The sequence below is a fragment of the Chrysosporum bergii ANA360D genome, assembly GCF_029891735.1.
Classification (GTDB): Bacteria; Cyanobacteriota; Cyanobacteriia; order Cyanobacteriales; family Nostocaceae; genus Umezakia; species Umezakia bergii.
The window spans coordinates 1-57,671 of the sequence record NZ_JANQDH010000034.1; the positions used below are offsets into that span (position 1 = coordinate 1).

General features: G+C 40.1%; 40 protein-coding genes (1 of these 40 running past the window's edge). 17 read left to right on the plus strand and 23 right to left on the minus strand.

Translation table 11 applies throughout. The features are described 5' to 3' along the window. Positions 1-511 precede the first annotated feature (511 nt). The 7 genes from NWP17_RS05105 to NWP17_RS05135 form a co-directional block, all read right to left on the minus strand. On the minus strand, positions 512-1,768 hold the full coding sequence (locus NWP17_RS05105; RefSeq protein WP_280653834.1) for a glycosyltransferase: 1,257 nt from the start codon (positions 1,766-1,768) through the stop codon (positions 512-514). A gap of 37 nt (positions 1,769-1,805) precedes the next feature. Continuing rightward, positions 1,806-3,077: a glycosyltransferase family 2 protein gene (locus NWP17_RS05110; RefSeq protein ID WP_280653835.1), complete on the minus strand. Its 1,272-nt coding sequence runs from the start codon at positions 3,075-3,077 to the stop codon at positions 1,806-1,808. Between the two features lie 65 nt (positions 3,078-3,142). Beyond that, positions 3,143-3,616: a DUF2141 domain-containing protein gene (locus NWP17_RS05115; protein WP_280653836.1), complete on the minus strand. Its 474-nt coding sequence runs from the start codon at positions 3,614-3,616 to the stop codon at positions 3,143-3,145. A gap of 16 nt (positions 3,617-3,632) precedes the next feature. After that, positions 3,633-4,610 (minus strand): glycosyltransferase family 2 protein, encoded by a 978-nt coding sequence (locus NWP17_RS05120; RefSeq protein ID WP_280653837.1) that lies wholly within the window; start codon positions 4,608-4,610, stop codon positions 3,633-3,635. Between the two features lie 21 nt (positions 4,611-4,631). Beyond that, complete coding sequence (locus tag NWP17_RS05125; RefSeq protein ID WP_280653838.1) at positions 4,632-5,621, minus strand: NAD-dependent epimerase/dehydratase family protein; 990 nt, start codon at positions 5,619-5,621, stop codon at positions 4,632-4,634. A 68-nt stretch (positions 5,622-5,689) separates the two neighbouring features. Next, positions 5,690-6,868 (minus strand): ABC transporter permease DevC, encoded by a 1,179-nt coding sequence (devC, locus tag NWP17_RS05130; RefSeq protein WP_280653839.1) that lies wholly within the window; start codon positions 6,866-6,868, stop codon positions 5,690-5,692. Positions 6,869-6,902: 34 nt separating this feature from the next. Then, positions 6,903-8,108 carry an ABC exporter membrane fusion protein gene (locus NWP17_RS05135; RefSeq protein WP_280653840.1) on the minus strand — a complete coding sequence of 402 codons (1,206 nt, stop codon included), beginning with the start codon at positions 8,106-8,108 and terminating at the stop codon, positions 6,903-6,905. A gap of 1,112 nt (positions 8,109-9,220) precedes the next feature. On the opposite strand from NWP17_RS05135, the gene NWP17_RS05140 reads away from it, so the two are divergent. From NWP17_RS05140 to NWP17_RS05155, 5 genes are all read left to right on the plus strand, one after another. Beyond that, entirely contained in the window at positions 9,221-13,297 is a 4,077-nt protein-coding gene (locus NWP17_RS05140; protein WP_425332645.1) for a beta-ketoacyl synthase N-terminal-like domain-containing protein, read from the plus strand. A gap of 242 nt (positions 13,298-13,539) precedes the next feature. After that, on the plus strand, positions 13,540-14,022 hold the full coding sequence (locus NWP17_RS17580) for a hypothetical protein (RefSeq protein ID WP_425332646.1): 483 nt from the start codon (positions 13,540-13,542) through the stop codon (positions 14,020-14,022). 325 nt (positions 14,023-14,347) lie between these two features. Beyond that, complete coding sequence (locus NWP17_RS05145; protein WP_425332648.1) at positions 14,348-16,060, plus strand: SDR family NAD(P)-dependent oxidoreductase; 1,713 nt, start codon at positions 14,348-14,350, stop codon at positions 16,058-16,060. Positions 16,061-16,221: 161 nt separating this feature from the next. Further along, positions 16,222-21,702 (plus strand): PfaD family polyunsaturated fatty acid/polyketide biosynthesis protein, encoded by a 5,481-nt coding sequence (locus NWP17_RS05150; protein WP_280653842.1) that lies wholly within the window; start codon positions 16,222-16,224, stop codon positions 21,700-21,702. 46 nt (positions 21,703-21,748) lie between these two features. Beyond that, positions 21,749-23,194 (plus strand): thioester reductase domain-containing protein, encoded by a 1,446-nt coding sequence (locus NWP17_RS05155; RefSeq protein ID WP_280653843.1) that lies wholly within the window; start codon positions 21,749-21,751, stop codon positions 23,192-23,194. On the opposite strand, the gene NWP17_RS05160 is transcribed toward NWP17_RS05155, so the two are convergent. The 9 genes from NWP17_RS05160 to NWP17_RS05200 form a co-directional block, all read right to left on the minus strand. After that, positions 23,191-23,400: a hypothetical protein gene (locus NWP17_RS05160; protein WP_280653844.1), complete on the minus strand. Its 210-nt coding sequence runs from the start codon at positions 23,398-23,400 to the stop codon at positions 23,191-23,193. The two genes, NWP17_RS05155 and NWP17_RS05160, sit on opposite strands and share 4 nt — an antisense overlap. A 14-nt stretch (positions 23,401-23,414) precedes the next feature. Next, positions 23,415-24,827 carry a ferredoxin:protochlorophyllide reductase (ATP-dependent) subunit N gene (locus tag NWP17_RS05165; protein WP_280653845.1) on the minus strand — a complete coding sequence of 471 codons (1,413 nt, stop codon included), beginning with the start codon at positions 24,825-24,827 and terminating at the stop codon, positions 23,415-23,417. Between the two features lie 127 nt (positions 24,828-24,954). Then, positions 24,955-25,674 (minus strand): DUF5331 domain-containing protein, encoded by a 720-nt coding sequence (locus NWP17_RS05170; protein ID WP_280653846.1) that lies wholly within the window; start codon positions 25,672-25,674, stop codon positions 24,955-24,957. Positions 25,675-25,703: 29 nt separating this feature from the next. Beyond that, positions 25,704-26,570, minus strand: coding sequence for a ferredoxin:protochlorophyllide reductase (ATP-dependent) iron-sulfur ATP-binding protein (gene bchL / locus NWP17_RS05175; RefSeq protein ID WP_280653847.1), 867 nt, complete (start codon positions 26,568-26,570; stop codon positions 25,704-25,706). Between the two features lie 452 nt (positions 26,571-27,022). Then, complete coding sequence (locus NWP17_RS05180) at positions 27,023-27,274, minus strand: TIGR02450 family Trp-rich protein (RefSeq protein WP_280653848.1); 252 nt, start codon at positions 27,272-27,274, stop codon at positions 27,023-27,025. Between the two features lie 207 nt (positions 27,275-27,481). Then, complete coding sequence (gene ndhO / locus NWP17_RS05185) at positions 27,482-27,697, minus strand: NAD(P)H-quinone oxidoreductase subunit O (RefSeq protein ID WP_280653849.1); 216 nt, start codon at positions 27,695-27,697, stop codon at positions 27,482-27,484. Between the two features lie 107 nt (positions 27,698-27,804). Next, a complete protein-coding gene (locus NWP17_RS05190; protein WP_280653850.1) occupies positions 27,805-28,647 on the minus strand; it encodes a DNA-formamidopyrimidine glycosylase in 843 nt (280 codons plus the stop codon). 91 nt (positions 28,648-28,738) lie between these two features. Next, complete coding sequence (locus NWP17_RS05195; protein WP_280653851.1) at positions 28,739-28,957, minus strand: photosystem I reaction center subunit IV; 219 nt, start codon at positions 28,955-28,957, stop codon at positions 28,739-28,741. Positions 28,958-29,149: 192 nt separating this feature from the next. Next, on the minus strand, positions 29,150-29,734 hold the full coding sequence (locus NWP17_RS05200) for a PAP/fibrillin family protein (RefSeq protein ID WP_280653852.1): 585 nt from the start codon (positions 29,732-29,734) through the stop codon (positions 29,150-29,152). A 169-nt stretch (positions 29,735-29,903) separates the two neighbouring features. Here NWP17_RS05200 and NWP17_RS05205 point away from each other — a divergent pair, with 169 nt between their 5' ends. Continuing rightward, positions 29,904-30,143, plus strand: a complete 240-nt coding sequence (locus NWP17_RS05205) for a DUF3134 domain-containing protein (RefSeq protein ID WP_280653853.1) — start codon at positions 29,904-29,906, stop codon at positions 30,141-30,143. 174 nt (positions 30,144-30,317) lie between these two features. Next, complete coding sequence (gene mraY / locus NWP17_RS05210) at positions 30,318-31,421, plus strand: phospho-N-acetylmuramoyl-pentapeptide-transferase (RefSeq protein ID WP_280653854.1); 1,104 nt, start codon at positions 30,318-30,320, stop codon at positions 31,419-31,421. A gap of 168 nt (positions 31,422-31,589) precedes the next feature. Here mraY and psb28 read toward each other — a convergent pair whose 3' ends face one another. Next, positions 31,590-31,928, minus strand: coding sequence for a photosystem II reaction center protein Psb28 (psb28, locus tag NWP17_RS05215; RefSeq protein ID WP_280653855.1), 339 nt, complete (start codon positions 31,926-31,928; stop codon positions 31,590-31,592). A gap of 264 nt (positions 31,929-32,192) precedes the next feature. Here psb28 and NWP17_RS05220 point away from each other — a divergent pair, with 264 nt between their 5' ends. Both NWP17_RS05220 and NWP17_RS05225 read left to right on the plus strand, forming a co-directional pair. Then, the gene (locus NWP17_RS05220; RefSeq protein WP_280653856.1) at positions 32,193-35,438 is read left to right on the plus strand and encodes a methyltransferase domain-containing protein; all 3,246 of its coding nucleotides are present in this window, start codon (positions 32,193-32,195) and stop codon (positions 35,436-35,438) included. A 73-nt stretch (positions 35,439-35,511) separates the two neighbouring features. Continuing rightward, the gene (locus NWP17_RS05225) at positions 35,512-38,451 is read left to right on the plus strand and encodes an O-linked N-acetylglucosamine transferase family protein (protein WP_280653857.1); all 2,940 of its coding nucleotides are present in this window, start codon (positions 35,512-35,514) and stop codon (positions 38,449-38,451) included. A gap of 54 nt (positions 38,452-38,505) precedes the next feature. Here NWP17_RS05225 and NWP17_RS05230 read toward each other — a convergent pair whose 3' ends face one another. The 3 genes from NWP17_RS05230 to NWP17_RS05240 form a co-directional block, all read right to left on the minus strand. Then, positions 38,506-40,698: an O-linked N-acetylglucosamine transferase, SPINDLY family protein gene (locus NWP17_RS05230; RefSeq protein WP_280653858.1), complete on the minus strand. Its 2,193-nt coding sequence runs from the start codon at positions 40,696-40,698 to the stop codon at positions 38,506-38,508. Between the two features lie 138 nt (positions 40,699-40,836). Then, positions 40,837-41,370, minus strand: coding sequence for a type IV pilin-like G/H family protein (locus NWP17_RS05235; protein ID WP_280653859.1), 534 nt, complete (start codon positions 41,368-41,370; stop codon positions 40,837-40,839). A gap of 107 nt (positions 41,371-41,477) precedes the next feature. Next, positions 41,478-42,809: a class I SAM-dependent methyltransferase gene (locus tag NWP17_RS05240; RefSeq protein ID WP_280653860.1), complete on the minus strand. Its 1,332-nt coding sequence runs from the start codon at positions 42,807-42,809 to the stop codon at positions 41,478-41,480. Between the two features lie 217 nt (positions 42,810-43,026). Between NWP17_RS05240 and trxB the strand changes: the two genes are divergently transcribed. Continuing rightward, positions 43,027-44,397: a thioredoxin-disulfide reductase gene (gene trxB, locus NWP17_RS05245; protein ID WP_280653861.1), complete on the plus strand. Its 1,371-nt coding sequence runs from the start codon at positions 43,027-43,029 to the stop codon at positions 44,395-44,397. 202 nt (positions 44,398-44,599) lie between these two features. On the opposite strand, the gene polA is transcribed toward trxB, so the two are convergent. Next, a complete protein-coding gene (gene polA / locus NWP17_RS05250; protein WP_280653862.1) occupies positions 44,600-47,527 on the minus strand; it encodes a DNA polymerase I in 2,928 nt (975 codons plus the stop codon). Between the two features lie 412 nt (positions 47,528-47,939). Between polA and NWP17_RS05255 the strand changes: the two genes are divergently transcribed. Together NWP17_RS05255 and NWP17_RS05260 are read left to right on the plus strand one after the other, a co-directional pair. Next, a complete protein-coding gene (locus tag NWP17_RS05255; RefSeq protein ID WP_280653863.1) occupies positions 47,940-48,671 on the plus strand; it encodes a choice-of-anchor E domain-containing protein in 732 nt (243 codons plus the stop codon). Positions 48,672-48,941: 270 nt separating this feature from the next. After that, entirely contained in the window at positions 48,942-49,769 is an 828-nt protein-coding gene (locus NWP17_RS05260; RefSeq protein ID WP_425332647.1) for a Cof-type HAD-IIB family hydrolase, read from the plus strand. Between the two features lie 146 nt (positions 49,770-49,915). Here the strand turns inward: NWP17_RS05260 and NWP17_RS05265 are convergent, their stop codons facing one another. Then, positions 49,916-50,752, minus strand: coding sequence for a DALR anticodon-binding domain-containing protein (locus NWP17_RS05265; RefSeq protein WP_280653865.1), 837 nt, complete (start codon positions 50,750-50,752; stop codon positions 49,916-49,918). A gap of 346 nt (positions 50,753-51,098) precedes the next feature. Here NWP17_RS05265 and NWP17_RS05270 point away from each other — a divergent pair, with 346 nt between their 5' ends. After that, positions 51,099-51,818 (plus strand): Crp/Fnr family transcriptional regulator, encoded by a 720-nt coding sequence (locus NWP17_RS05270; protein WP_280653866.1) that lies wholly within the window; start codon positions 51,099-51,101, stop codon positions 51,816-51,818. A 249-nt stretch (positions 51,819-52,067) separates the two neighbouring features. On the opposite strand, the gene NWP17_RS05275 is transcribed toward NWP17_RS05270, so the two are convergent. Then, on the minus strand, positions 52,068-53,081 hold the full coding sequence (locus NWP17_RS05275) for a LysR family transcriptional regulator (RefSeq protein WP_280653867.1): 1,014 nt from the start codon (positions 53,079-53,081) through the stop codon (positions 52,068-52,070). A 136-nt stretch (positions 53,082-53,217) separates the two neighbouring features. On the opposite strand from NWP17_RS05275, the gene NWP17_RS05280 reads away from it, so the two are divergent. From NWP17_RS05280 to NWP17_RS05295, 4 genes are all read left to right on the plus strand, one after another. Next, a complete protein-coding gene (locus NWP17_RS05280; RefSeq protein ID WP_280653871.1) occupies positions 53,218-53,931 on the plus strand; it encodes an NnrU family protein in 714 nt (237 codons plus the stop codon). Positions 53,932-54,264: 333 nt separating this feature from the next. Next, entirely contained in the window at positions 54,265-54,666 is a 402-nt protein-coding gene (locus tag NWP17_RS05285; RefSeq protein WP_280653872.1) for a thioredoxin family protein, read from the plus strand. Between the two features lie 128 nt (positions 54,667-54,794). After that, complete coding sequence (locus tag NWP17_RS05290) at positions 54,795-56,846, plus strand: NAD(P)H-quinone oxidoreductase subunit 5 (protein ID WP_280653868.1); 2,052 nt, start codon at positions 54,795-54,797, stop codon at positions 56,844-56,846. Positions 56,847-57,047: 201 nt separating this feature from the next. Then, a protein-coding gene (locus tag NWP17_RS05295) for a hypothetical protein (RefSeq protein ID WP_280653869.1) crosses the window boundary here: on the plus strand, positions 57,048-57,671 show its 5' portion. 3 nt of this gene lie beyond the right edge of the window; the window shows 624 of its 627 coding nt (coding positions 1-624); its start codon is at positions 57,048-57,050; the stop codon falls past the right edge of the window.

Sequence of the window (57,671 nt, forward strand, 5' to 3'; positions counted from 1 at the left end):
GACTAATATTTTCTAAATGCTCTGCCAAGTTAGTAATAGTATAGTTGATTTGGCTACTTAGCAAATATTGGCAATAATCTAATTTCGTAAATTTCATATTAAATCAGAATTGATAATTCATGGTATTGATTATTTTACCATATCAGGAATCATCGGATTTTTATTATTTATGGTCTTGGCGATTAAAAATATATTTTAATAATTGCAAAATTGGCTTTTTACTGGAGTTTAGTCTCGGTGCGACGCCTCCGCCGCACCGAGACTGATTGTGCCAGTTATGTTATTTATTATAGTACAATAATACTATATTCTAGCGATCGCCTGTGCCAGTTGCGTAAGTCCTGATAAAATCAAAAGTGTTGTATCCTGCAACAAGAGTTTACCATTATTGCAGCGCCAATTAGTAAAAATAGTAAAAAATATATTTCCCCGGCTAAATATTCACCAGAATCATTATAAACATATGTAGTGCGGGCATCTTGCCCGCTACAGTTATATAAACTAATACCTTCTAAATACGTAAGCCCTCACCAGCTTGAACTAATTGATAAAGCTTCGCCTCAAACTTTTCTGTACAAGCTGACCAGTCATATTTGAGGATAGAAGGACGGGCTTGTTTAGCCATGGCAGTTTTTAAAGAAAAATTTGCTAAAATAGCTACAACTTTTTCCGCAAAATCCCTTGGGTTATTGGGTTCAGCCAAAAAGCCATTGTAACCAGGAAAAACCTGCTCAGAAGTTGAGGGCGCAACCACAGCCACTACGGGAGTACCGGAAGCCAGAGCTTCGTTATTGGTAGTGCAGAAATTTTCTGTCACAGAAGGGTTAACAAATACATCCGCACGAGCAAACCAACCCAACAGTTCTTCACCGTGAGACTCTCCCCAGATGGTAATACCAGATGGAAACTTTTGCGATCGCCGACGCAATTCTTCATCTAATGGTCCACTACCAACAATAACTAAATGGACATCAGGAATTTCCGCAGCAATAAACGGAAACATATCTATTAATTGAGTGACATTTTTTTCTGCTGTAATGCGTCCTACAAATAAAATAGTTGGTCGATGATCATCAGGAATAGGGTTATAAATAATATTTTGGGGATGAAATTTATGACAATCAATTCCCTGATAAGGTAAGTATTCCCCCCGTTGACAATTCAACTTTTGATATTTTAACAGTTGTTCTCGAGAAGGAAATAAATTAACATCGTAACTTTGAGTAAAGCGCCCAACCAAAAAAGGAATAATAGGACGCATTAAATTAAATACCCAATTTCCTAAATAGTATTGGATATAAGCCACTATATCAGTGTGAAAAACCGAAACAATAGGCGTGCTTGTTTTTTTAGCATAATCAACACCAACAGAGCGTCCATAACCTTGCAAAAACATAGAATAAAAACCGCGCATTTGCGGCGCTTCTTCCACCACCACAATATCAGGGCAGAATTTTTCTAAAAGTTTAGTATCACTCCAATAACGATAGTGTAATGGTTGGGGTAAAGACTTATAAAAAATCAGTGGCTGAGTAGGGAAAGCATAGGCAGAAAAGTTAGGAAAACCTTGTAACTCTTCTAACCCTTGCATAGGACGTTTACTAACATTTTGAGCATATTTATTATTAATTCCAGGGTGGACAAGAAAGACATAATGCCCTTGTTCTAGCAACCAACGCACCCGTTGATGTACCGCCACTGAAACACCAGTTAAAAAAGGGGCATATAATCCGGTAAATAGAGCAATGCGAAGAGGTTGTTTGTTCATCACTTTAGTAAATAGATGTATTTTATTTCAACTAAGCTCAAAGAGAAATTTTGCTATCAATAGGTTGATCCAAAAAATCATAAGGGTGGTATTCCACTAAGCGGACATTCCCAGGACTTTGCACACGATAAACAATACCCCGCCATCGCACAGTGGAACTCCAAAGAGAAGAGAAAAAAGCTAAACCATATATCCACTGAGTTAAGGGAATAGCAATGAAAATTTTACTAATAATCTTCAGCGATAACTTAGTAATTGGTTGACCTTGAGAGCGAATTGTGGGACTGATACCTAACTCTAAGATCAGGGTTATTAAAAGTAAACCCACAGTATAAATACTATAGGTAGCTAACAAAACAGTTGCTAAATCCCATCGTGTATCCAACAAGGACAACAGTAATAAAACTATTGCCAGAAAAGGAAACAAAATACTAGAGATCACATCACCAACTATAGCCCACCATTGAGGATGGTAAAACCGAGAATACAAAAACAAGCGCTGGAGAGATTCTATTAAAGCAAATAAATCGCACTCTTCCCGATTCAACATGATTAATGACGGTACAAATTTAACCCGCAGCTTATGTTTTTTAAGGATTTTGTGCATGATAAAATCCTCCCCTAAAGCCTGTCCCCACTGAGTTAATAACTCTGTGTGGTGCAGTACCTCTGTTTTCATAGCCAAACTCCCACCCCAAGGAACTTGGAAAAGATACATTTGCACCACAGTAGATATATTACCTATATACCGCACCAAAGAACCCCAATATTTATCACTGGGTACATACCAACGGTTACCACTGGTCACCCCCACTTGGGGGTTAGCCAAAGGAATAATTAATTCTCTTAGCCAATTGTTATGAACAATTGTATCGCTATCCACTAAAGCGATAGCTTGGTAAGAATCATCCAACTCAGAAACAGCCTGTAACAGACAACTGCATTTAAGACTACAGTTGTGTCGTATATTTCTGAGAAAGCTGAGTTGGACATGGTGGGCATTTTGTGCTTTAATGATGTCGGTGACGATTTGCCAAGCAGGGTCTTGTTGACTATCAACAATTACTTTTAAATCGTACTGTGGATAATTTTGACTTAATAACCCCTCTATGCAATTGGGCAAATAAGGATCAGCACCTCGTAGACAAAGAATTACTGCGGTTTTAGGTAACTGGTCATCCTTCAATAATTCTTCCGTGGGACTGAACTCCCCACCACGAACACATAACAGAAAAACCAGGGTTAAACACATCTGAATACTCAGCCAACCCAGCAAAGACTGAGTTATAAATATCGTCAACTCTTGCATATATAGTCTCCGGGAAAATTCATTTTCCGGTGTCTTATGTCATAGCTATTGGCGACGACCTGCTTTTATGAATCAAGGGAGTATTTCATCAAAATATTAATTGTGGTATTTTGATGAGACAGTAACAAAAAACTAGCATCATAAAACTTTGGCGCACCAGTCACCATGGAAACAGTAGGATTTTTGGAAATACCAAAACCTTCCTTGGGTATACCGAGAAAATCTGTATTTAACCTGCGATCGCCATTTTGGTCGTCTATTATGGCCACTGCATAATTTCCCGGTAGTAAACCAGAAAAAGTATGAGTTAAACTACCACCTTTAGCCTTAACACAAGCACTTGTAGTCACATCCTTAGTATTCATGGGAAATCCCTGAGAGCGAGAGTAAACCCCCATACAGATCATCCCCTTTTGGTTACTGATACCATTAACCACAACTGTTAGTGTAGCAGTAGACTTGGCGTTAACCGCCCTCCCAAAACTAAGAGCCAATAAACTAGTTAGCAGTAAGCAACTAAAACGATTGATTGATAACATGATTTGAGTTGATGAGTTAGGGTTTATTTCTAGAAATGTAGGTATTTTGCCAACCTTCCCAGATAGTTTGAGCAGCTTTGAGTATATCTTGAAGCAATAAATACTCTGTCCCGCGCAAACGCAGATAAATACTGACATGACAACGCAAACGCTGATACAAACTCAGTTTAAACAGCCATATAGAAACCATATATTCCCAAAGTATTCTCCAATGGGGAAATAATAGTTTGCCTTTATTAGCAGAATCAAACCAAACTGTATAAGCATAAAAATCAGGTAAAATGTTAGAAGTGTCTGCCTGTGGGTTCTTAGCCAATAAGTGATAGTTGGGAAAAAACATACTCATAGACTGTTGGCTATGGCTTCTAGCAAAAAATAGATATTCGGGAATTTCATAAAACTCACCGAGTAAACCAACTCGCAACAATAAAATTCCGTCCGCAGTACCATAACTACCCATAGGTGGTACTTTTCTTAGCACATCTGCACGCATCACCCCATACATTTGATAGCAGAGATGCTTACTCAGCAACTCGTAAAAACGCTCATAAGGTTGCGGTGCATCAGTGTTAAGCTTAATATTGTAGTTGTGCAAAAAATCGCCATTTTCATCAATCAAATATACATGAGAATGACATAATACCACTGTGGGATTATTATCCAGCACTGCCACACATTTACTCAAAAAATCTGGGGCGTGTAAATCATCATAAGCCGCCCATTTAAAGTACTGGCCTACAGACAATTTAAAAACACTATGGAAATTACGAGAACACCCGATATTAGAATGATTGCGGTGGTAACGAATTCGTTTATCCATAGCTGCATAACCCCGACAAATTTCCTCAGTCTGATCTGTTGAAGCGTTATCTGAGATAATTAACTCAAAGTCCGTAAAAGTTTGAGCTAATAGTGAATCCAGAGCCGCTTTGATAAATCTTTCGCCATTGTATACAGGCAAACCAATACTTAACTTAGGCAGATTATGGCTCATATAAACCTACAAACCTAGATTTCAAATATCATTTTTTTCCAGCCATTCTTGTGTTAATCGTAAACCATGTTCTAAATCAACCTTGGGTTGATAATCTAATAAACTCAGTGCTTTAGCAATGGAATAAGCATGAGGACGACTCATAAAGTCCACAGACTCTGGGAGGATATCAGATTTTTTACGAAAAAGTTTTTGTCCTTGGGCTCGCAGCTTGAGAAATAACTTCATTTCATCCTTCGGTAAAGACATAGGCGCAGCCAAACCCGCCATGGCTGCTAACTGGGTAAAATATTCCTTCCAAGAAGTTTTTTCACCATCAGTAATATTAAATATTTCGCCAAATCTTTGCTTCTCCATAGCCAAAAACACAGCATCAATCAAATTATCTACATATACATGGTTCATCACCCCTTGACCATCATTAGCATAAGCAAATAATTTTTGGCGCATCATGGTGATTGGGCGCACCACCCAGGGAATACTTCCCGGTCCGTAAATATCCCCTGCACGAATAATAATTACACCAAAATCTGGGGGTGAATTTAGGGGTAAAAGTTCCCTTTCCGCCTCTATTTTACTTTGACAATAGGGATTATTTTCACCGGAGAGAGTCCCAGATTCTGCAATACCATTAACATAATTAAAGCCGTATACCATGACACTGGAAAGATGGACAAAAGTTTTTACACCAGCATCTTTAGCAGCCTTAGCCATGTTAACAGCACCGCCAACATTAACTGCGCGAAACTCCTTAATTGCGCCGGCTTCTTCAGCAATTTGGGCTGTATGTAACACCATATCCACACCCTGACAAGCTTTTTGAGCAATGCCAGCATCAGTAATGCTACCATTAATAATCTCAATACCCAAATTTGGCGCTGCTTTATTCACATCATTGGAATTTCCTAGCCCCCTAACCTTCATTCCCTGGGCTAGAGCTAATTCTGCGCCACGCCAACCGATAAATTCATCAATACCAGTGATTAAGATAGTCTTATTTTGCAAGTTCATAGAAATATGGGTGATGAGTATGGACAGTTGATATACAGCGTTTGGGATACTATAGCTACTGTATTGACTTAGAAAATATCCGCCGGGTCTGCGGAACGCAATTTATTAATAGCTAGCGCCCCAGAAGTTACACACATCAAAACTGCTGAAACTAAAACAATGAGCGCATTATTAGTAGTCATCATGATTGGTAAATTAGTTGACTGCATGGCAAAACTATATAAGCCAATAGAAAAGATAAATCCTGGAACATAACCCAATAAAGCCAGAATTAATGCTTGTTGAAAAACAACATTTAATAGATATCCATTAGCATATCCAATGGCTTTTAAAGTTGCGTAAGCAATCAATTGGTTAGCAATATTACTGTAAAGAATTTGATAAACAATCACCACACCAACCACAGAAGCCATAGTCAGCATCAGCTTAAGTATAAACCCGATGGGTGTTCTCATTGACCAATATCGCTTCTCAAAATCAATAAACCCCTGACGAGTAAAAATCTGGACATCATTCGGTAAACTTGCTGTTAATTGCTGCAAAACTTTCTTTGAGTTGGCTTCAGCAGTTAGAGTAATAGTACCCACATCAATCATATCTGCTGGACGAGTATTAGGATTGATTCTGAGAAAAATTGAATCACTGACGATTAAATTACCATCTACACCAAAAGAAGGACCCAAGCTAAATAGTCCACCCACCCTCACTCTATAACCAATGGGAGCATCGAAAGGGAATATTTCAATTGTCTGTTGAGTATTTCCAGCATCAAAATTACTAGCAATAGGTCCAAACTCCGGGCGAGAATTTCGGTCAAACAGAACAATATCAGGGATTTTCAACTTATCCAAATTGTCCCCAACTCCGGGTATACTAACTACAGACTTTCCCGGGTCAAAACCAATGACATAGATAGAATATTTTTCTCCGGTCTCAGGATTTTTCAACTTAGCAAACTGCAAGTATATGGGACTAACTGACTTTACACCATCAAAAGCTAAGGTTTGGTATAAACGACTGCGGGAAAAACTTTGAGTTGCAGTTAAAGATTTATATTGGGAACTCACTAAAAATAAATCACCCTGGAGATTTTGATGCAGTGCAGTAGCGCTAGAATAAAGAGCATCTTGAAAGCCAAGCTGGATAAATGTCAGCAGCACAATAAAAGCAATTCCCGCCACAGCCACCAAAAACCTCACTTTTTGCTGGGCTAACTGTAGCCACGCTAAAGGAATTTTTAATTTCATGGTTTAATACCATTTTATGTAGTATGCAAAAACATTAAATTTGAATAGCCACATCTACTTGTAAGTTAGTTAAACGGGCTACTTTGTGACTATCGGCGGGGTCATCAATGCTAATTCTTACCTCAACTATTCTCCGGTCTGTATCTGCTGTGGGATTAAGACTAAATATGCTTTGTCTGTCAACTCGCCAACCAATTTCACCAACAGTTCCTTTAATTTTTCCAGCAAAAGCATTACTAGTAATAGTGGCTTTTTGACCTACTTTTACTTTTTGAATGTCCGTTTGATAAACTTCAGCAACTACATACATTTGAGAGATTTTACCAATCTCAGCAAATCCATTGCTGTTAATTACTTCTCCGGTTTTAGCGTGAATTTTTAAAATTTGACCATCTATAGGAGATTTGAGATAAGTTAATTCTTGATCTGCTTGTGCTTGTTTAATAGCAGTTAAAGCACTCCTAACCTCAGCTTGTGCTAATACCACATCAACACTACGTACCTCACTAATACTATTCAGTTTGGCTTTAGCTTCTTGTAGTTGGTCTTGGAGTGTATTCTGGGTTCTGTTGAGACCAGCCTTAGCTTCTTGGAATTGCTGTTGTACAGTCTTGAGTTGTAAAGCTTTACCATCAGCCACAGAAGCAGAAACAGCACCTTGTTTGTATAACTGCTGATATCTATTGTTTTCAGTTTGGGCGTTATTTAGTTCTGCTTGGATACGGTTGATAGTAGCTTTTTGTCCTATGACTTCCCCTTTTAATTCTGACTCTAAACGAGCGATCGCTGCTTTTTGAGCAACAATATCTCCCCGTTTAGCCCCAGACTTAACTTGTGCTAGTTTAGCTTGGGCTACTTGCAGTTTATCTAAAGCTTGTTGCAGAGCAGCTGTAGAGCGATGATAATTTTCCAAATATGCTAATATCTGTCCATCTGTAACTTCTTCTCCTTCCTTAACTAAAGTTCTTTCCACCCGCACACCATTAACGGAATTGGGCGCAGACAAATTAGTTACTTCGCCTTCCGGTTGCAAACGTCCCAAGGCTGTCACCGTAAGTTTTACCGGGGCTGTACTGGCGGGTAAATTCTTAGGAGAGCTTGTTGCTTTCTCCTTAAATAAATGTGGTGAAAAGCTATAAATAGCCGCCAATGCGCCAACTAAAGTAATAGAAGCCGCTAAAACTATCCGCCACCGACCCAGGGGCGGTGTAAGTAACAGGCGTTTTTTGTTTGCTGCCATATTTTTATTCCAATTGTACTATACCAGGAGAAAGCCTTAATAACCATTCCCATCAACCCTTTACCTTCACTCTTGTTGACAGGTCTAATTAGTTTCTGTATAAATCGTTGTAAGCCTGTACATCCGCACTAAATTACTAGATTGCAATGCAAATTTAATGCTGGCGTTACTTCAAATCTTTCTTACTTTTATCCTACTTTGACTACTAATCAAGTATTGTAAAATACAATATAGCTGGTCACAAAAGCTAAATCTTTAAATGTACAATAAAACTTGATTAAGCCTGCCATAAGTATTGCAAAAAATCTGGCTCTTGTCAATAAACTTATGTTGATTATGCACTATTCTCTCAACATAGGTTTCTGTAGTTAATTTTATTTTTTTATTGATTATGATGTTATGCTGAAAAATCCCTAAGATAATTTTGTCATTGCCATTTGTGTTGATTTGATGCTTTATTCCTTCCAGCCACATACTTACTGATATATAAATCCAGGCTTTTACAGCCACCCAGCGCCATAGCTAGCCATTGATTTAGTTGTTAACTATACTCACCAGTATTTACCTCTGCCCAATTGTCACCGACAACAAGAAAGTTTTTTTATAAAAATCCCTTAAACCAATGATTTAGTTTCTGTGAACCATGCTATTATTTTTATTAATTAAAACCTTTGAAGACGGCTAAGTAATTCATTCATTTTAATGAACCAAACCAAACCGCATGAACATCACCTCATCAAGGCGTGATTTGTGCTTGATAAAACTCCATCAATCCGCCATCAAGAGTAATATTTTTTTATGTAACCAACTTGTCAAACTTTCCCCAGCCAAATTGTTTAAAATGAATTATTGTAGAAGCTGAAACTAGCCATGGCATGGCTACAATTAGGCTACATACTCACACTAGGCTGAGAAAAAAAAGATTTCAGCACTTACAAACTTGGCACATAACTAAAGTGGGTCAGACCGCATCAATACCGCCAACATAATCATACTTGGCATCTAACCCATGGTAAAATCACTCATTCTTGCTGTCATCCTTGCGTAATCAAAACAGTAAGTATCCTCTTGTGTTGCCTCAACAATTAGTACCTAAGAACAGTATACCCCCTATGCCTGCTGATGCAATAGATACGGCTTTGTCAGAGTTAGAGAGCCTAATCAACAGTGTAGAGAAAACTTTGATTAGGTCAATAGAACAAAAAAAATCACACCAGGAAAAACCAATGTCAATGAACCAAATTAATAAAAAGTTACAACAAAATCCCATCGCCATTGTCGGTATGGCTTCCCTCGTACCCCAAGCCAAAAACCTACAAGAATACTGGCAAAACATAATTAATAAAGTTGACTGTATCACCGAAGTCCCCCCCACACATTGGAACATAAAAGATTATTACGACCCCAACCCAAAAACCCCCGATAAAACCTACTGCAAAAGAGGAGGATTTATCCCAGAAATCAACTTTAACCCGATGGAATTTGGTATACCCCCTAGTATCCTAAAAGTCACAGACATATCCCAACTCCTCAGCTTAGTAATTGCCAAAGAAGCCATGGAAGACGCTGGATATGGTCAACACCGAGAATTTAACCGAGAAAAAACAGGAGTAATCCTAGGGGTAGCCATGGCTAAACAACTAGGGATACCCCTGTCAGCCCGGCTAGAATATCCGGTATGGGAAAAAGCCTTGAGAAGTAGCGGTATTTCCGAAGAAGACACTCAAAAAATCATCGCCAAAATCAAAAGCGCCTACGTAGAATGGGATGAAAACGCTTTCCCAGGAATGCTAGCCAACGTAGTAGCAGGAAGAATAGCCAACCGACTAGACCTGGGAGGGACTAATTGCGTAGTAGACGCAGCCTGCGCCAGTTCCCTAGCAGCCCTAAAAATGGCCATTAGTGAACTAACAGAATATCGCGCCGACATGATGTTAACAGGGGGAGTAGATACCGATAACACCATCATGGCTTACATATCCTTCAGCAAAACCCCCGCCGTCTCCCCCAGTGAGAGCGTAAAAGCCTTTGACGCTGAGTCAGACGGAATGTTACTTGGAGAAGGTATCTGTATGCTAGTTCTTAAACGCCTAGAAGATGCCGAAAAAGACCGAGATAAAATTTATGCGGTAATTAAAGGCATTGGTACATCTAGTGATGGGCGTTATAAAAGTATTTACGCCCCTCGAAAAGAAGGACAAATCAAAGCACTCCAAAGAGCTTATGAAGACGCGGGCGTTTCCCCAGCCACGGTAGAACTGATAGAAGCTCACGGGACAGGGACTATGGCTGGAGACCCCACAGAATTTGCTTCTTTACAAACATACTTTGGTCAGTATAAAACAAAAAAACAACAAATAGCATTGGGTACTGTTAAATCCCAAATTGGACATACCAAAGCAGCAGCCGGAGCAGCAAGCTTAATTAAAACCGCTCTTGCGCTACACCACAAAGTTCTTCCGCCCACTATTAACATTTCTCAACCCAACCCTAAGCTAAATATCAATGATTCAGCTTTTTACCTAAATACAGAAACTAGACCTTGGATTAAAACCGGGAAAGAAACACCAAGAAGAGCAGGAGTTAGTTCCTTTGGGTTTGGTGGTACTAATTTTCATGTAGTTTTGGAAGAGTACCAAAAAGAGCCCCAAATCAAGCAACGCTTGCATATTACCCCCCAAATTGTACTCATATTTGCTGATAACCCTACCCAATTGTTGACTAAGTGTGAGCAGATTTTAGAACAGTGGCAGTCTGAAAGAGGAGTTAGTCACTATAACTATTTGGTTGAAGAATGCCAAAACCTGGAAATACCTGGTAAAGCTGCAAGAGTTGGTTTTGTGGCTCAGGATTTTAAAGAAGCTAGCCAATTAATTGAAAAAATTATCACTAAACTAAGAGACAACCCCTCCCCGTCTGCTTGGGAACTGCCCCAGGGTATATATTACCGTTCTTCTGGGCTAGAACTAGAAGGAAAAATAGTTTCTCTCTTTCCGGGACAGGGGTCTCAATATTTACACATGGGGAGAGAAATAACTATTAATTTCCCTTGGGTAAGCTCTCTATATGAGACTATGGATAGCTTGCTGCTACAAGATAACCTACTCCCCTTGTCACAAGTTGTTTTCCCTCCCTCGGCTTTTGATGAAATTAATAAAAAGCAGCAACTAGCTACACTACAACGGACAGAGTACGCCCAACCAGCTATTGGAGTCTTTAGCGCTGGGTTATATAAGATATTTCAAAAAGCCGGATTTAAAACAGATTTTGTGGCTGGTCACAGTTTTGGAGAATTAACCGCTTTATGGGCAGCCGGTGTAATCACAGAACCTGATTACTTATTTTTGATCAAGTCTAGAGGTCAAGCTATGGCTGCGCCCCAAGACCCACACCATGACTCAGGTAGTATGTTGGCTGTGCGGGAAACAGAAGGTAAAGTTGCAGCAGTATTACGCGCTTATCCTCAAATTACGATCGCTAACTTTAATTCTCCAAACCAAATCGTTCTAGCCGGACCTAGTTCTGACATTAAACAAATACAGCAAACCCTACAAAGTCAAAATTGTACAGCCATTCTGTTACCAGTAGCAGCAGCTTTCCATACTCAATTAATCGCCTTTGCTCAAAAATCCTTCGCCATCGCTACTAAATCAATTCAATTTCACCCCCCGGAAATACCTGTATACACCAATGTAACAAGTCAACCATACCCCACCAACCCAGCCAAAATCCAAGAAATTTTAGCCAGTCATTTGGCTAGCGCAGTACTGTTTAAACAACAGATTTCAAATATCTACGCAGCTGGCGGTCGCTGTTTTGTGGAGTTTGGACCCCGGAGTATATTAACTAATTTGGTTAAAGAAATTCTGGGAGACCGCCCACATTATACTATTGCTTTAAATTCTGGACCTCTTAAAGATAGCGATCGCACTCTCCGACAAGCAGCAGTACAGTTACAAGTTTTGGGAGTACCTCTACAAAACATAGACCCACTACAAACACAACCAAATCAATCACTAGCACCCACTACACCCCTCACCGTGCGTCTGAATGGTGTTAACCACACCTCCCGCCCTAGTGAATTAAGTTCTTGTTCTTCTGAAGTTGAAATTACACCTAAAGCTATGCAGCAAGAAAGCAAATATCCGTCTCCACAAGTTGAAATTACACCTAAAGCTATGCAGGAAGAAAGCAAGTATCCATCTCCACAAGTTGAAATTACACCTAAAGCTATGCAGGAAGAAACTAAATCTCTGTCTCCACAAGAAATTAATTTGATGGTAGAGTTTCACTCTCAACAGCAAGAAATGTTACGCATTCAACAGGATTGTTTACAAAAACAACTAGAACAGAGTCAAAAATTTTCTCAATTACTGAAACAAAAGTACAGTGATGTAATTTCTTCTGGAGTAATTCCAGTTGTAGAACCAGTTGTAGAACCAGTTGTAGAACCAGTTGTAGAACCAGTTGTAGAACCAGCAGTAGAACCAGTTGTAGAACTAGTTGTAGAACCAGTTGTAGAACCAGCAGTAGAACCAGTTGTAGAACCACAAATCAATGTATCTGACCTCACCCAAACTCTACTAAATATTACCAGTGATAAAACTGGTTATCCAGTGGAGATGTTAGAAACCGACATGGACATAGAAGCTGATCTAGGGATAGATTCCATCAAAAGAGTGGAAATACTAGGAGCTTTACAAGAACAGTACCCAGACTTACCCCAACCTAACTTAGAGCAATTAGCAGAACTCCGCACCATTGAGCAAATAGCAACATACCTACAGACTTCTATTTTTAACCCAGTCCCCAAAGAAAACAACCCAGTCCCCAAAGAAAACAACCTAGTCCCCAAAGAAAACAACCCAGTCCCCAAAGAAAACAACCCTATTATCTACCCCGACCTCACCCAAACTCTACTAAATATAACCAGTGATAAAACCGGTTATCCAGTGGAGATGTTGGAAACGGACATGGACATAGAAGCTGATCTAGGGATAGATTCCATCAAAAGAGTGGAAATACTAGGAGCTTTGCAAGAACAGTACCCAGACTTACCCCAACCTAATTTAGAAGAGTTAGCAGAACTCCGCACTATTGAGCAAATAGTAACATACCTACAAACCTTAACTACGCCAGAAAAAAAAACTCCAATCAATCCAGTCCTAGTATCCAGCCTGTCCAAATAATTGACAATATCAGTCGTCGTCCCGCTAGGCTGCATTTTCTGCCCCCACCTGATCAATTACACATTAGTCTTCCATCAGGACAAATCTACCTAATTACTGATGACGGTTCACCAGTAACAACTAAACTAGCAGAGACTTTAACTAATAAGGGGGAAAGGGTAGTAATTTTAAACTTCCCCCAGGAAATAGTCCCCAGTCAGAACCCTTTACCCCCGAAGGTCAACCGAGTAGTTTTAGGGGATATGAGTGAGGAATTACTTCAACACAAACTACAAGCGATCGCCCATCACTTCGGTAACATCGCTGGATTTATTCACCTCCACCCTAGTTTTACTTCTTCGGAAATTCCGGCATTCCCACCACGGGAGAAAGCGATAGTCAAGCACATTTTCTTAATAGCTAAACATTTACAGCCATTCTTCCAGTCACGAGTTTTTGATTACCGCCACAGCTTTTTAACTGTTCACCGTTTAGATGGAGCTTTTGGTTTAGATTATCGGTTTAACTATTCAGTTATCAGTGGGGGTTTATTTGGACTTACCAAAACTTTGCAATGGGAATGGCCAGGGTGTTTGGCTCGGTCTTTAGACTTAGATCCTACTTTTGATGTTGAAACGGTAGTTAAACATATTATGGCTGAGGTTCATGACTGTAATCAGCAGATTAGGGAAGTTGCTTATGGTGCTTATGGTCGGGTTACTTTACAGGCGGTATTAGAGGGGTAGGAGAAACAAACCAAACCAAAAAACTGGTTTGTTTAACTAACTGCTAAGGGAGCTAAACAAGAAGGGGAGGAGTTATCGGGGGTGTGGAAATCGCATTAACAGCGGCTTGGTGTAATTCGAGGTTCTAGGTTCTAGGTTCTGACAAGCAGGATGCTTGTGTTACCTGCGGGGGATTTATCGCTGGCGATTGCAGGATTAATTCTAGGTTCTGACAAGCAGGATGCTTGTGTTACCTGCGGGGGATTTATCGCTGGCGATTGCAGGATTAATTCGAGGTTCTAGGTTCTAGGTTCTAGGTTCCACGTTCTATTTTTTTGTGAGTTTTATCATGAATTTAACTGATATTAGTTCATCTTCTTGTTTTGTCGTTACTGGAGGAGGAAAGGGAATTACCGCCCAATGTGTGATTAAATTAGCTGAGATTTATCAATGTAAATTTATTTTATTGGGACGTTCTCAATATCCGTTAGAAGATTTCTATTCTATTGTTGAAAATTTGCAGGATTGTTATGAAGAAGCACTTTTAAAACGGGCTATCATGGATAATTTAGTGAAGGAAAACCAAAAGCCTACACCCCAAAAGGTGGCTCAAATATACAATCAAATTGTTTCTAGTCGCGAAATTCACCAAACTTTAACGGCTATTGCTGCATCGGGTGGGTCAGCAGAATATATTAGTGTTGACATTACTAATTTTGACCAGTTCCAAAAAATCATCCCCCGGCTAAAAAGCATTACTGGAGTTATTCACGGAGCGGGTGTTTTGGCTGATAAGAGAATTGAAAAGAAAACATCTCAGGATTTTGAAAAGGTTTATCAAGCTAAGGTTCAGGGTTTAGAAAACTTGCTAGCTTCTATTGAACTAAAACAGTTAAAACATTTGATCTTGTTTTCGTCGGTGACTGGATTTTATGGGAATGTGGGTCAAGCTGATTATGCGATCGCTAATGAAATCCTCAACAAAACTGCTCATTTAATTAGACAAAAGTATCCCCAATGTCAAACTACAGCTATTAATTGGGGTCCCTGGGATAGTGGGATGGTGTCGCCGCAAATCAAGAAAGCTCTGGCGGACCGTCAAATAGATATTATTCCTGTGGAGGTTGGTACAAGAATGTTTATTAATGAACTCCAACCCTGCCACTATAACAATACACAAGTAGTTATTGGTACACCATTAATTGTCCCACCGCCACCGATTTCTCCTGAATTACGTACATATCATATTTACCGACATCTGGAACTTTCTGCTAACCCTTTTCTTTATGACCATACCATTGCAGGTACACCGGTTTTACCAGCGACTTGTGCCATGTCTTGGATTATTAACACCTGTGAAGAATTATATCCCGGTTATCAACTCCTTAACTACACTGATTTTAAGGTACTAAAGGGTATTGTTTTCAACCAGAATGAATTGCCACCATACACCCTAGAAATCACTGAGGTAAGGAAAAGTCAAGAGGAAATCACTCTTAATACGAAGATATACAGCCAAACATCTACAGGTAAAACCTATTACCACTTTAGCGCACGGGTTAATTTACACATCCACATCCCTCTTGCTCCCATTCATCCTGATATCAATCTACAACCAGATGAAATCATCACAATTACTAAACAAGATTTTTACCAAAACGGAAAGGCTAGTTTGTTTCATGGTCCATGCTTTCAGCAGGTGCAAAGAGTAGTGAATATTACTACTCAAAAAATCACTACAGAATGTTTATGGAGTTCGATAACACCTCAAAAACAAGGTCAGTTCCCGATTAGACAAGTTAATCCCTATACTACTGACTTGAGTATGCACGCCTTATGGATATGGACTCAACATTTTTATCAGAAAGGCTGTTTACCGGGAAAAGTAGAAAAATATTCCCAATATTCCCCCACACCTATTGACAGCCCTTTTTATGTGACCTGTCATATTCAATCGAACAATTCTAGCAGTGCTGTAGCGGATTTTATTATCCACGATGAAGCAGGAAGGGTTTACTGTGAACTCCTCAACGCCCACGCTGTCATCTGGTCTAACTAATTTCTCTCATATCTCGTATTTGTGTCATAAAACTTTGTAGTACAGGTACTCTGCCCTAATTATACACTTCACCTGGGCAAAAAATCCTGATAGTTTTTGTGACCTGGAGACAAAAAACCACATAAACTGGCAAATTAACTTATTTTTTTGTTCTTTTCATTATGAGCCATATAGCGATTATTGGTTTATCTTGTTTATTCCCTGATGCTCATAATCCTGAGCAATTTTGGCAAAACTTGATTAATGAAAGAATTTCTATTAATCAAGCCAGTAAAGCAGAAGTTGAATTTGATTCATCGTTTTTCTGTCAACCGGATCACCCGAACCTAGATCAGACTTATTCTCTTCAAGGTGGATATATCCGTAACTTTGAGTTCTGCCCAGAGGAATATAAACTACCTGTTGAGGTCTTGGGTGGTTTGGACAAAACCTTTCAATGGTCTTTGTATGCTGCTAAGGAGGCTATTAATAACAGTGGTTACAAGGAGGAACCGGAGGTTTTACGCCGTTGTGGAGTTATTCTTGGTAACCTTTCTTTCCCTACCCAATTGTCTCAAGGATTATTTTCCCCTTTATATCAAAAATCACTGACTCCTGTCTTAGAAAAAATTTCTTCCATTGCTGATCAAACTCCTGACAGGTATTATAACCCCAGTAATGGCTTTATTTCTAGTCTACCTGCTGCTGTAATTGCTCAAGCTCTTGGTCTGTCTAATATCCATTTTTGTTTAGATGCGGCTTGCTCTTCGGCTTTTTATGCCATTAAGCTTGCATCCCATTATTTAACTGCTGGTAAGGCTGATTTAATGTTGGCTGGGGCGGTGAGTGCTGCTGATGCTCTTTTTGTTCGGATGTTATTCGCTGGGGTCCGGGGTCTTTCGCCTAATCATCTTACTCGCCCGTTAAATCAAAGTTCCCCTGGTCTTATACCGGGAGATGGGGTGGGGATGGTGATGTTGAAAAGATATGAGGATGCACTACGCGATGAAGATGAGATTTGGGGTGTAATTACTGGTGTTGGTTTGTCGAATGATGGTAAGGGTAAGGGTCTTCTGGTTCCGAACCCGAAAGGTCAACTTCTAGCTTATGAAAGAGCATATCAAGAGGCTAAAATAAGTCCTTCGTCTATAGATTACTTAGAATGTCACGCTACTGGAACTTTACTAGGTGATAAAACTGAACTTAAAACTATTAGTGATTTTTTCCAGCCTTTTCCTTTGATTGGTTCTGCTAAGGCGAATACAGGACACCTCTTGACTGCTGCGGGAATGGTTGGTTTAACGAAGGTGTTGCTGGGGATGAAAGCGGGAGTTATTCCCCCTACTGTTAATATTGAATGCCCTTTAAGTGAGCAGGTGGTTACTAAAATGACTGCTTGGACTAATCCAGTTAAACAGGCTGCTATTAGTGCTTTTGGTTTCGGTGGTAACAATTCTCATTTGGTGATAGAACAAAATCCCAATAGGATAAATGAGACTGTTTTGACACCGGTTAAGTTAGCGATTACGGGAATGGATGCTTTATTTGGTGGTTGTGATGGACTAGATGAATTTGAACGTACTGTTTATAATGGACTTCAACATTTTATACCTTTACCAGAAAAACGTTGGTTAGGTGAATCTATTTCTGCTCCGAGGGGAGCTTATATCAAGGATTTTTCTATTGACCCTTTAGCTTTTAAAATCCCTCCGGATACGATTAGTCAACTTAATCCCCAACAATTATTATTGCTCAAGGTAGCTCACAGAGCGATAGAAGATGCTGGTTTACATCCAGGAATGAATGTAGCAGTAATTGTTGGTGCAGATACTGAGTTATCTGTACATGAGTTGCCAGAAAGATGGAATATGAAGCCTAAACTCAGAAATTTCCTGGCAGAACATGAGGTTAATTTGTCTGTTTCACAACTAGAAGAGCTAGAAAAGATACTTAAAGATAGTATTCATCATCCTGTAGAATGTCCAGAGTATGTCAGTTATATAGGTAATATAACTGCTAGCAGAATTGCAGCAATTTGGGACTTTACTGGACCTGCTTTCACGATTACTGCGGGGGAAAACTCTACTGTGCGGGGGTTGGAAGTAGCTCAGTTGTTGTTATCTTCTGGTTCTGTAGAAGCAGTTGTTTTGGGGGGGGTAGATTTAGCTGGGGGAATAGAAAGTGTATTTCTCCACAGTCAGATGGCTGATATTAATCAGGGTGTTAATACTCTGAGTTTTGATGAAAAAGTTAATGGTTGGATGGTGGGAGAAGGGGCCGGGGCGGTAGTTCTCCAAAGTCAAGAAGGTGTTGCAGCCTCTCAGAGGGTTTATGCGGTTGTGGATGCGATCGCTATTGGGGATAATTTCCCGACAATCTGTGAAAAGGCTTTTGATTGTGCCAGTATTTCTGCTGAGGATATTAGTTATTTGGAGGTTAACGGGAGCGGTATCCCTGGTCAGGATACGGCGGAAATTGCTAGTATTTTACAAAGTTATGGCACTGGTAGTAATAATTTACACTGTGCTATTGGTAGTATTAAAGCTAATATCGGACATACTTATATTGCTTCCGGTATGGCTAGTTTGATTAAAACTGCTCTGTGTCTCTACCACCGTTACATCCCAGCGACACCGGGCTGGTCGGGGGTGAAAAATCCTTCCCAATGGGAAAATAGTCCTTTTTATGTAGCTACTGAATCTCGCCCTTGGTTTTTAAATACTAATGGTAGACGTTTTGCGGCTATTAATAGTCTGGCGACTGACAGTACTTGTGGCTATGTGATTTTATCAGGATCCAATACGCCATGCACTTCTGAGGATAATAGATATTTATCTCAATACCCTATTCAACTTTTTGTTTTTACGGCTGATAGCGAAAAGGAGTTATTACAGGAATTACAATGTTTCAGGGATCTTCTCATAACTAGGGAGAAACTTTCTAAGGTTGCTGCTGAAGTTTTTACAAAGTTTCAAAACCATCAAAAAGCCTATACTTTAGCGATTATCGGCTCTGATCAGGAATCTCTGGTTAAGCAAATTACGGCTGCTGAGGAGGGAATTAAGCAGGCTTTTAGTAATAATACTCCCTGGCAAAGTCCCCAAGGGAGTTATTTTACTCCCTGTGCTTTAGGTAAATCTGGTAAGTTAGCTTATGTTTACCCGGCGGCTGTCAATTCTTACTTATATATCACCCGCACTATCCACCGTTTGTTTCCTGAGCTTTTACAAGATATAGAAGATAATGGTCTGTACCATAGAGCTACTCAAATAGAACAGCTAATTTACCCGCGTAGTTTATCGAAGCTTTCGCCCCAGGATTTAGAAAAACTTGAACAGAAGTTACTCAGCAACCCGCTGGCTATGTTTGAGAGTGAAATAGCTGTGGCTAGATATCTGACGAAGACTCTTGAGGAAAAATTTAAGATACGCCCTGAAGTTGTGTTTGGTTACAGCCTGGGGGAAACTAGCATGATGGTGGCTCAGGGGGTTTGGAGTGATTTTGTTACAGGGAGTGAAATTTTAAATTCATCTCTGTTGTTTAGTGATCAATTATCTGGTAGAAAGCAAGCTGTCAGGGAATTTTGGAAAACAGATGATTTACCAGGGGATTTTTGGGTAAATTATCTGCTGATGGCTGATGTTGACCGCATACGCTCATGTGTTGAGGGGGAAGAGCGAGTTTATTTGACTCAGATCAACACTCACAAAGAGGTATTAATTGCTGGAGAAAGGAGGGCTTGTGAAAGAATCATTAATAAGTTGGGCTGTCCAGCTTTTATTGCTCCGTTTGATCATGTGATTCACTGTCCACCTACTTTATCTCAACATTCCCAAATTGCTGAGTTTAATAGTTTACCGTCTCGTTCTTTACCTGGTATTAGGTTTTACAGTGCAGCGGAATATAAACCAATTGTTTTAGAACGCCATGCGATCGCTCAGACTATAGCAACTGCTTTGTGTCAGTCTTTGGATTTTCCTCGTTTAGTTAATACAGTGTACGGCTATGGAGCCAGGATTTTTATTGAAGCTGGGGCTGGTAGTAGTTGTTGTCGTTGGATTGACAAAATTTTACAAAATCAAGAACATCTGAGCGTTTCTGTGAATCGCCGGGGAACAGATGACTTTTTATCTATCCTTAAGGCTCTAGCTAAATTAGTTAGTCATCAAGTACCTATGGATTTATCTTCTTTGTATGATTTTTCCAAACCAATGCAGCATTTGGAACAGTTAGTTAGTTTAGCAAAGAATAAAATGGTGGAACCAATGGGAGAAAAAATAGTAATTAAACCTACTCTCTATACTCCGACTCGCTCTCTAACTCAAAAACTAGGAGACCCTTTATTTCTTTCAGCTTATAAAGTTGCTCGTCCATATATGGTGGGTGCTATGGCTAGGGGTATTACATCTACAGAAATGGTGATTGCATTAGGTAAGGCTCAAATGTTAGGTAGTTTTGGCGCTGGGGGGTTATCTTTACTAGAAATAGAAAGGGCAATTAATCGTATTCAACAAGCGTTACCTAATGGACCCTATGCTTTTAATTTGATCCACAATCCTAACCACCCGGAAATAGAAAAGCAGACGGTGGAACTTTACTTAAAAAATCAAGTTACTACAATTGAAGCGTCAGCCTTTTTGGATTTAACTATCAATTTAGTTTATTACAGAATAGCTGGTTTAAGTTTGGGAAGTGATGGAAGGGTAAAAGTTAATCATAAAATCATTGCTAAGATTTCTCGCCCAGAAATAGCTAGGAAGTTTCTCAGCCCCCCTCCTAGTAGTCTAATAAAACGGCTGGTGGAGCAAGGACTAATAACCCCAGAGCAAGCTAAGTTAGCTGAACAAGTTCCCATGGCTGATGATATTACGGTGGAAGGGGACTCTGGAGGACATACCGACAACCGCCCGTTGATATGTTTGTTACCCGCTATTATTTCTCTCAGGGATGAGTTAAATGATCAATTTAATTATTCCTCTCTGGTGAGAATTGGTGCTGCAGGAGGAATCGGTACACCTGAAGCTGTTTTAGCAGCTTTTATGATGGGGGCTGCTTATGTGGTTACTGGTTCTATTAATCAAGCTTGTGTTGAGGCTGGAACTAGCGAGGCTGTTAAAAAACTATTAGCGGAAGCTGATATGGCTGATGTAGCTATGGCTCCGGCGGCGGATATGTTTGAGATGGGGGTAAAACTGCAAGTCCTAAAACGGGGAACTATGTTTGCTATGCGATCTCATAAGTTGTACGAGGTTTACCGGGCTTATAATTCGTTGGAAGAAATCCCTCCGGAGGAAAGAGAAAAACTAGAGCAGCAAGTTTTTCACCAGAAATTATCCGATGCGTGGGAAGCTACGGCTAACTATTTGGCTAAAACTAATCCTGAAAAATTGGGTAAGGCTCTTAATAACCCGAAACTAAAAATGTCTTTAACATTCCGTTCTTATTTGGGACAGTCTTCTCAGTGGGCGATCGCCGGACACGCGTCCCGACAACTGGACTATCAAATTTGGTGTGGTCCAGCTATGGGAAGTTTTAACAATTCTGTGAAAAATACTCCTTTAGCAGATCCAAAAAATCGCCGAGTAGTGGACATAGCCGATTACCTTTTAAACTCAGCTACCGACCTCTACAATCTCCACACTACAAAGACTCAAAATCTTTAACCGCAGAACCTCGTAAAAACATCAGTTACAAAAGGAACTCCAGACTATGAACGCTACAGAAATTCAAACTTGGCTAATTAATCACATAGCCCAAATGATGGATACAGACCCCCAAACTATCGACATAGAGGAAAGTCTAGAAAACTACGGGCTAGACTCGGCTCAAGCTATGACTTTAATTAGCCAACTAGAAAAACAAATAGGTTACGCTCCATCCCCTGGGCTGTTATGGCATTACCCAAATATTAAGTCTTTATCTCAACGTTTGGCAGAGGAAACACCACTGACTCCTATTATTGACTTGGCTAAAGAGGTAACTCTAGAACCCACCATAGATCCAAAATATGCTTGTAAGATGGCTAATAGCACGCCTGAGCATATTTTCTTGACTGGTGGTACGGGTTTTTTAGGGGCATTTCTGATCAAGGAACTGTTGGCTAAGACTAATGGTTTTGTACATTGTCTGGTGAGGGGAGGCAGTGAAGAAGAGGCTTTTAATAAACTGCAACAAAATTTAACTAAGTATCATGTTTGGGAACCTAGTTATAGTAAACGTTTGATGGCTATTCCAGGAGACTTAGCGCGCCCCCAATTAGGATTGTCTAATACTGAATTTGAGGAATTATCGGAAAAAATAGATGTTATTTATCACAGTGCAGCACTTCTTAATTACGTGTATCCTTATTTGGCTTTAAAACCGGCGAATGTTTTGGGTACGGCGGAAATTTTGCGATTAGCTTGTCAGGTAAAAATCAAACCTGTTCATTATGTTTCTAGTGTGGCTGTGTTTGAAAGCAGTGCCTATGCGGGACAATTGGTAGAGGAGCAAGATAGTTTTGACCACTGGGAAGGGATACATCTGGGCTATTCTCAAACTAAATGGGTAGCGGAAAAATTGGTTAAATTGGCTGCTTCTAGAGGTTTACCAGTTACTATTCACCGCCCCCCACTGATTGCAGGGGACAGCCAAACTGGTGTTTCTAACTCTCACGATTTTATCAATATTATGGTAAAGGGTTGTTTGGAAATGAGGTGTTTCCCAGAAATAGAATATTTTTTGGATATGTCGCCAGTGAACTATGTGAGTAAGGCTATAGTTTATTTATCTCAACAAACGAATTCATTAGGTAAGGCTTTCCATTTGCAACACCCTAACCCCATTCCTTTGTCAGACTTAGTTGGTTGGGTGCAAGAACTAGGTTATTCTGTGCGACTGGTTTCTTATTCTCAGTGGCAAGAAGAGTTAAATCAACATTTATCATCTCCTGATCATCCTTTGTATAGGTTACGTCCTTTTTTGTTGCAGCGTTGGTCTGAAGAACAGGTCACTATCCCAGACTTGTATTTACAATCCCGACGACCTATCATTAGTTGCCAACAAACTCTTAAAGCCTTGGCTAATAGCTCTATTTCTTGCCCTTCATTGGATGCTACTCTTTTGAGTAATTATGCTTCTTATCTTTTATCTACTGGTTTTCTAACTCCAGCCTAATTAATGGGGAATTTAGAATTGAGAATGTAGAATTGATTCTGCGATCGCCTACGGCACTGGCGAAGCCAATCCCCTGTAACACAAGCATCTTGCTTGTCTAAATACCGGCTAGAAGCCGGTGCTACTGATACCACATTACAACCAGATGATGTATAAAAAATCTCGCTGATGGCAGAATGAGGGAGGGCGGGGTTAATATCATTCACCCCGCCCCATATTACTAAATTTTCGCTTCTTCCTGCACCAACTTATCCCAACCTAAGTCTTTTAAGTTATTATTGCGACGTAGGGGACGGGTTACTAATTCTAGCAGGTCACGGGCATTAGTAAAACCGTGAATTTGAGCAAAGGTAAATTCTACAGACCATTTAGTATTTATCCCTCGTGCTTCTAAGGGATTAGCATGAGCCATACCGGTAATGACTAAATCTGGCTTTAACTGATAAATGCGCTGTACTTGATTGTAATTATCTGGCTTTTCGACAATTGTCGGTAGGGGTACACCCATTTCTTGACAAGTTTTTTCTAACAGGGCTAATTCAGCAGCTTGATAGCGCTTATCCATGTAGGGAATACCGACTTCGTAAACGGTCATCCCACAACGTACTAAAAACCGGGCTTGGGAGATTTCTAGTAGGTTATCACCCATGAAAAATACAGATTTGCCACGAATTAATTGAATATAGTCTTCTAAACTTGCCCAAATTTGGGCTTCGCGCTCGTCTAAACCTTGAGGAGTAATGCCAAATACAGAGCAAATTTTTTCTACCCAGGCGCGAGTACCATCTGGGCCAATGGGGAAGGGTGCGCTAATTAATTTACACTTGCGGCGACGCATTAAAGTTGTAGCGGTGCGGCTGAGGAAGGGGTTAACACCAGCTACATAATAACCTTCTTGAATGACTGGCAATTCTGTAAAGCGCTTGGCGGGTAGCCAGCCAGAAACTTTAATTCCTTGTTTTTTTAATTCTAATGTTAACTGGGTGACGACAGGATCGGGGAGAGAACCGAAGAGAACTAAGGGAGGATGATCTAGATACTCGGATTCTTCTTGGACGATTTCTTCTTTCTTTTTACCAAAGTTGAGTAGTTTGTGAATGGGGTTGCGCTCATTGGTTTTGTCTGTTTCTGTTTCTCCTGCTGGTGGTTGATCAGGACAACGATTAGCCATTGCTGCTAATACAGTATCTTCGCCTTGAGTAAAGGCGTAGTCAAGACCATTGGCGCGGGCGACGACAATGGGTATACCAATTTCTGCTTCTAATTTGGGTGCTAAACCTTCCAAATCAGTTTTGATAATTTCTGTGGTGCAAGTACCAATCCAAACAATTACACTGGGGTTGCGATCGCGCTTAATTTGCAAACACAACCGCTTTAACTCTTCATAGTCATTTAGCTGGGCGGAAATATCTCCTTCTTCCAATTCTGCCATTGCGTAGCGAGGTTCGGCAAAAATCATGACTCCCATGGCGTTTTGGAGGAAATACCCACAAGTTTTAGTACCAATTACCAAAAAGAAGCTATCTTCGATTTTTTGGTACAACCACGCTACGCAGCTAATTGGGCAGAAGGTGTGGTAATTTCCGGTTTCACACTCAAAGTTTAGGGCTTGCGGTTGTTGAGCGATAGTCATTGAAACTTTTCTCCCCTTATATGTAGTAGCAGTTAATGGCGGGTGAATTTAGGGTACAAGGGGGAGATAAGTTTCCCCCTGAGTATCTGAGTTAGCAGTTCCCCTATTCAACAGGAACAGCAACAAATTAAGCGTTGGGGAAGAGACGGGACATTTCCGACTCATCAAAAACCCCTGATGGCAGTTCTTCCCCTAACAAATCGTTGGTTTCTTGGTTTTGTTGGGCTGATTCAGGATTCCAGACATCAGATAATACATCCTTAAACTCGTTCTCGTCTGGTGCATTCAGGTCATCCAGCATTTGCTCATCTAGGCTTTCCACTGACCCGGTTGATGAATCAAAGGAAATATCACCAAAATCATCATCATCGTTATTCAGGGAAAGATCGCCAAAGTCATCAGATCGGCTGACTACGGAAGTTTCCAGATCAGAATCCATCTCAAAGTTATTGGGATAGGGAATGGTTAAAGTTTCGTCTTCAGAACCGTCATCCGGGGTCACTGCTGACTCTTGTGGATTTATTTGTCCTAGTGGTGTTTCTTCTGTTTCTGCCGGAGGAATAAAACGATTACCAAGGGCAATATCTGGGTCAAAATGCAAATCCAAGACTTCGATCAAAGTGTCAGGATCAGAATTCAGCCTTGAGAAAGGCAACATTAATTGTGCCAATTTTGGTTCTAGCGCGTTGACAACCCCCAGGATGAGGTATGAAGATGGTCGCTTCCCGCCATCAGGGGTGTAAACCGAATCTGTCTTCATGTGTAGGAGCAGCCATTCACGGTTTGCCTGAAAGAATTGCAACCACTTTTGTCTGATTGAATTGGTAAAGCTATTGAAGAAAGCCATATTTTTCCTCATCCCAAATATTGATGATCTTATACAATCATCAAGTCTAGTGGTTCTTCAGCATTAGTAACTTGGTGTTTACCCGGATTTAGATAAAAATCAGACAACAAAGAAAACAGTTCACGATCTGGAGCATCTTTTGGTACAACACCTTCTGGACGTGCGAGAATTTGGTCAGCGATGTTGAGGTAATAATCACAAACGTAGCTCAGAGAGGGATCATGTTCTGCCATTTCAAACAAGGTTTTACCTTTGACGCGGGAAATGCGGATGTCTTCTATTAGGGGTAAAACTTCGAGAATTGGCATAGGAACGGATTCCACATACTTCTCGATCAAGTCCCGCTGAGAAGTGCGGTTACCAATTAATCCAGCTAAACGCAAGGGGTGAGTTCGTGCTTTTTCCCGTACTGATGCAGCAATGCGATTGGCTGCAAACAAGGCATCAAAGCCATTGTCAGTCACAATCAAGCAGTAGTCAGCATAGTTGAGTGGGGCTGCAAAACCACCACAAACAACGTCACCCAAGACATCAAACAAAATCACGTCATACTCATCAAAAGCGTTGAGTTCTTTGAGTAGTTTTACTGTTTCTCCTACCACGTACCCACCACAACCAGCGCCAGCAGGGGGTCCGCCAGCTTCTACGCAATCTACACCCCCATAGCCTGGATAAATTACATCTTCTGGCCAAACATCTTCGTAGTGGTAGTCTTTTTGTTGGAGGGTGTCGATAATGGTGGGAATCAAAAAACCTGTGAGGGTGAAAGTGCTGTCGTGTTTGGGGTCACAACCAATTTGCAGAACTTTCTGTCCGCGTTTAGCTAGGGCGACGGATATGTTACAGCTAGTTGTGGATTTACCAATGCCACCTTTTCCATAAACTGCTAATTTCACTGTTGTTTGCCTCTGATAATGTTTTGCTTTCACCGTGATTGCCATTATTGTCGAAACTACAGGGAAAGGAAAGGGGGGGGAAATATGAAAAATCTATTTATTGGTTTTCTTAAGAAGAATATAAGATTTTTAGGGAATAATATCCAACTAAAACGGTTATTTTAGCTGAATAAGCTATTTTTTATTAGTTTTATGTATTTTTTATATAAAAGAGTGACAAAAGACAAAAATAGATATATGTAGTTGTGTATATACTTTAGAGCCATTTAAACTACCGTTTAACCGGGCTGATCCCCAGCTAAATGGGCTGAAATGGAAGGTTGAACACAAAGACTACCTAGGCAATCATAAATAACAATAATAGAATATTGGCACATACAAGGGATTGCCAAGACCATTTGAGTTATGATTTAAGTCTGTTATTAATTTGTTTGTAATAAATTATTAATTTATTAATTTTCCGATTCTACTGGTTGCATTTCTTGGAGAGACTGCCAGCCAGCTTGCCACTGAGATTCATCTTGTAGTAATTTGGCATTTAACCAAAAACGAACACTGGGATCACAGGCGGCGACCATTTCGGCGTATACCCACTTACTCTGATTTTTACGGTTAACTACTTGAAAGTGTCGCCAACCGTCTATTTTGGTCTGTGCTGTCCATTTAGAACCCACTAGGTGAGGAAACCTTTGTTTTTTAGGCATAGAACGTGAAAAATGGGGGTAAAACTCACCATAGCAGTCTTGATGATGAAAATCATGATTTCCTGGACAAAATCTCTTGGGCTTGATTGGCTTGATTAGTATTATTCCGCACAGATTGGGCTAGAGGGAGAATAAGACATAATTATTATGGTCAATCAAACTTTTCCCCTCCCTGGTTGTGTGGGGAGGGAGATGAGGACTGATGTGTTATTTAAATTCTTCTAACTGCTCCAATTTTAACCAAATATTGGGTGTTGGTACTTTGCCAAACTTGACCAAGGCGTAATCACCCTTAATATCTACAATTTCCCCTTGGCTATCAAACAAATAAGCAGGAAAGCGAGGGTCACTAGCTTGAGCTTCTAAACTATTTTCCAATTTTTCGCGCACGGCGCGAACTATATCTCCTTTTTTCACGGACATGAGTTTTCCTGGTAAGTTTATAGTTGCTTATATTGAGAATTTTATCTTGACCCAAGAGGCGGTGGGGCAATTTTTTTGCTCAAAAAATATAACCCCCTGATGGACAACTATTTCTGACAGTGAGAACAAAAATGACTTGAACGCCCGGCTAACTTGATCCGTTCAATTAAATTACCACAGACTCTACAAGGCTGACTAGCACGATTATAAACCCACGCATCATTGCCATAATTGCCATTGATACCTGTAACATTGAGGAAATTACTAAAAGTTGTGCCACCAGCTGCAATACTGGCTGATAAAACTTCAATGATGGCTGTTCTTAAAGATTCAATTTGTTGGCTTTGCAAATCAGCGCAGGGGGTTGTTGGTAATATACGGCTTTTAAACAAGGCTTCATCGGCATAAATATTACCCAATCCAGCAACTATTGACTGATCTAGTAGGGCGGTTTTAATCAAACGACGAGATTTTTGTAGTTGATGTGCTAAATACTCAAGGGTAAATAAGGGCGAAAAAGGGTCTAATGCGAGTTTTGCTAAACCTGTGATGATGGTTTCTACTGGGAGATGAGGGGGAACATACCAGATTTTTCCGAATGTGCGTTGGTCAACAAAGCGTAATTCTTGCTGATGCTGGAAGTATAGTCTGAGTCTAGTATGTTTTTGTAATGGTTGGTCTTGATGTAGCCAGAGTAATTGACCGGTCATTCGCAAATGAACGCCAAGCCAATGGGTCTGGGGTGATGGGGTGAGTTCGGCTAGGAGATATTTACCCCGACGGTGCCAAGTAGCGATCGCACTTCCGGTCAGATGGGGGATAAATTGGTCAACTGAAATGGGGTGGGCGATGGTTCTATTCAGTAACACATCTCCCCCCGTAATCTCTTGGTGCAGGGTGAATTGATTTAGACCCCTGCGGACTATTTCTACTTCAGGCAGTTCAGGCATTTAAGCTAATTAAACAGGCGGATTTTATCTAGTCATTATGACTGGTGACTAATGACTAATGACTAATGTATCCGCTCTGTTGCCTTGCTGCTTATTTTGGCTTTGTGGCTTTGGCTTTGGGTGCTTCTACCTCAAGTAATTCCTCAATGGAAAAGTTATTGGTGTTGATACCAGAGTAGTTGACCTTATCAAACCGGACAATTACTGGGTATTTAATGCCGCTTTGGTCGATGGAAGCCACGGTACCTACTTCCTGAAACCAGTAGGATTCTGGGCGGAGAATACGAACTTTAGAACCACGTTGAACCATGACTATCTTCCTTTTTAATGAATCAATGAAGAATATATCGGGCTAATTGATTTCACTGTACATCCTCAAGGTCTTGTCTAGCAGTTTTGTTAAGTTATTTATCGGGACAAACCAAAATAGGTGTCACACCCTACTTGACAGAAATCGCATCATCGGTTATGCTTTGGGCGCACGTACAAAAAGTAAAAAAAATTATGTTTTGCTCAAAACAAACACACTACCTTCGTTACCCCTGCCAACCCGCAAGTCGCTATCTATATAAGTAATATCTAACCAGCCTTGCTGTTTGTCACTGTTTAAGGGAGTATCAAAAGCCGTAAATTTTTTATGAGCTTCAATTTGCTGAATAAAATCGCGGGGGGAACGGTAATCTATTAAACGTTTTAAACCGATAATAGAGCGCTGAAATTTAACTTGGACGCGTTGTTGGGAAACAGGTTCAAATTTAGCAGCTACACTAACTAATCCTTCTAGAGGGGGTAAGCCGTAAATTTCGGCAATGTTATAAACACTGCTAGTGTTGACCCGGATACACTGATAAATTTGACCCAGTTTACATAAAGGTAGGCGATCTAAGTTTAATAAAGCTTTGCTAGTTGTGTATATTAACCGCCAATCGCCATCAAGCAAACTACTTGCTTCTAAGGGACGAGGGGTGGGGTTCAGGTCTTCCAAGTTGGCGATCGCTGCTAAGATAGCCTGTTTTTGTGATTCACTTGCTAGTAAACCGCGATTTGTGCCAGCCATGGCTTCCATGAGATTTGCTTTGCCAAGCATTGTGAGTACCTCAAAGATGATCAGGATTAAATATTTTATTTAATATTTAATATTTATGTGAGCTTACGGATTAATTAAAGCCTGGTCCGAATGAATAATTAAATTATCCCTTGTCAGTGATAGACTTCTTAATGTCTAGTTGCATAAACGTTTTAGTCGGTTTGTATATATGTTAAATTCTCCCTTAAGCGAACAACCCCGCAACCAACGCGCACCAGTCATTCCATTAAAGCAGGAATCTTCTATGTTGGACTGGTTACAACTTCAAGGTCGCCTTGTGGCGCGTAATGTTCAAGAAGCCGGATTTTCTGAACCAGAAGAGGAAATATCGGATTTTTTGGCTACGGAAGATGGAATGGAGGATTTTGAGATGGATGATGACGGTGAAGTTAGTTTAGAGGAAGACTAACCCACCAGGGCTGAGAATGAGTACTACAGCGCCAAAGTCACATGATAAAAATATATTCTATTCATGTTTGCTGTGCTGTGGTAGTTAAAATTTATTTTTCTCATGGTTGAATTTTAGCTTAATTTTAGCTTAATTTTAGCTTAACTTTAAAAGTGTGGAGTGAAGGGAAATTCTGTGGACGCTAAATTGTCTCCTAACCAAGGATTAAACATTTCTGGTATTAGATTAGCTTCTGGTTTGATGGCGGCCCTGAGTGTGGCAGCACTGATACTAGATTGGCTAAGTAACAGAACACCCTGGCAAAGTATGTCACTGACTTTACCATTGTTGCTGTCGGCGCTGATTTCAGGTGTGATGGGCTTTTTAGTAATACCAATGCTGCAAGCACTGAAAACAGGGCAAGTGATCCGGGAAGATGGACCCCAAGCCCATTTAAAAAAGGCTGGTACTCCTACTATGGGGGGTATATTCTTTGTCCCTGTGGGTGTGGTGACGGGCTGCTTGTTGTCTAATTTTGCCACAGAAGTGCTGGCTGTGTCTGCTTTGACTTTAAGTTATGGGTTGGTGGGCTGGCTGGATGATTGGCAAATTCTGCGGCGCAAATCAAATAAGGGCATATCCCCTAGGATGAAACTGGCTTTGCAAATTGCGTTTGCTGTGATGTTTTGTCTGTGGGTAATGTCTACTGAACATTCTCATTTGACAAGTATTGCCTTACCTTGGGTTAGTTTTGCACTGCCTTTAGGATTTTTATTTTGGCCTTTAGCTGGCTTTGTGTTGGTGGCGGAAAGTAACGCTACTAATTTAACTGATGGTGTGGATGGTTTAGCTGCGGGAACTGTGGCTATTGCTTTACTGGGTTTGGGTGCGGTCATTGCGCCAAGTTACCCTGGATTGATGATCTTTTGTGCTGGATTAAGCGGTGGCTGCTTGGGTTTTTTAGCGCATAACCGCAACCCGGCCCGGGTATTCATGGGTGATACTGGTTCGTTGGCTCTGGGGGGGGCTTTGGCTGCGGTGGCGTTACTAACTAATAGTTTAGTAGTGCTATTTATTCTCAGTGGGGTATTTTTTGTGGAAACTCTTTCTGTAATAGCCCAAGTGAGTTATTACAAGGCTACTAAGGGGGCGGATGGTAAAGGTAAGCGTTTGTTCAAAATGGCTCCTTTACACCATCACCTAGAATTAAGTGGCTGGTCGGAATTGCAGGTTGTAGCGGTATTTTACATTATCGCTGGGATTTTGGCGATTCTTTGTTTAGCGATCGCACGTTTTTAAGATTTTGCCAATTTTTAACAAACTAGTTTAAGAAGCTATCACCCCCTGCTGAGTCTGGGGGTTTTTTCAGCCTTGTAGTCTAGGATGGGAATGTAGAGACAACTGATGAATTGCCCCTACAAAAGTGCTATGGGACACACATTTGCACTGTGTCAATATCCACAGTATCTATTCAGATTTGTTAAATTCCAAATCATTTTGTTCTGCATATCGTTCCATGAAGCGCATAAAGCGATCCCATTCTGCGGCGGATTTCATTAGATGAAGTGCTTCTAGGGCTTCTGGTTTACCGTTAATAAACTTACCTTTTACTTCGCGGGTAACTATTTCTCCTTCTTCGTCAATTAAATACATCCCGGTAATATCTTCGGTGCTACCTTGTGCTAATATTTGGGGGTTTTTAAAGATAAATGTTGCTGTACCACTGTCGCCACTGCGCGATCGCGTTAAGCGTACCTCTGGAATTACTTTTTCGTCAATACCTCTAGAAAACTGGATTTTGACCATGATCTGTGTATTTAAAGTTTTGTAATGGGTTGATTTACTATTCTCTCATTTTTCGGTCAATGCTGAAAGCCCTGTGGTTGAGATTTTATGAAAAACTTTTTATCTGTAGCCTAGATGATATTTTTTGTGAACTTGTGGGTATTCTAAATAGTGATATGAAACTAATTAATTTAAATTTATACTTGATACTCCTCACATCTAAAAGCCGGGGGATTATTGAATAGTCCACAAACGAACCGTCAAAAATCACAACATAAGGTTTATATGAATAGCAATACTGATATAAAAAACAAACTACAGGAATGCCAACAGGATAACGATAATTGGCAATTAACCACACCAGTGGCTTTAATCATATTTAACCGACCAGAAACCACGGCCAAGGTATTTGCAGCCATTCGCCAAGCAAAACCGCCTAAGTTATTAGTTATCGCCGATGGACCGAGACTTAATCACCCAGGGGAAGCAGAACAATGTGCCGCAGCCAGAGCCATAATTAATCAAGTTGATTGGCAGTGTGAGGTATTAACTAACTACTCTGATGTAAATTTAGGTTGTCGTCAAAGAGTTAGTAGTGGTTTAGACTGGGTGTTTGACCAGGTAGAAACAGCAATTATATTAGAAGATGACTGTTTGCCCCATCATAGTTTTTTCCGATACTGTCAGGAATTGTTAATAAAATATGATGATGAACAGCGCATTATGATGATTTCTGGTGATAACTTCCAATTTGGACGTAATCCAACAGAATATAGTTATTACTTCTCTCGTTATGTTCATTGTTGGGGTTGGGCAACTTGGCGCAGGGCTTGGAAAAAGTATGATGATTCCATGGAGCTATGGCCAGAGTTAAAAAATCATGGTTGGTTACATGATTTACTGTCCCACCAGCAAGCTGCTGATTTTTGGTCAGGAGTGTTTCAAGCTACCTATAACAAGTCAAACCCGTGGGATCTTGTCTGGGAATACACCCTTTGGCTGAATCATGGCTTAACTATCTTACCCCAGGTTAACTTGGTTTCTAATCTTGGGTTCGGTTCTGGCACTCATACAACAATGAAGGATAGCCCCTTGGCTAATATGGCGGTGGAACCCATGAATTTTCCCATGCAACATCCTCCAATCATCGAGAGACATATTGCGGCTGATGACTTTACTGAACAAACACAATACAGTGGCACTAGAACCACCAAAACACCAACAAAACCTGTCTGGCTCTCACCAAAATGTAAAATTTGCCATTCGGACTCTCATTATTTTGCCACTGCCAAAGTGTTGCAAAAATATGATGTAAATTATTTTCAATGTTCTAACTGTGGTTTCGTACAAACAGAACAGCCCTACTGGTTACAAGAAGCTTATTCTCAGGCGATCGCTATTAGTGATGTTGGCTTAGTGTATCGTAATAATATAATGGCAGATATTACTGGGAAATTGTTGTTCAAGTATTTTAATCATGAAGCTAAGTTTCTAGATTATGGAGGGGGATATGGGCTATTTGTCCGGTTAATGAGAGATAAAGGCTTTGATTTTTACTGGTTTGATAGGTTTTGTCAAAATATATTTGCCCAGGAATTTGAATTACAGGAAAATGCTCAAGCCAATTTAGAAGTAATTACTGCTTTTGAGTTATTTGAACATTTAACTAATCCTAGGCAAGAAGTCAAAGAAATTATTGATTTATGTCCTAATATATTATTTAGTACAGAGTTATTACCAGAAGATAATCCCAGACCAGGCCAGTGGTGGTATTACGCTCCCCATGAAGGACAACACATTTCAATATATACGCGCAAATCCTTAGAAATATTAGCAAGTAATTACCATCTGAAACTATATACTAATGGCAAGTCTTTACACTTATTGACGGAAAGAGAAAATTTACCCCAAGATATGTTTGTAAAATTAACGAACAATAAATTGCGCCCTCCTGAAAAACAATCACTATTGATGCGTGATTTTAATCAAGTCATTAATAAAAAAAATCTCAACACTCAAGTGTTAAATATTACTAAATCGATTAAGTCGATAAACATTACACAAATTAAACAACCAATAATAATTATTGATGGAGTATTTTTTCAATTATATAATACAGGAATTGCCAGGGTATGGCGCAGTTTATTAGCACAATGGGCAAGCAGTGAATTTGCCGGGCATATATTAGTTTTAGACAGAGCCAATACTGCACCCCAAATTAATGGTATTCGTTATCGAAGTATTCCAGCCTACGATTATAACAATACTGAAGCTGATAAACAAATGTTGCAAAAAATATGTGCAGAAGAACAAGGGAAATTATTTATTTCTACCTACTATACCACTCCCATGGAAACCACTTCGGTATTTATGGCCTATGATATGATTCCCGAGGTATTAGGGAGCAATTTAAATGAACATATGTGGCTTGAAAAACATCATGCCATAAAACACGCATCAGCCTATATTTCTATATCAGAAAACACAGGTCAAGACCTAAACAAATGTTTTCCTGATATACCTTTAGAATCAATTACCATTGCTCACTGTGGCGTAGATCCTGTTTTCTCTCCTGCTGCTGAAAATGAAATTAATAGTTTTAAACATAAGTATGGCATCAACAAACCTTATTTTCTACTGGGTGCTTTACAGGGATATAAAAATTCAATTTTATTTTTTCAAGCCTTCAGTCAATTAACCAATAAGCAAAGTTTTGATATTGTAGCTACCGGTGCTGGTAGCCAGTTACCTCAAGAATGGCGACAATATACAGCAGGGTGTACTTTTCATGGATTGCAATTAACTGATGAAGAATTAAGATTAGCTTATGCAGGCGCAGTGGCTTTAGTTTACCCATCTAAATATGAAGGTTTTGGACTCCCGGTTTTAGAAGCATTAGCTTGTGGCTGTCCTGTTATTACCTGTCCTAATGCTTCTATTCCAGAAGTAGCAGGGGAAGCGGCAATATATGTCAATGATGATGATGTCACTGGATTAGCTGAGGCTTTATGTGAAGTACAAAAACCAACAGTGAGAAATACTTTAATTAATGCAGGTTTAGACCAGTGTAAAAAGTTTTCTTGGATAAAAATGGCGGAGATTATTAGTCAAGCTTTAGTTGATGCAACCTTGCTATTTTTGAATCTGAGAGAAATTAACTATATCATTTTCCCTGACTGGACGCAACCGGAGGACAAAGTGGGTTTAGAGTTACAGGGGGTAATACAAACATTAGCCACTCATCCTGAACATGAAAAAATTACCCTAATTATTAACGCACGTAACATTGCTGCTGAGGATGCAGAAATGTTTTTAGCCAGTGTAGTAATGAATTTGCTGATGGAGAGCGTAGATATTAATAATACCATAAATATCTCTATTATGGATGAGTTAGGAGATATCCAATGGCAATCTTTATTACCTCGAATTTACGGGAGATTAATTCTTGATAATGAGGATGAAGTAGCTTTAGATCAACTGTCAGGTAGCAAGTTAGAAAGTTATCAATTGGATAGCTTGGCTCAAATGTGACCGGATGTTTTAATTAGGGATCAGGTGTACTATAATTAAATTTCCCACTTGTCAAACATCTTCTGCTCAGAATTTGAGAACAAATTTACCGATTTATATAGTAATTATGGACTATCAAAGATTTCAACTACAGTTACCTGAACTATTTAATAATTGGGGAGAAGCAGCTTGTCATCCTAAATCAGACATTTTTCAATCTATCCTGACACAAGTTAATGGTATGATATCTCCTAATGTTATGCAACTGTTAAATTTTGCTGTATCTTGTCTGGATGAAGATGAAATTTACTGTGAAATTGGGACATTTCCAGGAGCAAGTTTAATATCAGCACTAATAAATAATCCAGATAAAAAAGCCTATGCAGTGGATGATTTTTCTGAATTAGATATAGAAAGCGACAATTTAGAAAAGTTAGCGAATAATATAGAAAAATTCAATGTTGCTAATCAAGTATTTTTTTGTTATCAAGGTTTTGAAGAATTTTTTAGGGAATTTAAAAACGAAGAATTGACAGATAAAATCGGTGTATATTTTTATGATGCCAGTCAAAACTACCGTTCTTATTTACTAGGATTACTTGCTGTTCAAACAGTCATTAGTCCTCAGTGTATCATGATCATTACCAATTGTCAATGGCAATCTTGCCAACAAGCTGTGAGAGATTTTGTTGCTACTCATTCCGCAGCCAGATTAATGTTAGATTTTGCTGATGAAGATTATTTATTATGGAATGGCATACAAATATTAAGTTGGGATATTTACAGAGATTTATCTGATGATATGACCTTAGACTGCCCAATTCAAGAATCTATCAATAACATTACAAAACTAGAAATAGCAAATTTTGTTGATTCTCAAGCCTCAAAAGCATCATTTTTATTTAAAAATAAACAGTATCTCCAAGCAGAGAAAATATATTTAAACCTATTGCAAGTTAATAAAAGTAATGCTAATATTTGGCACAACTTAGGGATTTTATATTATGAAAAAGGAGAATATTTACAAGCACTAGATTGTTTAAATCAAACGTTAAAAATTGATGATCGTCAAGGCATATATCATTATACAAGTGGTTTGATATTAGAGAAAGTCCAAATTGACCAAGCTATACAGGCTTATGAAACAGCTATTAAACTAGACCCCAATTTAATTGATGCTTATAATAATTTAGGAAATATTTTTTTAGGAAAAAATGAATTAGATAAGGCAGAATTTTTTTTTAAAAAAGCTATTAGCGCTAACCCATTGCATTTTGGTGGACATCTTAACTTAGGTAATTTATATTTAATAAATTACCGCAATATTAATGGAGCAATTTTATGTTATAAAAAGGCATTCGATCTTCAACCAAAAAGTGCTGATATTTTAGATAAATTAAGCTTGGCATATAAACTAAAAAACTGTCAATTAGAGTCTTTATTCTACAAAGGATTTTCCTATTTTCAACAAGGTGAATTTGAAGAAGCTATTCAACTGTATAAACAGGTAATCAGTATTAATCCTGAAGCTAACAACTCATACTTACATTTATTACGCAGCTTACACGCATTAGGCAAAACAAAAGAAGCTATTGAAGAAAGCCAATCAGTATTACATTTATTACCAAATAATTTACTAATTCAAATAGCCAGTTTGCGGGTCTTACCTCCTCTATACCAAGATATAGAAGAAATAGAAGCTTGTAGAAAATATTTTAAGGCGGGATTAGAGTCATTAGGGCAAAATCCCGACTTAGATACAGAGATAAATTCTAAAAATGTCTTGGAGGTTATTGGTAAGCAAACAAATTTTTATTTAGCATATCAATGTCAAAATGATGTAGATTTACAAAGAAAGTATGGGCAGATAGTCCATCAAATCATGGCCGCCCATTATCCTCAATGGTGTAAAGATTTACCATTTACCCATCTGCAACCAGGAGAGAAAATTAGAGTAGGTTACGTTTCTAGTCATTTGTATAATCATAATGGTGCAAATGGTTCTTTAGGATGGATTAAAAATCATAATCGCCAGAATTTCCAAGTTTACTGTTATCATGTTGGAGGGTATAGAGATGAGGTAACAGAACAGTTTCGATTATATAGTTATTCTTTTGTGCATATGCCCAATGATTTAGAGGCAATTTGTAAACAAATTATTATTGATAAACTGCACATTTTAGTATTTCCTGCCATTGGGATGAACCCGATAGATGCACAGCTGGCTAGTTTGCGATTAGCACCTGTTCAATGTATGGGGTGGGGACATCCTATAACCTCTGGGTTATCTACAGTTGACTATTATTTATCTAGTGAATTGATGGAACCTGAAAATGCTCAAGAACATTATTCAGAAACCCTAATCACCTTGCCAAATATAAGTATCTGTTATGAAAAGCCACTTTTACCTAAACTTAAGAAAACTCGTACAGAATGGGGGATAGCTGAAAATTCTATTGTTTATTTGAGTTGTCAGTCTACTTTTAAGTATTTACCACAATATGATTATATTTTCCCGGCGATCGCCAAACAAGTAACCAATGCCAAATTTTTATTTATCTCAGCACCAGAAGGTAAATATATCACAAATCTATTTCGTCAACGTTTGCAAAAAGCATTTGCTAAATTGGGTTTAGATAGTGAACAGTATTGTATTATCTTACCAAGACAAAGCCATGATGAATTTTTGCAATTATATCTAATTAGTGATGTTTACTTGGATACCTTGGGTTGGAATGGAGGATTTACAACTTTAAGTGCGATCGCCTCTAATTTACCTATAGTTACCTGTCCAGGTGAATTTATGCGTGGTCGTCATTCCTATGCTTTCTTAAAAATGTTAGGTATCACTGATACTATAGCTAATTCAGAAGCAGAATATATAGAGATAGCAGTTAAATTAGGATTAGATTCTCATTGGCGCTATAGCATCGCCGAAAGAATCAGTCAAAGTCACCATCGTGTTTTTGATGATAAAACCTGTGTTACGGCTTTAGAAGCATTTTATCAACAGGTGATAAATGAGAAATGTTAGTGTGTTGGTAGTCAGGACTTGAATGCTGGGTCACTAGGAAGTATTTACTGTTACCTATTTTTCCACATACTTTTGCCACATTTGTTGATAAGCATTCTCCATTTCCTGGGCAAATTTTTTACCATTCCATAGGGGTGAGGTTTGTTTTGACTGTCGCAACTTCCACGCTATTTGTTGTCTTAATTTTTCGTCTTTACCTAACCTTACACCCCATTCTATATACTCTGCATCACTCCAGGCTAAACCTTCTGTAACTCCCACATTCATCATCATGGTATAGCTGTTACGGGCTGCAAATTGTTCTCCCACTCTGGTTACTAAAGGTATACCCATCCACAGAGTTTCTAGGGTGGTGGTTGCACCGTTGTAGGGGTAGGTATCTAAAATTATATCAGCAATGGCTAAATTAGCGCGGTGTTCTGTATCTGTGGGTGCAGCAGGTAAAAATCTTAAGCATTCTAAATCAACTCCCTCTGCTTCAGCAATGGGGGTGATAAAGTCTTGTAAATCTTGATGATTAGCACGATGACTTTTAAGGAGAAAATAACTATGAGGAACTTGTTTAATAATTTGCATTTGTAACCGGATATTATGCGGATTACGTTTTAATCCGGTTTGGGAACTATAATAAACAACCCCGTCATTAGGAATATTTAAAGATTCTCTACTAATAGTTGGTGTTCCCACAATAAAGCCGTCAATACCAATATAATTTTTAGGTAGTCGCCAAATCTTCTCAGTATAATAATCTTGGGCTGATTGTGGTAAAACATAGTGATCAGCAATAAAATAATCAACCGTGGGAAAACCAGTAGCATCATAGCCTAACCAACTAACTTGAATAGGTGCTGGTTTAAGGGCTAAAATAGCACAACTACCATAGGAAGTTAAACTATCTAAATCTACCAAAATATCTATTTCATCTTGGTTAATTTTATCTGCCATTCCCACCATAGAGAGACATTCTTGATGAAAACGCTCACCAAATTCTTGTTTATAAGCTTGTTGTTTTGGGTCGTTAATATTCTCTCGTGAAGAATATAAATAAATATCAAATTGCTGCCGATTATGATATTTTAATAACCACCACGCCAAAATACCAACAGAGTGCGTGCGAAAACATTCTGATAAATAACCTATTCTCAAGGGACGTTCACTCAAACCAGGACGAGGGGATTGAAAACGTTTTTGATATTTATCGATATCTTGGGAAAAACTTTTCCATAACATCTGTTGACATAAAGCAGCTAATTTATTGCGAATTAATCTATTTTCACCGGGATTATCTTCCATGTATAGTAAATAGGAACCAACGGATAAAATTTGAATTAAACTTTCAGGTTTTCTGTTATTTGTAACAATGTTAGATAACAATAGTTTATATTTTTCATAGGCTTGCACAGATTCTTGCCAACTTTCACAAGCAGTTAATAATCCTTCTAGTAAAGAATGATTACCAACTATTTGAGCAATTGGTTCTTGAGCGATTTCTAAATATTTTTTCACCCAATCAATAGACTCTTTGAGATAATTATTCCCCAGAATTTGTAAAGGTACAATTACTTTTCTAATGCAATCTAAATTATTCGGTTCTAAACGGAGAGCCAATTTGGCAAAATAAACGGAAATATGGTACAGAGAAAACCGATAATAGGCTTCAGCCTTCCCGCTTAGTAGTTTAATAATAGTCTTTGATGTGGATAAATGAGGTATAAACGCTTCAACCAATAGCTCAACACAGGGAGGGGGAGTAACAGGATCAATATGAACTAATTTTTCAATCACCTGAATTAATAATTCTTCCTGAAAAACAGGGGGGTGTGTTAGTTGAGGTATAATAGCAATTAATTGATTAATATTTGTTTCCCAGTTTTGAATTTTTAAGTCAATGTCTAGATCAATTATGTTTAAAAGATTATTAATATCATCAGGGATAAATTCTCTCAGGTGTTGACGAATCACCCAAGCTAGTTGATAGTTAGAGTTGGCTGCTTGTTCTTGAGCAGCATTGGCTAAAATTTTTGTTAACTGTTGCAGCCATTCTGCTGACTCCTGTTCTCCAAATTCTAGTATAGGAGTCATCCATGTAATTTGTGCTTCTTCTTCTCTGCCCGCCAATAATAAGGCTAATCCTAAATACCAATAATTAGTCAATTCTAGGGGATTTTCGATAATTTTCTGTTCATATTCTTGAATGCTAACCAAAGTTGGAGTTGAATAAATTTGATTGTCTAACTGAGTACTCATGATGCAGAACCTGGAAGTGGTTGTTAATTTTATTAAAAGCAATGTAGGAATTAACATCGGTCAATCCCTAGATTAGGTGAAAAAAATGCCAGATGCGCTTCAATTCATCTAGCATTGCTAATCACTAAAAATTAAACTTTATTTCATATCTTCCATATTGCCGCCACATGATGCACCGGCGGCGGCTGTTGCTGCAGCAGGAGCTAATGTCGGTATAGCAACGTTGTTTACATTCTGTACTCCCTTGGTCTGACAGGCAATAGCTGTGGTTTGTCCACTGGCGAGAATGGCCACACCACCAGAAAAACCTCTGAGAGCAGTGATATCCTTTGGTGTGGCGAGAACACTGGCAGTGTTGGGACCTGCACCAAGAGTATATCTATAATCAGTGGTTTCACTAGAAATACCAATTTGCAGAGGTTCAACGGAAGCAGCAAACGCTGTGTTTTCTACTCGGTAAGACTGCTGCGCTTTGTTGACTGTAGAAACGTAGGTTTTTGCTTCTGATTGTTTGGCCTTGGCTGCTTGGTTGAGGAAAGAAGGCAAGGCAATGGCGGATAAAATACCAATGATGATAATAACAACCAGCAACTCAATTAAGGTAAAACCTTCGTCTTCTTTCTTTTTTTTGAGGATGTGTTGTAGAAACTTGGCTTTTAGTTCGGTCTTCATAAGTGTTTTATTTGTCGTGTAAGTAGGCTTTCCGTTCTGGACATAACTTACCCACTGCTAGTTAGTTTCATATCACCCCAGCAAAACAATTTTTTTATTTATGTGGCCTATGAAGCTTGAGGCTCTAACATTAGGTAACCAAGACTTTCTAGCTTGAATAGCAACTGTTGTACTATATTAAAGGCTTGCTGCTCATCTGTAGGGGTTAAGGTGACGGGATCAATTGGTCTAATTTTTTTCCAACGCTCCACTAGAGACATCATGTGCTGGGGTTGGTCTAATAAAGGGATTAAGCAAGGTGCTGTTGAGCTATCTATACTTACAAGTCCTTCTGAGGAGGATAAATATTGACTGATGGGAAACGGACGAACTTCTCTCACACAAGCTATGAGGTCTTCTTGGAATTGGGGTGTTTTTAACTGAGGACATAGATACACCTTAGCTGCTCGCCAATCAGAGTCACTCCATTTTGCAACTGGTAAGATGTGCTGTGCTGGGTGAGGATGACCACACCAAAAGTCAATGAGGCGATGAACGGGATGTAGTAGTTCAAATAACTGTAGGCGCTGTTCTATAGAGGTGTCTGGTAAGCTCATTCCTAGAAAAGCAGGTAAATTATCTGGCTCTTGGAATAAATCCATTAATTCCCAATCTCGCCAGTTAACCATACTAATAAACTCTAGGTCAGATGCTGCCAAAGCTGTAAACATATCAGTTACGGTGTAACCTTTATCGCCTTGAAACAGGAAGTTCATTAAAATTTGCTCTTTTCCGTCTTCTCCTTCATAACTGGAATTCCAGGTTGTTGCTTTTAGTTTGACGCTATCTTTTAGGGCTTTCATGGTGTCTACGACAATTTCCATTTCCATGTCTTCTGGATTTTCTTCTAGTAAACCCATCATGGTGAAGACTTTTTGAGCGTTGAAATAGTTAACTCTCTGAATAGAGCTATGTAAATTACTACGAATAATACCATCTGGTTTTAAAACTGCTTTCATGGCTTTTAGGGCTACGGTCAAGTCGGGAAAGAGATACAATAATTCATCACAGTTAATATAATCAAATTGGTAGTTTAAGGTGGGTAAATCCTCGACAGCTAAAACATGAAACTCTGCCTGATCAAATCCATGATACTCTAAGCGTTGTCGAGCTAATTTAATTGATTCTGCGGATATGTCAACACCGACTATTTTTGCCCCTGGATTGGCTTCTGCTAATACTAAAGATTTATAACCAGTGCCACATCCAGCATCTAAAATTAGTTTGTCTTTGGTATCTATAATTTTTTGGTTTCTTAGGTAATAAGATGTAACTAGGCTATGAGTATAAAGTAAATTGGATTGTGATTTAGGCGATGTATCAAGGGGTATTCTGGGATAGGGAGAACTGTCAAATTGCTGACGAATTTTTTCTAGTAACTCAGATTCTATATTTACCATGGCAACTTCTCCGGGAAATTTCGGGGTTTTCTGATGCAAAGCAACGAAAGTATAGCATTAGTTAACACACCTTAGCACATGATTAACTAGCTAATTTACCTAATTTTTAGATTTATAACACAGTACCACAGCAGGGCTTGCTATGTTTTCTTTGGTTGCTCTGTTGGAGCCGATTATGCTATATTAACCGTAGTCGTTATGAGTTTATTTAGGGATTATGACTAACCCGACTGTAGAAAACTTGGTTATTATTGGTTCTGGACCCGCCGGATATACAGCTGCTATCTATGCAGGAAGAGCGAATTTAAAACCGGTGGTATTTGAAGGCTTTGAAATGGGGGGTTTACCTGGTGGACAGCTGATGACAACTACGGAAGTAGAAAACTTTCCGGGCTTTCCTGAAGGTATTACTGGGCCGGAACTTATGGATCTAATGAAGGCGCAAGCTGAACGCTGGGGGGCTGAGTTATACACTGAGGATGTCATGTCTGTTGATTTGAGTCAGCGTCCTTTTATCATCCATTCCCAAGAAAGGGAAGTGAAAACCCATAGTATAGTTATAGCTACTGGTGCAACCGCCAAGCGTTTGGGTTTACCTAGCGAAGATAAGTTTTGGAGTCGGGGTATTTCTGCTTGTGCAATTTGCGATGGCGCAACACCAATTTTTCACGGTGTGGAGTTAGCTGTGATTGGTGGTGGTGACTCGGCTGCGGAGGAGTCTATTTATTTGACTAAATATGGTTCTAAGGTTAATTTGTTGGTGCGTTCTGGTGAGATGCGAGCGTCTAAAGCTATGCAAGACCGACTTTTGAGTAACCCCAAAATCCATGTGCATTGGTACACTGAGGCGGTGGATATCTTCGGTAATGGTCACATGGAGGGGGTGAGGGTGCGTAATAATCAAACGGGGGAGGAACGGGAACTCGAGGCTAAGGGTTTATTTTATGCTATTGGTCACACTCCCAATACTACTTTATTTAAGGGACAGCTAGAACTAGATGAGTTGGGTTACATTGTCACTAAGAACGGTTCTGTAGAAACGAGTGTGGAGGGTGTGTTTGCTGCTGGGGATGTGCAAGACCATGAATTTCGTCAAGCAATTACAGCAGCCGGTACTGGCTGTATGGGGGCTATGTTGGCGGAACGCTGGTTATCTTCAAGGAATTTAATTAGGGAGTTTCACCATCAGTCAGCTACAGCAGTTAATGAATTGGAACAACAGCCAAGCAAGAAAACTGAACCAGAGGAGGAAGCGGGATTTGATATCCAAGCCACTCGCCATGAAGGGGGTTATGCTCTGAGGAAATTATTCCACGAAAGCGATCGCTTGCTGATGGTAAAGTACATTGCTCCTGGGTGCGGTCCTTGTCACACTCTCAAGCCCATCTTAAATAAGGTGGTGAATGAGTTTGAGGGTAAAATTCATTTTGTAGAAATTGACATTGACCAAGACGGCGATATTGCTGAAAATGCTAACATCACCGGAACACCAACAGTTCAATTCTTTAAGGATAAGGAATTGCTCAAGGAAGTTAAAGGGGTGAAGCAAAAGAGCGAATATCGTCAGATTATTGAAAGTAATCTTTAGGAAATGGGGAATAGTAAAGATTTCTGTTGAGGAGATTTTTGAGAGCAAGATCCCTGATCTATTGCCAAATTCGGGGATCTGGGCTTATGTTTTGTTGGTAAGTTGTGCTAGGTTTGATTGTTGAAGGTTTAAATACCAATTGGATGATCTGAAATAGGGAGTTTATGGGCAATCATATGTAACTATTTTTAACTATTTTTAACTATTTTGTCTCCATCCAATTATTACCAGCCCTGACTTCTACTAGTAACGGTACAGTCAAAGATACGGCATTTTCCATGACTGATTTAATTTGTGGTTGCAACTCTTCCCACTCCTGGGGGGGAACTTCAAATACTAACTCGTCGTGAACTTGTAATAACAATCGCGCCTGATATTTCTGCAGGACATCATCCAGTCGGATCATGGCAATTTTAATGATATCAGCACTAGATCCTTGAATGGGAGCATTAGCGGCAGAACGTAATAAACCGGCGTTGTCAGCACCCAGATTTTTTAACTTACTCAGGTCAATCTCTTCTGGGTTAGTGCCTTTGAGTTGTCGTAAAGTGTTATTGGTAAACTCAAAATAACGCCGACGACCGAGAATGGTTTGTACATAACCCTGGGCGATCGCTTGTTTTTTTACTCTTTCTAAATAAGCAAAAACTTGGGGATAACGTGTATTAAACCGTTTAATAAACTCATTGGCAATGGTTTTATCTATGCCTGTGGAACGGGAAAACTTCAGCGAACCCATACCATAGATTACACCAAAATTAATTGTTTTGGCGATTCGGCGTTCATCTGCTGTAATATCTGACTTTTCAAAAACCAATTGAGCAGTTACTGTGTGAATATCTTGATTTTGCTGATATGCTTGTAATAACTTTGGTTCTTGACTTAAATGAGCCAAAATCCGCAACTCTATTTGTGAATAATCAGCCGCAGCCATTAAATATCCTGATTGTGGCACAAAGGCTTTACGAATCTGCCGACTAAAGGCCGTGCGAATGGGGATATTTTGTAAATTGGGATTAGAGGAAGATAACCTGCCTGTGGATGTTACTGTTTGATTAAAATTAGTATGCACTCGCTGAGTATCTGAACGTACTAAGGTCGGTAAAGCATCTACATAAGTTGATTTTAATTTAGATAGGGTGCGGTACTCAATAATGGCATCAACAAATCCAGTTTGATCAATTTCTTGGAGTTTTTCTAATGTTGCTGCATCTGTGGAGTATCCGGTGGCAATTTTCCGGGAATATTTGGTACTTAATCCCAGTTTATCAAATAAAATCACGCTCAACTGTTTAGGGGAACCTAAATTAAATTTTTCCTTAGCTATGGAGGTTGCTTGTTCTTGTAACTTAGCTAAGTCTATATCTAACTGCTGAGAAAGTTCCTGCAAATAAACTGAATTAATGGCAACTCCTGTATATTCCATTTCCGCTAAAACTTGTTCTAGGGGCTGTTCCACTTCTACTAATAACTTGTGCAAATGCGGGAATTTTTTTAGTTCCTCTTGTAATTTTGCCACGAGTTGAAATGTGGCGTAGACTTGCAAACAGCAATAGTCAGCCACTGTGGCAATATTTATATCAGCGATGGTTTGCCCTTTGGTAACTAAATCTTGATAATTTTGGAGATTTAATCCTAAATAACGCAGTGATAAATCGTTCAGGTTGTGGCTAGTATCAGGATTAAGAACATAACTAGCTAACATGGGGTCGAAAATAATTCCTCCTAATTTAATTCCTTGACAGCGAAAAACCAAGTAGTCAAATTTGGCATTTTGGAAAGTTTTTGGATAGCTAGCACTGGTGAGAATTGGCTGGAGTGCTGACAGTACGAGATTTTGACTCAAATTTTCGCCGCCTTTATGGGCTAAAGGAATATAAGCTGATTCATCAGGTTTTGTTCCCCAACAGCAGCCAATTCCTACTAAGGTGGCGTTTCTTGGTTCTAAGTCGGTTGTTTCTGTATCCCAAGCCACTGGTATTTCTGGGTTGGTGAAGGTTTGCAGCAGTTTTACTAACTCTGTGAGTTGGGCTGGAGAATTAATAATTTGTGGTTTAATCGGTAAACTAGCTTGCTGTGGTAGTGCTGCTGTGTCCGTAGGACTGAAAAACCACAGGTCATCTTCTTCTTGTGGTTCTTTGTTTAATTGTTCTGGGTTAGGAATTGGTGAGGTTTCTGTAATCTCTCCCCCAAAGCGTTGCTGAAGTTGGTTAACTTGATTTAAAAAAGTTTTAAATTCTAACTTTTCTAAAATGGGGATAAGAACATTAGTATCAAATCCTGTTAATTGGCAATGTTGTAAATTAACTTCTAAAGGAACATCTAGGACAATTTGGGCTAAGTATTGGGATTTATCCGCATCTTCTTTCCCGTCCCTTAGTTTTTTCTGAGTTGCGCCTTTAATTTCATCTAAACAAGCATAAATTTGTTGAAGAGAACCGTATTTACTAAGTAATTCTACTGCTGTTTTTTCCCCAATTCCCTTGACACCAGGAATATTATCTGATTTATCACCACAGAGGGCTTTAAAATCAACAATTTGCTGGGGTAATAAACCTAGTTTTGCCTGAACTTCTTTTGTACTAAACTCAGTGATGCTGTTTGTGGAGCGTTTGAGAGCATCTGGACTAAAATTTAAGACGGTGATTTGCCTATGAGGGTCGATGAGTTGAAATAAATCGCGATCGCCTGTGAGAATTTTCACCTGATAGCCTGCTGTGCTGGCTTGTTGGGCTAAAGTTCCTAGCACATCATCTGCTTCATAACCGGGAGCAGTAAAAATACTTAGGTTAAAGCCTGTTAGCAATTCCTGGAGATTTTTTAAATCAGGAACAAAGTCTTCTGGTGTTCCCGGACGATCTGCTTTATAGGTATCATCAGCTTCGTGGCGAAAAGTGGGTAATCCTAAATCAAAAGCAATAGCCATGGCTTGTGGTTGTTCTCTTTCCATCACCTCCAACAGACATTTGAGAAAGCCAAAACATACACTGGTAGGAATCCCTGACTTAGTACGCAGTCCCCCATCTCGTCCTTTAGCGAAGGCAAAATAGGAACGAAATGCCAAAGAGTGCCCATCTACCAGGATAAAGGTAGGGCGTATTGTGGTGAGAGCATCGCAACTTTGAGACATAAACCTATTGTAACCTTAGCATTCTAAGATAGGGAAATTATAATTTCCGTATAAATAGCATAGCAGTTTCCCGGTTCATGAAGTAGTATGTCGATAATCTGTATTTCATAAGCATATAGAGGTACATTGTCAGCAAGCAGGATGCTGGCGCTACAAGATGATCATTTACATTTGTATCCCACGTGTTTAATCAATGCCATATGCGGTGGAGCTACCGTCGGGCAGATGGGAAGTAACGCCGATAGAAGTGATGCTGAAATCCCCCGACTTTAGGACTGGGGAGTGTCAAAGAAGTTTCCTAATCAAATCTTTATACAAATTTACGTATATATATCATGACTACCAGACAGACTTGTGAGTTTAAATGTATATGAGTAATAACACAATCGTTAGGTGCAAAACATCGTTTTCTATGAAAACTAAACTACTCAAATATCTGGGTGCAGCCACAACCCTAGCGGGGATAATGGTCACTACAGGAACTGCCAACGCGGCTTCACTCACCCGCATAGCGTCTACAGATTTCGCTCTGACAGATATCATCAACTCACCTCTAAGCATTGAAAAGTTTGACCCATCCCTAGGTAAACTTAACAGCGTTCAGCTAGACTTTACCAGCGACCTCACCGGAGATGCAGGTTTTGAAAATAGAAGTAAAGTTGCATCTACAGTGACAGTTAAATTAGGTGCCGAGATCAACTTAACTCAGGATAAATTAGACCTATCGTCTCTCTTCCCCATTACTCCTGTGAGTGAGCAATCCTATTCAGTGTCTAAGTTTGACGGTAAACTTGATTTTGGCGGTACTTCTGGAAATACTGTAGCTGGGCTGACGGCTACACAGTCCACTAGTACAATCTTTACTGATGTATCAAATTTGGCATTATTTACTGGCACAGGAAACCTAGAATTTTTATACTCAGCCTTGGCTAACTCATCTGTGTCAGGTTCTGGCAATATTACATCTTTTGTGGATACATTAGCCAAAGCAAGTCTGTCAATTACATACAACTACAGTGATTCGGATAGTGTTGGTTTGAAGACTGTTCCTGAACCGTCTGCTGCACTGGGAATAGGGTTATTTGCGGGAATTGGTCTGTTGTCACAACGCAAAAAAGCCTGGTTGAAAATTTCTAACTTCTAAAGGTTTTGATAGGTGGTACTTTTGGCTACTGTGTCAAGTTATCCTTAGAGAACTATGGCTTTTGAAAAGTTGAGTGTTTCTCTTGGAAAATCTGGAAACAGGTTCTACGGGAAAATTATCAAATTTAATGGAAGAAAACCCGAAAACCGGGTTTTTTTGTGTGGAATACAATACTCCTAAACACACTGCGATCAAAAACTTGACATCTCCCATGGTTTAACCTGCGAGTGGGATGCTCGCACTACAAGAAGATCATTTACATTTCAGGCTATGGCGATGCTGGACATAAAATTATTGGTTCTCGATATAGATGGCACAATTTCAGGAAGTTCTAACAAGTTGAGCGAACCTGTGAAGGGGGCGATCGCTGCTGTGCAAGCTAAAGGAATTCAGGTAGCCATTGCCACTGGTAGGATGTATTGTTCAGCTTTACGCTTCCACCAAGAAATTAACTCAGTACTACCACTAACAGCTTATCAGGGAGCCTGGATTCAAGATCCAGCTAGTCAGAAAATTCATCGCCATTGGCCTGTTTCTAGAGATATCGCCTATCAGCTACTAGACTATTTTGAACAGCCCCAACTGCGATGGCTTTTATCAGTCCACTTTTACGTCAATGACCAACTTTACGTCCGGGATTTGAGCCAAGAAACTCGAATTTATGCAGAACGTTCCGGTATTACCCCTATTCCCGTGGGGGATTTGCGCCGAGTCCTCACCCATGAACCCACAAAGATATTGGCTTTGTGCGAAGATACAGAATTGATCAACTGGCTGATGGGGGATTTGCGCCGCCAATACACACCAGCTGAACTTTATCTCACCACATCCGTTGCTACTTTTTTTGAAGCCACTAACCCCTTAGTGAATAAGGGAACTGCGGTGCGCTACATAGCCGAAGAACTCCTAGGCTTACAAAGTAACAATGTCATGACCATTGGTGATAACTTTAATGATGTAGAAATGCTCCAATATGCCGGCATTGGTGTGGCTATGGGTAATGCTCCTTCTGGTGTGCAAGCGATCGCTCAATGGGTAGCTCCTACTGTAGACCAAGATGGAGCAGCGACGGCTATGGAAAAGTTTTTGTTATCTTAATCAAAAAACTCAATGAAATCAGAAAAGGCACCGACGACTGGCCGTGTTTCGTCTCGGTGCCTTCGCTGGTTCGCTCCTCACACACCTGACAATATAGCCGAAGTGATGAAATGAGTCAATAGTTCGGAGAAAAATTTTTTGCTTTTCTATAACTCCACAGGGGCAAAAGCCCCGAACTTGTTTACTAATAAACGCTTCAAAACGGATTGAGTAGCTATGATTAATCCCAGTCTAGCTTGGGCTAATTCCGGTGAAGAAATTTCTTTTTTTCCTAAAATACGGCACTGACACCAAAAAGCCTCAAAAGCTTGACTTAAATCCAGTGATATTTTTTCCCAGTTCACTGCACCAGACAAATCAGGACTTTCTAAATTGTCTATCACTTCTACTAACTTGCTAATTACCTCACCCTCAGCCGGGTGATTAAGCCGGAATTTCTGTTCATCTTCCAGCCAAGGTATTGGCTGATCTGGGAACAAACGACTTTTATCTGCCGTCGGTTCTTTAAGTTTAATCAATCCTTCTCCGTGAGCTAGCTGCACCAGTGAGTAGCAGCGTGCATGAGCATATTGAATAGCAAATAAGCAAGACTGATTTTGGATGGTAATTTTGCCTTGACCCCTGTCGTTATCTCGTCCTACACCGCTGTTGACGAGGCTTTGTAACCAAGCAGCTAAAAATAGATCGGTTAATTCTAAATAAATCCATCCGGGAGGAACTATTTGCACGCTCACAACGTCCCTAGCGATCGCTGATAGGTGACAGGCAATCCCACTGGCTATTTCCATACCTCGTTGATGATCAGATTTCGCCAATCCCACCGCTACACCTGAAATATATAAAACTCGACTATTTTTTTTAGGTTGATTTTTAACTTTATGTAAAGGAAATTTTTTAGTTTTTATGCTGGTCAACTCACTTTTAATAGTATAAATACTTAGCAATTCCAGCAAATAACTATATAATAAACTTTTAATTGCCATGTGCTTGTTCACTAGTAGCTTTTGATATACTATAGAACTATGCTCAAAAGATATTTCTGACTGATTTGTATATTTTGGTCAGCTATCTTAAGATATAAATCTAATCTTGATGAAGGAAAATGAGAGTAGCATAAAATTTGATGAATATTCCATGAATAGTAAGTAAACTTTACTACAAACATTGTACAGTAGGAAGTATAACAGAAGAGTAGAGTGCTAACTCAACGCTTTTCTACTCTTGGAATGGCTGGCGCTGTCAGGCGTTAAGCCTACTCCGCCAACACAAAGACACTCCTTGCACCCTTTTATTACGTCTTTGTCTTCAGCCAACCACTCTTTGTTACTTATGCAATCTCCATCTTCTTTTTCTGAGGCATCACGGCCTTTTTTGACTTGGCAACGCATTCTCGACTGGGCTCAAGAACACTACCGTTGCCGTACCTTTAGCAAAGATGAGCGCATTCCAGCCCGACCTGGACTGCTCTACTTGGTGCAAAGGGGAGCCATCCGCATGGTAGGAACCGCACAAGTTAGTGCCACCGCCAGTCAGCTAACTTCGCGACGAATTAACAGAACTCCAGAAGAGGCCTTCTTGGGTTTTGTCGGCGCGGGACAACCGTTTGAAATTGTTGCTCAGTCCCCATTCACACTTCAAGCATACGCTCACGTTGACCAAACTGCGGTGCTGTGGATGTACTGGCACGACCTGGACAACTGGCCTCACTTTCGGCGTGAAGTCATGGATGCCTTTAGGTATCAGCATCAGCGTAAGTTGCTGTGGCTGAGTGCCTTGGGACAACGGCGGACTATTGACCGACTCTTAGGATTCCTGACACTATTGATTGAGGAATATGGAGAACCGTCCATGAGCGAAACTGACCCGGACGTGATTCGTGGCTATTGTCTGCCCTTCCCCCTGACTCATGCCCAAATTGGTAGCGCTATCGGTTCAACTCGTGTAACTGTAACTCGCTTGATGGGCAAATTGCGTCAACGCGGCTTGATCCTGACCCAGGGCGATAATCTCATTTGTTTACCTGCGGAGTCCATCAATCGAGTTGGCTAAAACGCAATTCAAAGCTGATGAAAAAGTCCACAGAAAGTTAGAGTCAGCAACACCTACTTGCTGTTGGGTTTAACCAATCTGTTTGACCACCACAAACAGATTTAACTGAATTGGGTAATCTGTTGACTAAAAAATCTGAGTACTCAATTGGTTTGTTTCACAGCAATAAAAGCAGAAATCCCACGGGCTTTTAGTCGTGGGATTAATGCCTAGGGGGGATTTTGCGGAAGTAATGCTAATAAGCAGATGTTAGCTGACTTCAGGAGAAGCAGTGGTATCTGTATCTATTGTATTTACCACCAACTTTGTTTGTGACAATTTTAACAAATTTTCATCCCACCCAGAGCCAGCAAACAAGGGCAAAACCTCTCTAATGAAGGCTTCTGCTGCCTTAGAACGATAGCGATTAGGACTAACAATCATCCACAGCGTCCGCTTGACTACCAGACCTTCAATGGTGGGACATCGTAGTAAACCCATTTGTAATTCTTTAGTTATGGCTGAGGTGGAGACAAAGGCAGCACCCAGACCAGATTGCACAGCATTTTTGATGGCTTCTATGGAATTGAGTTCCATTTCTAATTTAAAACGCTTGGTATCAATACCAGAGCGTGCTAGTACCTGGTCAATCATCTTGCGGATGGTTGATTGTGAGTCCAGAGCAATGAATTGTAATTTATATAGGTCTTCTTTATCAATTTTCTCCAGTTGAGCTAGGGGATGGAATGTCGGTAGAATTAGGGCTAGTTCATCCTCTGCGTAAGGGATAACTTCCAAAGATTCTGCGAGTTCCGAGGGAACTTCACCGCCAATAATGGCCAGATCAACCTGTCCATTAGCTACACTCCAAGCAGTTCGCCGGGTAGAGTGGACGTGTAACTGCACAGCCACATCGGGATATTTTTGTCGGAACATACCGATCATTTGAGGTAACAGATAAGTGCCAGTGGTTTGAGAAGCGCCGACAATTAAAGTACCACCTTGGAGATTTTTTAAATCTTCCAAAGCCCGGCAGGTTTCCTGACAGAGGCTGAGAATTTTTTCACCGTAGCTTAAGAGTAGATACCCAGCTTCAGTTAATTCTGCCCGTCGCCCGGCACGGTCAAATAAAAACACATCTAACTGCCGTTCTAAAGTTTGGATTTGCAAACTCACAGCAGGTTGGGAGATGTAAAGACTATCCGCGGCTCGCCTGAAGCTCCCTTCTGCAATGATCGCTTTCAGGATACGTAACTGATCTAAAGTAAAGGGAACATCAAACATAAGGCTCAACCTCACAAATTTTTAAAGGAGCAGCTGGGGCAACAAATTATGTTTCTCAGCTTTTCACCGGGCTTGTTTTGCTGCATCTTCTCACCTCAATGTAAATTTTTGTTAAATTACTTTAACCATGTATACAATGCTAGATTCTTGGCTGACTCCCAGTCATTTTGTCATGTTCGGGTTACAATTAGTGTTTGCCATCGCCCATAGTGGGGGAGCGGCACTACGTCCTTGGGCGGAAAAACACCTAGGACCGAGGCTTTATCGTATTTGCTTTGCATTAGTTAGTTTACCCCTAGCTGTGGTCTTAATTATTTACTTTTTCAACCATCGCTATGATGGCTGGCAAGTTTGGCAAGTCCAAGGGATACCAGGGGTAAAGGCAGTAGTTTGGGTGTTATCAGCAGTTTCTTTTGTATTTTTGTATCCTGCTACTTTTAATTTACTGGAAATTGCCGCCATTCAAAAACCCCAAGTCCACTTGTTCGAGACGGGAATTATTCGTGTTACTCGCCATCCTCAGATGGTAGGACAAGTAATATGGTGTTTTGCCCACACTCTGTGGCTGGGAACTAGCTTTACCCTGGTTACCTCTTTGGGGTTAATATTACATCACTTGTTTGGAGTCTGGCATGGCGATCGCCGCCTTGCTGCTCGTTATGGTGAGGCGTTTGTTATTGTCAAACAGAGAACATCAATTATTCCTTTCCAAGCAATTATTGATGGTCGTCAATTTTTCCAATGGCAGGAATTTCTCCGCCCTGCTTATTTAGGTGTAGTAGTTTTTATAGTTCTGTTTTGGTGGGCGCATCCCCTGTTAATTGTAGCGACTAATAGGATAGCATGGTAGTTTGAGATGATCCCTGTTATCGAAAAAAAATATAAGTTAGCAAAAATTTGTGCTGATCAACTGCTACCAAATCAAGGTAGGATAAATTTACATAGGTTGTCAGTAGGGGTGCGCTTAGTCAGTTAGATATTTGGTTTGGGTGTTCTACCAGTCAAATCCTTGTGCTAGGGAGATGATGATACAGTAATTTAATTTCCTTAGCTACAGCATCAAAATCAACCCTCAAATACATAATCATGCTTTAGCTCAAGCTGATGAGTGGAAATCACTGGCTTGGCAAGTTCTGCTACTGACAACCAGTTTAATAAAAAAACATTAAAATCTAGAGGCATCATGGTGTTGTCGGTTAGTGAGCGGACATTTACTCAAGAAGTTTTACAATCTTCTATTCCTGTTCTAGTTAATTTTGAAGCCCCCTGGTGTGGCTTGTGTCGGATTATTCACCCCCTACTATTACAATTTAATGCTCAATATGGGGATAAAATTAAATTAGTAGGGGTGAACGCGGATAATAATTTTAAACTGGCTAACACCTACCGACTCAAGTCACTGCCGACTTTACTGTTGGTTGAAAATGGCATGGTTCGCCATCGCTTAGAAAGTTTCCGCAGTAAAGAAGATTTACGTCTAGCTTTAGAAGCAATTAAACTCACTTACAACACCAATTCTAAAACGTACAATCATCTGACCAAAACAATGGCATTAGAAGCTCGTCTTTCTGGGACGGCTTTTTAGTGTGTTATAATGCAGGAGCAGTGGGCATGGGGCATCGGTAGGGTACAGAATCCCCGATCCTTTGGGACGGGGAGTGTTAATAATAGATACGCTAACTTAGTCAAGGATTCTCAAATTAAGGGTCAGTGATGGAAGTAATCTATGAATATGCCTGGCTAATTCCGGTATTTCCCCTTGTAGGAGCAATGCTGGTTGGTCTGGGGTTAATTTCTTTAAATCAGGTGACCAACCGCCTGCGACAACTCAACGCTGTAGTGATCATCTCCTTGATGGGCGCAGCTATGGGTTTGTCTTTGGCCTTGCTGTGGAGCCAAATTCAAGGACACGCGCCTTATCTCCGCACTCTGGAATGGGCAGCAGCAGGCAATTTCCATTTGAGTATGGGCTACACTATCGACCACTTAACAGCTGTGATGCTGGTAATTGTCACTACAGTAGCTTTATTGGTCATGGTATACACCGATGGCTATATGGCCCATGACCCTGGATACGTGAGGTTTTACGCCTATCTCAGTTTATTTGGTTCCTCTATGTTGGGTTTAGTGGTTAGTCCCAACCTGGTGCAAATCTACATATTCTGGGAACTGGTGGGGATGTGTTCTTACTTGCTGGTGGGCTTTTGGTACGATCGCAAAGCAGCAGCAGATGCTTGTCAAAAGGCATTTGTGACTAACCGGGTGGGGGACTTTGGTCTACTGCTGGGCATCCTGGGACTATTCTGGGCTACGGGTAGTTTTGATTTTGGGGTGATAGGCGATCGCCTTTCCCAACTCATAGAAACAGGTTCTATCAGCAACTTGTTAGCCATTCTGTTGGCGATTTTAGTGTTTTTAGGTCCAGTGGCTAAATCCGCCCAATTTCCTCTCCACGTCTGGCTACCAGATGCCATGGAAGGACCTACTCCCATTTCTGCTTTAATCCATGCTGCCACTATGGTAGCAGCAGGTGTGTTCCTCATTGCCAGGATGTACCCGGTTTTTGAGCACGTCCCAGCTGCTATGAATGTCATTGCCTTTACGGGGGCATTTACAGCGTTTTTAGGGGCGAGCATTGCCATTACCCAAAATGACATCAAAAAGGGTCTAGCCTACTCCACCATCTCCCAATTAGGTTACATGGTGATGGCTATGGGATTAGGCTCATACAGTGCGGGGCTGTTCCACCTCATGACCCATGCTTACTTCAAGGCCATGTTATTCTTGGGTTCTGGTTCGGTAATTCACGGCATGGAAGGAGTGGTTGGTCATGACCCTGCCTTAGCGCAGGATATGCGATTAATGGGAGGAATGCGAAAGTATATGCCCATCACAGCCATTACCTTCCTAGTTGGTTGTTTGGCAATTTCCGGTATTCCGCCTTTTGCTGGTTTTTGGTCAAAAGATGAAATTCTCGGCAGCGCTTTTGAAGTTAGCCCACTACTATGGTTGATTGGTTGGGTAACTGCGGGCATTACAGCTTTCTATATGTTTAGAATGTACTTCATGACATTTGAAGGACAATTCCGGGGTAATGACCAGAAAATTAAGGATCAACTCCAAAAAGGCGCAACATCTTCACCAGCGCCTAATTTTGGTCCAGGAGCAATGAAACAAGGAGAATTGGCAGCACATGGTGGTCATCATAGCCATACCCCCCATGAATCTCCTTGGACAATGACTTTGCCTTTGTTGGTGTTGGCCATACCTTCAATTGCCATTGGTTTGGTAGGTACACCCTATGCTAACTACTTCGAGGAGTTTATTTTTCCCCCTAGCGAAACCCTCACCGAAGTTTTAGAAAAAGCTGCACAGTTCAACCCCACAGAGTTCTACATTATGGCCGGGGCTTCCGTGGGTATTTCCTTAATTGGTATTACCCTAGCCTCTTTGATGTATTTGTGGCGTAAAATTAACCCCGCGGCCATCGCCTCTCAAATTCAACCTGTCTACGAGCTATCTCTGAACAAGTGGTACTTTGATGACATTTACCATCGTGTATTTGTTCTCGGCTTACGTCGCCTAGCAAGACAAGTTATGGAAGTTGACTTCCGGGTGGTAGATGGTGCTGTTAACCTGACAGGCTTGTTCACCCTCGTCAGTGGTGAAGGTTTGAAATACCTAGAAAATGGTCGCGCTCAATTCTACGCCTTAATTATCTTTGGGGCTGTTTTGGGCTTGGTGATTGTTTTTGGTGTCACCTAATTTTTACAGGGGTGGACGTTTGTCTGCCCCTATCTGATCTCCAACAGTTTATACAAGTTCCCTGTTCTAAACTTTGTAGGTGTTGGTTGAGTGATAATGTTCTCTGGTTTAAAGTGTAACTATATGAGTTTTAACTATGGACTAGTATAAATAGCAGTATATAATAAATCTAGAGAACCAAATTAAACCATTTTATCCCCCATGACTTACACTCCCGATGATGTTTGGCGCTTGTTAGGTGAGTTGATTGCTGCTCAAAAAGAAACAGAGCGCATTCTTAAAGAGCAATCCCAAGAAACAGAGCGGCGTTTCCAAGAAACCGATCACCGTTTCCAAGAAACAGAGCGCATCCTTAAAGAGCAATCCCAGAAAACAGACCGGCAAATTCAGCGAGTTAGTCAGGACATAGGTAAACTAGGTAATCGTCTGGGGGAGTTTGTGGAATGGCAAGTGCGCCCTGCTGCGGTACAGTTATTTCAACAGCGAGGTATTGATGTTCATGAACTCCAAGCAGGTGTATCTGTTAAACGCAACGGCGAAGGTTTGGAAATTGACTTATTAGTAATTAATGATACAGAGGCAGTATTAATAGAAGTTAAGAGTAAATTAACTCAACCGGATGTGGATAAACATTTAGAGCGGTTAGATAAGTTTAAGCGTCTTATGCCTCGATATCAAGATGTCCGGGCGATGGCAGCAGTAGCCGCTATGGTAGTACCAGATGAAGTGAGGGATTATGCTTATAGTCAGGGTTTATTTGTCTTAGCTCAGTCCGGTGATAACCTGGTAATTTTAAATCAACCCAATTTTCACCCTAGAACTTGG

What these genes read in the sequence shown, in the direction of transcription:
- NWP17_RS05105 (WP_280653834.1), bottom strand. Translation starts at nt 1,768, where the DNA reads ATGAACAAACAACCTCTTCGCATTGCTCTATTTACCGGATTATATGCC.
- NWP17_RS05110 (WP_280653835.1), bottom strand. Translation starts at nt 3,077, where the DNA reads ATGCAAGAGTTGACGATATTTATAACTCAGTCTTTGCTGGGTTGGCTG.
- NWP17_RS05115 (WP_280653836.1), bottom strand. Translation starts at nt 3,616, where the DNA reads ATGTTATCAATCAATCGTTTTAGTTGCTTACTGCTAACTAGTTTATTG.
- NWP17_RS05120 (WP_280653837.1), bottom strand. Translation starts at nt 4,610, where the DNA reads ATGAGCCATAATCTGCCTAAGTTAAGTATTGGTTTGCCTGTATACAAT.
- NWP17_RS05125 (WP_280653838.1), bottom strand. Translation starts at nt 5,621, where the DNA reads ATGAACTTGCAAAATAAGACTATCTTAATCACTGGTATTGATGAATTT.
- devC (WP_280653839.1), bottom strand. Translation starts at nt 6,868, where the DNA reads ATGAAATTAAAAATTCCTTTAGCGTGGCTACAGTTAGCCCAGCAAAAA.
- NWP17_RS05135 (WP_280653840.1), bottom strand. Translation starts at nt 8,108, where the DNA reads ATGGCAGCAAACAAAAAACGCCTGTTACTTACACCGCCCCTGGGTCGG.
- NWP17_RS05140 (WP_425332645.1), top strand. Translation starts at nt 9,221, where the DNA reads ATGCCTGCTGATGCAATAGATACGGCTTTGTCAGAGTTAGAGAGCCTA.
- NWP17_RS17580 (WP_425332646.1), top strand. Translation starts at nt 13,540, where the DNA reads ATGAGTGAGGAATTACTTCAACACAAACTACAAGCGATCGCCCATCAC.
- NWP17_RS05150 (WP_280653842.1), top strand. Translation starts at nt 16,222, where the DNA reads ATGAGCCATATAGCGATTATTGGTTTATCTTGTTTATTCCCTGATGCT.
- NWP17_RS05155 (WP_280653843.1), top strand. Translation starts at nt 21,749, where the DNA reads ATGAACGCTACAGAAATTCAAACTTGGCTAATTAATCACATAGCCCAA.
- NWP17_RS05165 (WP_280653845.1), bottom strand. Translation starts at nt 24,827, where the DNA reads ATGACTATCGCTCAACAACCGCAAGCCCTAAACTTTGAGTGTGAAACC.
- NWP17_RS05170 (WP_280653846.1), bottom strand. Translation starts at nt 25,674, where the DNA reads ATGGCTTTCTTCAATAGCTTTACCAATTCAATCAGACAAAAGTGGTTG.
- NWP17_RS05180 (WP_280653848.1), bottom strand. Translation starts at nt 27,274, where the DNA reads ATGCCTAAAAAACAAAGGTTTCCTCACCTAGTGGGTTCTAAATGGACA.
- ndhO (WP_280653849.1), bottom strand. Translation starts at nt 27,697, where the DNA reads ATGTCCGTGAAAAAAGGAGATATAGTTCGCGCCGTGCGCGAAAAATTG.
- NWP17_RS05190 (WP_280653850.1), bottom strand. Translation starts at nt 28,647, where the DNA reads ATGCCTGAACTGCCTGAAGTAGAAATAGTCCGCAGGGGTCTAAATCAA.
- NWP17_RS05195 (WP_280653851.1), bottom strand. Translation starts at nt 28,957, where the DNA reads ATGGTTCAACGTGGTTCTAAAGTTCGTATTCTCCGCCCAGAATCCTAC.
- NWP17_RS05200 (WP_280653852.1), bottom strand. Translation starts at nt 29,734, where the DNA reads ATGCTTGGCAAAGCAAATCTCATGGAAGCCATGGCTGGCACAAATCGC.
- NWP17_RS05205 (WP_280653853.1), top strand. Translation starts at nt 29,904, where the DNA reads ATGTTAAATTCTCCCTTAAGCGAACAACCCCGCAACCAACGCGCACCA.
- psb28 (WP_280653855.1), bottom strand. Translation starts at nt 31,928, where the DNA reads ATGGTCAAAATCCAGTTTTCTAGAGGTATTGACGAAAAAGTAATTCCA.
- NWP17_RS05220 (WP_280653856.1), top strand. Translation starts at nt 32,193, where the DNA reads ATGAATAGCAATACTGATATAAAAAACAAACTACAGGAATGCCAACAG.
- NWP17_RS05230 (WP_280653858.1), bottom strand. Translation starts at nt 40,698, where the DNA reads ATGAGTACTCAGTTAGACAATCAAATTTATTCAACTCCAACTTTGGTT.
- NWP17_RS05235 (WP_280653859.1), bottom strand. Translation starts at nt 41,370, where the DNA reads ATGAAGACCGAACTAAAAGCCAAGTTTCTACAACACATCCTCAAAAAA.
- NWP17_RS05240 (WP_280653860.1), bottom strand. Translation starts at nt 42,809, where the DNA reads ATGGTAAATATAGAATCTGAGTTACTAGAAAAAATTCGTCAGCAATTT.
- trxB (WP_280653861.1), top strand. Translation starts at nt 43,027, where the DNA reads ATGACTAACCCGACTGTAGAAAACTTGGTTATTATTGGTTCTGGACCC.
- polA (WP_280653862.1), bottom strand. Translation starts at nt 47,527, where the DNA reads ATGTCTCAAAGTTGCGATGCTCTCACCACAATACGCCCTACCTTTATC.
- NWP17_RS05255 (WP_280653863.1), top strand. Translation starts at nt 47,940, where the DNA reads ATGAAAACTAAACTACTCAAATATCTGGGTGCAGCCACAACCCTAGCG.
- NWP17_RS05260 (WP_425332647.1), top strand. Translation starts at nt 48,942, where the DNA reads ATGGCGATGCTGGACATAAAATTATTGGTTCTCGATATAGATGGCACA.
- NWP17_RS05265 (WP_280653865.1), bottom strand. Translation starts at nt 50,752, where the DNA reads ATGGCAATTAAAAGTTTATTATATAGTTATTTGCTGGAATTGCTAAGT.
- NWP17_RS05270 (WP_280653866.1), top strand. Translation starts at nt 51,099, where the DNA reads ATGCAATCTCCATCTTCTTTTTCTGAGGCATCACGGCCTTTTTTGACT.
- NWP17_RS05275 (WP_280653867.1), bottom strand. Translation starts at nt 53,081, where the DNA reads ATGTTTGATGTTCCCTTTACTTTAGATCAGTTACGTATCCTGAAAGCG.
- NWP17_RS05280 (WP_280653871.1), top strand. Translation starts at nt 53,218, where the DNA reads ATGCTAGATTCTTGGCTGACTCCCAGTCATTTTGTCATGTTCGGGTTA.
- NWP17_RS05285 (WP_280653872.1), top strand. Translation starts at nt 54,265, where the DNA reads ATGGTGTTGTCGGTTAGTGAGCGGACATTTACTCAAGAAGTTTTACAA.
- NWP17_RS05290 (WP_280653868.1), top strand. Translation starts at nt 54,795, where the DNA reads ATGGAAGTAATCTATGAATATGCCTGGCTAATTCCGGTATTTCCCCTT.